Annotated in this window: 57 protein-coding genes and 1 riboswitch (1 of these 58 only partly in view); of the genes, 22 read left to right on the top strand and 35 right to left on the bottom strand. The window is 62.2% G+C overall.

The genetic code is table 11. From position 1 onward, the window contains the following. A protein-coding gene (locus tag AA098_RS24930; RefSeq protein WP_060538755.1) for a TSUP family transporter crosses the window boundary here: on the bottom strand, positions 1-224 show its 5' portion. The gene continues 568 nt to the left of window position 1, outside the view; only the first 224 of its 792 coding nucleotides appear in the window; its start codon is at positions 222-224; its stop codon lies off the left edge, out of view. A gap of 17 nt (positions 225-241) precedes the next feature. Then, positions 242-376 carry a hypothetical protein gene (locus AA098_RS29975; protein ID WP_003255421.1) on the bottom strand — a complete coding sequence of 45 codons (135 nt, stop codon included), beginning with the start codon at positions 374-376 and terminating at the stop codon, positions 242-244. A 258-nt stretch (positions 377-634) separates the two neighbouring features. Between AA098_RS29975 and AA098_RS24925 the strand changes: the two genes are divergently transcribed. Together AA098_RS24925 and AA098_RS24920 are read left to right on the top strand one after the other, a co-directional pair. Further along, positions 635-1,519 carry a sugar nucleotide-binding protein gene (locus AA098_RS24925; RefSeq protein ID WP_003255419.1) on the top strand — a complete coding sequence of 295 codons (885 nt, stop codon included), beginning with the start codon at positions 635-637 and terminating at the stop codon, positions 1,517-1,519. Next, a complete protein-coding gene (locus AA098_RS24920) occupies positions 1,512-2,444 on the top strand; it encodes an NAD-dependent epimerase/dehydratase family protein (RefSeq protein ID WP_003255418.1) in 933 nt (310 codons plus the stop codon). The genes AA098_RS24925 and AA098_RS24920 overlap by 8 nt, the downstream gene beginning before the upstream one ends. 30 nt (positions 2,445-2,474) lie before the next feature. On the opposite strand, the gene AA098_RS24915 is transcribed toward AA098_RS24920, so the two are convergent. Continuing rightward, a complete protein-coding gene (locus AA098_RS24915; protein WP_003255415.1) occupies positions 2,475-2,918 on the bottom strand; it encodes a helix-turn-helix domain-containing protein in 444 nt (147 codons plus the stop codon). 103 nt (positions 2,919-3,021) lie between these two features. Between AA098_RS24915 and AA098_RS24910 the strand changes: the two genes are divergently transcribed. After that, on the top strand, positions 3,022-4,227 hold the full coding sequence (locus tag AA098_RS24910; protein WP_054889430.1) for an MFS transporter: 1,206 nt from the start codon (positions 3,022-3,024) through the stop codon (positions 4,225-4,227). On the opposite strand, the gene AA098_RS24905 is transcribed toward AA098_RS24910, so the two are convergent. From AA098_RS24905 to AA098_RS24885, 5 genes are all read right to left on the bottom strand, one after another. Further along, positions 4,215-4,898 carry an OmpW family protein gene (locus AA098_RS24905; RefSeq protein ID WP_003255412.1) on the bottom strand — a complete coding sequence of 228 codons (684 nt, stop codon included), beginning with the start codon at positions 4,896-4,898 and terminating at the stop codon, positions 4,215-4,217. The two genes, AA098_RS24910 and AA098_RS24905, sit on opposite strands and share 13 nt — an antisense overlap. Positions 4,899-5,007: 109 nt before the next feature. Beyond that, complete coding sequence (locus AA098_RS24900) at positions 5,008-5,520, bottom strand: DUF3299 domain-containing protein (protein ID WP_033726071.1); 513 nt, start codon at positions 5,518-5,520, stop codon at positions 5,008-5,010. Positions 5,521-5,628: 108 nt separating this feature from the next. Further along, positions 5,629-6,894 carry an ABC transporter permease gene (locus AA098_RS24895; RefSeq protein ID WP_004576905.1) on the bottom strand — a complete coding sequence of 422 codons (1,266 nt, stop codon included), beginning with the start codon at positions 6,892-6,894 and terminating at the stop codon, positions 5,629-5,631. Beyond that, positions 6,894-7,604 (bottom strand): ABC transporter ATP-binding protein, encoded by a 711-nt coding sequence (locus tag AA098_RS24890; protein WP_014860917.1) that lies wholly within the window; start codon positions 7,602-7,604, stop codon positions 6,894-6,896. The genes AA098_RS24895 and AA098_RS24890 overlap by 1 nt, the downstream gene beginning before the upstream one ends. Then, complete coding sequence (locus AA098_RS24885; protein WP_004576907.1) at positions 7,605-8,180, bottom strand: DUF2796 domain-containing protein; 576 nt, start codon at positions 8,178-8,180, stop codon at positions 7,605-7,607. Between the two features lie 130 nt (positions 8,181-8,310). Between AA098_RS24885 and AA098_RS24880 the strand changes: the two genes are divergently transcribed. Continuing rightward, positions 8,311-8,655, top strand: a complete 345-nt coding sequence (locus tag AA098_RS24880) for a hypothetical protein (RefSeq protein ID WP_003255407.1) — start codon at positions 8,311-8,313, stop codon at positions 8,653-8,655. Between the two features lie 257 nt (positions 8,656-8,912). On the opposite strand, the gene trxA is transcribed toward AA098_RS24880, so the two are convergent. The 3 genes from trxA to AA098_RS24865 are packed head-to-tail and all read right to left on the bottom strand — an operon-like array spanning position 8,913 to position 10,923. After that, entirely contained in the window at positions 8,913-9,785 is an 873-nt protein-coding gene (trxA, locus tag AA098_RS24875) for a thioredoxin (RefSeq protein WP_004576908.1), read from the bottom strand. A gap of 31 nt (positions 9,786-9,816) precedes the next feature. Continuing rightward, a complete protein-coding gene (locus tag AA098_RS24870; protein ID WP_003255405.1) occupies positions 9,817-10,473 on the bottom strand; it encodes a methyltransferase in 657 nt (218 codons plus the stop codon). 3 nt (positions 10,474-10,476) lie between these two features. After that, on the bottom strand, positions 10,477-10,923 hold the full coding sequence (locus AA098_RS24865; RefSeq protein WP_003255404.1) for a YbaY family lipoprotein: 447 nt from the start codon (positions 10,921-10,923) through the stop codon (positions 10,477-10,479). Positions 10,924-11,029: 106 nt separating this feature from the next. Between AA098_RS24865 and nrdR the strand changes: the two genes are divergently transcribed. From nrdR to AA098_RS24805, 12 genes are all read left to right on the top strand, one after another. Next, on the top strand, positions 11,030-11,494 hold the full coding sequence (nrdR, locus tag AA098_RS24860; protein WP_003255402.1) for a transcriptional regulator NrdR: 465 nt from the start codon (positions 11,030-11,032) through the stop codon (positions 11,492-11,494). A 2-nt stretch (positions 11,495-11,496) separates the two neighbouring features. Then, the gene (gene ribD, locus AA098_RS24855) at positions 11,497-12,627 is read left to right on the top strand and encodes a bifunctional diaminohydroxyphosphoribosylaminopyrimidine deaminase/5-amino-6-(5-phosphoribosylamino)uracil reductase RibD (RefSeq protein WP_064615078.1); all 1,131 of its coding nucleotides are present in this window, start codon (positions 11,497-11,499) and stop codon (positions 12,625-12,627) included. Positions 12,628-12,669: 42 nt separating this feature from the next. Next, complete coding sequence (locus tag AA098_RS24850; RefSeq protein ID WP_003255399.1) at positions 12,670-13,335, top strand: riboflavin synthase; 666 nt, start codon at positions 12,670-12,672, stop codon at positions 13,333-13,335. 18 nt (positions 13,336-13,353) lie between these two features. After that, entirely contained in the window at positions 13,354-14,445 is a 1,092-nt protein-coding gene (gene ribBA, locus AA098_RS24845; RefSeq protein WP_003255398.1) for a bifunctional 3,4-dihydroxy-2-butanone-4-phosphate synthase/GTP cyclohydrolase II, read from the top strand. Between the two features lie 91 nt (positions 14,446-14,536). Then, entirely contained in the window at positions 14,537-15,013 is a 477-nt protein-coding gene (gene ribE, locus AA098_RS24840; protein WP_003255395.1) for a 6,7-dimethyl-8-ribityllumazine synthase, read from the top strand. Next, positions 15,010-15,510, top strand: a complete 501-nt coding sequence (gene nusB, locus AA098_RS24835) for a transcription antitermination factor NusB (protein WP_003255393.1) — start codon at positions 15,010-15,012, stop codon at positions 15,508-15,510. The genes ribE and nusB overlap by 4 nt, the downstream gene beginning before the upstream one ends. An 18-nt stretch (positions 15,511-15,528) precedes the next feature. Beyond that, entirely contained in the window at positions 15,529-16,497 is a 969-nt protein-coding gene (gene thiL / locus AA098_RS24830; protein WP_003255392.1) for a thiamine-phosphate kinase, read from the top strand. Next, complete coding sequence (locus AA098_RS24825) at positions 16,494-16,997, top strand: phosphatidylglycerophosphatase A (protein ID WP_003255391.1); 504 nt, start codon at positions 16,494-16,496, stop codon at positions 16,995-16,997. Before thiL ends, AA098_RS24825 begins: the two co-directional genes overlap by 4 nt. 16 nt (positions 16,998-17,013) lie before the next feature. Next, the gene (locus AA098_RS24820) at positions 17,014-17,757 is read left to right on the top strand and encodes an ABC transporter substrate-binding protein (RefSeq protein ID WP_003255390.1); all 744 of its coding nucleotides are present in this window, start codon (positions 17,014-17,016) and stop codon (positions 17,755-17,757) included. Positions 17,758-17,938: 181 nt separating this feature from the next. Next, positions 17,939-18,556 carry a GTP cyclohydrolase II gene (gene ribA / locus AA098_RS24815; protein ID WP_003255389.1) on the top strand — a complete coding sequence of 206 codons (618 nt, stop codon included), beginning with the start codon at positions 17,939-17,941 and terminating at the stop codon, positions 18,554-18,556. Continuing rightward, positions 18,553-18,972 (top strand): hypothetical protein, encoded by a 420-nt coding sequence (locus tag AA098_RS24810; RefSeq protein WP_003255388.1) that lies wholly within the window; start codon positions 18,553-18,555, stop codon positions 18,970-18,972. Before ribA ends, AA098_RS24810 begins: the two co-directional genes overlap by 4 nt. Continuing rightward, positions 18,972-19,784 carry a cobalamin-binding protein gene (locus tag AA098_RS24805; protein WP_064615077.1) on the top strand — a complete coding sequence of 271 codons (813 nt, stop codon included), beginning with the start codon at positions 18,972-18,974 and terminating at the stop codon, positions 19,782-19,784. The genes AA098_RS24810 and AA098_RS24805 overlap by 1 nt, the downstream gene beginning before the upstream one ends. On the opposite strand, the gene AA098_RS24800 is transcribed toward AA098_RS24805, so the two are convergent. The 5 genes from AA098_RS24800 to ribB all read right to left on the bottom strand — a co-directional run bounded on the left by AA098_RS24800 (position 19,762) and on the right by ribB (position 26,243). Continuing rightward, positions 19,762-21,603 (bottom strand): TonB-dependent receptor domain-containing protein, encoded by a 1,842-nt coding sequence (locus AA098_RS24800; protein WP_064615076.1) that lies wholly within the window; start codon positions 21,601-21,603, stop codon positions 19,762-19,764. The two genes, AA098_RS24805 and AA098_RS24800, sit on opposite strands and share 23 nt — an antisense overlap. Positions 21,604-22,228: 625 nt before the next feature. Next, on the bottom strand, positions 22,229-24,124 hold the full coding sequence (dxs, locus tag AA098_RS24795; RefSeq protein WP_003255384.1) for a 1-deoxy-D-xylulose-5-phosphate synthase: 1,896 nt from the start codon (positions 24,122-24,124) through the stop codon (positions 22,229-22,231). 176 nt (positions 24,125-24,300) lie between these two features. Next, positions 24,301-25,188 carry a (2E,6E)-farnesyl diphosphate synthase gene (ispA, locus tag AA098_RS24790; RefSeq protein WP_003255382.1) on the bottom strand — a complete coding sequence of 296 codons (888 nt, stop codon included), beginning with the start codon at positions 25,186-25,188 and terminating at the stop codon, positions 24,301-24,303. Continuing rightward, a complete protein-coding gene (locus tag AA098_RS24785; protein ID WP_003255380.1) occupies positions 25,185-25,427 on the bottom strand; it encodes an exodeoxyribonuclease VII small subunit in 243 nt (80 codons plus the stop codon). Before AA098_RS24785 ends, ispA begins: the two co-directional genes overlap by 4 nt. Before the next feature lie 165 nt (positions 25,428-25,592). Continuing rightward, complete coding sequence (ribB, locus tag AA098_RS24780) at positions 25,593-26,243, bottom strand: 3,4-dihydroxy-2-butanone-4-phosphate synthase (RefSeq protein ID WP_003255379.1); 651 nt, start codon at positions 26,241-26,243, stop codon at positions 25,593-25,595. An 80-nt stretch (positions 26,244-26,323) separates the two neighbouring features. Next, positions 26,324-26,465: riboswitch (FMN riboswitch) on the bottom strand. 149 nt (positions 26,466-26,614) lie between these two features. On the opposite strand from ribB, the gene AA098_RS24775 reads away from it, so the two are divergent. Further along, the gene (locus tag AA098_RS24775; protein ID WP_033726968.1) at positions 26,615-27,595 is read left to right on the top strand and encodes a zeta toxin family protein; all 981 of its coding nucleotides are present in this window, start codon (positions 26,615-26,617) and stop codon (positions 27,593-27,595) included. Between the two features lie 21 nt (positions 27,596-27,616). Here the strand turns inward: AA098_RS24775 and AA098_RS24770 are convergent, their stop codons facing one another. From AA098_RS24770 to AA098_RS24760, 3 genes are all read right to left on the bottom strand, one after another. Then, on the bottom strand, positions 27,617-28,510 hold the full coding sequence (locus AA098_RS24770) for an alpha/beta hydrolase (protein ID WP_003255375.1): 894 nt from the start codon (positions 28,508-28,510) through the stop codon (positions 27,617-27,619). 100 nt (positions 28,511-28,610) lie between these two features. After that, the gene (locus AA098_RS24765; protein ID WP_054889214.1) at positions 28,611-29,939 is read right to left on the bottom strand and encodes a sensor histidine kinase; all 1,329 of its coding nucleotides are present in this window, start codon (positions 29,937-29,939) and stop codon (positions 28,611-28,613) included. Next, positions 29,939-30,631, bottom strand: a complete 693-nt coding sequence (locus tag AA098_RS24760; protein ID WP_003255373.1) for a response regulator transcription factor — start codon at positions 30,629-30,631, stop codon at positions 29,939-29,941. The genes AA098_RS24765 and AA098_RS24760 overlap by 1 nt, the downstream gene beginning before the upstream one ends. 181 nt (positions 30,632-30,812) lie before the next feature. On the opposite strand from AA098_RS24760, the gene AA098_RS24755 reads away from it, so the two are divergent. Further along, a complete protein-coding gene (locus AA098_RS24755) occupies positions 30,813-33,002 on the top strand; it encodes a TonB-dependent siderophore receptor (protein ID WP_054889215.1) in 2,190 nt (729 codons plus the stop codon). A 176-nt stretch (positions 33,003-33,178) separates the two neighbouring features. Here the strand turns inward: AA098_RS24755 and AA098_RS24750 are convergent, their stop codons facing one another. The 14 genes from AA098_RS24750 to AA098_RS24685 form a co-directional block, all read right to left on the bottom strand. Then, positions 33,179-33,643, bottom strand: coding sequence for a hemerythrin domain-containing protein (locus AA098_RS24750; RefSeq protein ID WP_003255371.1), 465 nt, complete (start codon positions 33,641-33,643; stop codon positions 33,179-33,181). A 492-nt stretch (positions 33,644-34,135) separates the two neighbouring features. Continuing rightward, the gene (locus AA098_RS24745; protein ID WP_004577205.1) at positions 34,136-34,909 is read right to left on the bottom strand and encodes a cytochrome c; all 774 of its coding nucleotides are present in this window, start codon (positions 34,907-34,909) and stop codon (positions 34,136-34,138) included. Positions 34,910-34,918: 9 nt separating this feature from the next. Next, positions 34,919-35,854 (bottom strand): copper resistance protein B, encoded by a 936-nt coding sequence (locus AA098_RS24740; RefSeq protein WP_003255369.1) that lies wholly within the window; start codon positions 35,852-35,854, stop codon positions 34,919-34,921. Further along, positions 35,844-36,179, bottom strand: coding sequence for a hypothetical protein (locus AA098_RS29380; RefSeq protein WP_003255368.1), 336 nt, complete (start codon positions 36,177-36,179; stop codon positions 35,844-35,846). The genes AA098_RS24740 and AA098_RS29380 overlap by 11 nt, the downstream gene beginning before the upstream one ends. Further along, positions 36,176-38,137 (bottom strand): copper resistance system multicopper oxidase, encoded by a 1,962-nt coding sequence (locus AA098_RS24730; protein WP_003255367.1) that lies wholly within the window; start codon positions 38,135-38,137, stop codon positions 36,176-36,178. Before AA098_RS24730 ends, AA098_RS29380 begins: the two co-directional genes overlap by 4 nt. Positions 38,138-39,094: 957 nt before the next feature. Beyond that, on the bottom strand, positions 39,095-39,796 hold the full coding sequence (locus AA098_RS24725) for an XRE family transcriptional regulator (protein WP_004577015.1): 702 nt from the start codon (positions 39,794-39,796) through the stop codon (positions 39,095-39,097). A gap of 186 nt (positions 39,797-39,982) precedes the next feature. Then, positions 39,983-40,510, bottom strand: coding sequence for an inorganic diphosphatase (gene ppa / locus AA098_RS24720; protein WP_003255365.1), 528 nt, complete (start codon positions 40,508-40,510; stop codon positions 39,983-39,985). Positions 40,511-40,602: 92 nt separating this feature from the next. Then, a complete protein-coding gene (locus AA098_RS24715) occupies positions 40,603-41,418 on the bottom strand; it encodes a zinc-dependent peptidase (protein ID WP_003255364.1) in 816 nt (271 codons plus the stop codon). A gap of 20 nt (positions 41,419-41,438) precedes the next feature. Then, positions 41,439-42,086 carry a DedA family protein gene (locus tag AA098_RS24710; protein ID WP_003255361.1) on the bottom strand — a complete coding sequence of 216 codons (648 nt, stop codon included), beginning with the start codon at positions 42,084-42,086 and terminating at the stop codon, positions 41,439-41,441. Positions 42,087-42,303: 217 nt separating this feature from the next. Then, positions 42,304-42,762 carry a GNAT family N-acetyltransferase gene (locus tag AA098_RS24705; protein WP_003255360.1) on the bottom strand — a complete coding sequence of 153 codons (459 nt, stop codon included), beginning with the start codon at positions 42,760-42,762 and terminating at the stop codon, positions 42,304-42,306. A gap of 107 nt (positions 42,763-42,869) precedes the next feature. Further along, positions 42,870-43,688, bottom strand: coding sequence for an ethanolamine ammonia-lyase subunit EutC (gene eutC / locus AA098_RS24700; RefSeq protein ID WP_003255358.1), 819 nt, complete (start codon positions 43,686-43,688; stop codon positions 42,870-42,872). Positions 43,689-43,696: 8 nt separating this feature from the next. Beyond that, positions 43,697-45,091, bottom strand: a complete 1,395-nt coding sequence (locus AA098_RS24695) for an ethanolamine ammonia-lyase subunit EutB (protein WP_003255356.1) — start codon at positions 45,089-45,091, stop codon at positions 43,697-43,699. Positions 45,092-45,137: 46 nt separating this feature from the next. Then, complete coding sequence (eat, locus tag AA098_RS24690; RefSeq protein ID WP_003255355.1) at positions 45,138-46,586, bottom strand: ethanolamine permease; 1,449 nt, start codon at positions 46,584-46,586, stop codon at positions 45,138-45,140. A 227-nt stretch (positions 46,587-46,813) separates the two neighbouring features. Next, positions 46,814-48,334, bottom strand: a complete 1,521-nt coding sequence (locus AA098_RS24685; RefSeq protein ID WP_004577014.1) for an aldehyde dehydrogenase family protein — start codon at positions 48,332-48,334, stop codon at positions 46,814-46,816. Positions 48,335-48,588: 254 nt separating this feature from the next. Between AA098_RS24685 and AA098_RS24680 the strand changes: the two genes are divergently transcribed. The 4 genes from AA098_RS24680 (at position 48,589) to AA098_RS24665 (ending at position 52,930) form a co-directional block, all read left to right on the top strand. After that, a complete protein-coding gene (locus tag AA098_RS24680; RefSeq protein ID WP_064615075.1) occupies positions 48,589-50,604 on the top strand; it encodes a sigma-54-dependent Fis family transcriptional regulator in 2,016 nt (671 codons plus the stop codon). Between the two features lie 66 nt (positions 50,605-50,670). After that, the gene (mpl, locus tag AA098_RS24675) at positions 50,671-52,020 is read left to right on the top strand and encodes a UDP-N-acetylmuramate:L-alanyl-gamma-D-glutamyl-meso-diaminopimelate ligase (protein WP_064615074.1); all 1,350 of its coding nucleotides are present in this window, start codon (positions 50,671-50,673) and stop codon (positions 52,018-52,020) included. Then, positions 52,017-52,646, top strand: coding sequence for a flavin prenyltransferase UbiX (gene ubiX / locus AA098_RS24670; protein WP_003255348.1), 630 nt, complete (start codon positions 52,017-52,019; stop codon positions 52,644-52,646). Before mpl ends, ubiX begins: the two co-directional genes overlap by 4 nt. Beyond that, on the top strand, positions 52,643-52,930 hold the full coding sequence (locus AA098_RS24665) for a YceK/YidQ family lipoprotein (RefSeq protein WP_003255347.1): 288 nt from the start codon (positions 52,643-52,645) through the stop codon (positions 52,928-52,930). Before ubiX ends, AA098_RS24665 begins: the two co-directional genes overlap by 4 nt. 106 nt (positions 52,931-53,036) lie before the next feature. On the opposite strand, the gene AA098_RS24660 is transcribed toward AA098_RS24665, so the two are convergent. After that, on the bottom strand, positions 53,037-53,681 hold the full coding sequence (locus AA098_RS24660; RefSeq protein ID WP_003255346.1) for an oxidoreductase: 645 nt from the start codon (positions 53,679-53,681) through the stop codon (positions 53,037-53,039). 27 nt (positions 53,682-53,708) lie between these two features. Then, positions 53,709-55,442, bottom strand: a complete 1,734-nt coding sequence (locus tag AA098_RS24655) for a C13 family peptidase (RefSeq protein ID WP_064615073.1) — start codon at positions 55,440-55,442, stop codon at positions 53,709-53,711. Between the last annotated feature and the right edge of the window lie 22 nt (positions 55,443-55,464).

The following is a 55,464-nucleotide window of genomic DNA, read 5'->3' as shown; positions in this document are numbered from 1 at the left end:
CTCCAGTCGATCATGCCTTTGCGGGCGAAGGCGCACGTAGCCGAAACCGTAGCCGAAGCTGCCTGGAACTTGTTAGTGGCAATAGCTGCCAAGGGTTCTACACCGGCAATAAACAGCACCGGGAGCGTGATAAGGCCACCGCCGCCGGCGATAGCATCAAAAAAGCCGGCCATCAGTGCGACCAGGGCGAGTAGCAGAACAAACGTCAAGTCGATTTCGATCATGGGGTATTTTCCTGTGCTCAACCACGGACCAGCAGCGGGTCTTCAGCGAGCACCAACGGTACGGCGAAGGGGGAGTATCCGAACTGACGGATAAGCAGGCGCCGGTTGCCCTCTGGGTAGAAATCCAGGTAGGCAGCTTCCGAATGAAGCATTGAACGTTCCTTGTCGTTTTTAGGTGAAACTCCCTGGCTGGCAAGTGGGGAGTCGACTATTCAATGCAGTTATGCCGAGACGTGGTAGTCAGCCCATTCCTCGTATGTCGTAGGAGATTTCTGTCTGTGGCGGTATTGAGCAGTGAAACGGTGGAATCACCCCCAGTGGCATCGAACGGGTCCGGTGTTGGACTTCCCGGGCAGGAAACCGCAAAATGACTCTTTTTTCTCATCAACCTCTCCGGATCTGCTGACTCTATGCGTATGCGCCTAATGCTGTTGGGTGGTGGCAATGCCCTCGGGCAAGCGCTGATTCGTCTTGGGGCCGAGGAGGACATCGCATTCCTGGCACCGCGCCCGCCCGAGAACGGCTGGGCGCCCTCAAGCCTCACTCAGCTGCTCGATGACCATCGCCCCGACGCGCTGGTCAACCTGGCCTATTACTTCGACTGGTTCCAGGCTGAGTCGGTCAGCGAGCAGCGCCTGGCTCAACAGGAGCGGGCGGTGGAGCGGTTGGCAGAGCTGTGCCAGCACCATCAGATCACCTTGGTGCAGCCCTCCAGCTACCGTGTGTTCGATGGTTCGCGGGCCACGGCCTATAGCGAAAAGGACGAGCCAGTGCCGCTGGGCTTGCGTGGCCAGGCCCTATGGCGCATCGAGCAGAGCGTGCGTGCGGCCTGCCCGCAGCATGTGTTGCTGCGCTTTGGCTGGTTGCTGGACGAGAGCATCGATGGCGCGTTGGGCCGCTTCCTGACCCGTGCCGAGCAACCACAGGAACTGCTGCTGGCCGATGATCGACGTGGCAACCCGACGCCGGTTGATGATGCCGCCCGAGTGATCCTGTCGGTGCTCAAGCAACTGGATTGCAATGCGCCGCTGTGGGGCACCTACCATTACGCCGGCAATGAGGCGACCACGCCGCTGGCGCTGGGCCAGGCGATCCTCGCCGAGGCCGGTCAATACCGCCAGCTGGCCGTTCAGGCCCCCACGCCGCAGGCCCATGCCGCGCGCCCGGATGCCAGCGAAGAGCCACAGCACGCGGTACTGGCCTGCAAGAAAATCCTTCATACCTTCGGTATCAAGCCGCGTGCCTGGCGCGCTGGTTTGCCACCTCTACTGGACCGGTTCTACCGCCATGGCTGACGCCCCCATCCTGATCACCGGCGGTGCCGGCTTCATTGGCTCCCACCTGTGCGATGCGTTGTTGGACAAAGGCTACGCCGTACGCATTCTCGACGACTTCTCCACCGGCCGGCGAAGCAATCTGCAGGTCGACCACCCACGGCTGGAACTGATCGAAGGTGATGTTGCCGATGCAGGGCTGGTCACTCAGGCTGCGGCTGGCTGCCGTGCTGTGGTGCATCTGGCGGCGGTAGCGTCGGTTCAGGCCTCGGTCGAAGACCCGGTGCGTACCCACCAGAGTAACTTCATCGGTACCCTCAACGTTTGCGAAGCCATGCGCGTGCATGGCGTGCGCCGGGTGCTCTTCGCCTCCAGCGCAGCGGTGTACGGCAACAATGGTGAAGGGGAGTCGATTTCCGAAGACACGCCCAAGGCGCCGTTGACCCCTTATGCCGTGGACAAGCTGGCCAGTGAGCAGTACCTGGACTTCTACCGTCGCCAGCATGGTCTGGAGCCGGTGGTGTTTCGCTTCTTCAATATCTTCGGGCCACGGCAGGACCCTTCCTCACCGTATTCCGGGGTGATCAGCATCTTCTGCGAGCGCGCTGTGCAGGGCTTGCCGATTACAGTGTTCGGTGACGGCGAGCAGACCCGTGACTTCCTTTACGTGGGCGACCTGGTGCAGGTGATGGTGCAGGCACTGGAGCAGCCGCAGGTCGAGGAGGGGGCGGTGAATATCGGGCTGAACCAGGCGACCTCACTGAACCAGTTGCTGGCTGCGCTGGAGAAGGTTGTAGGGAGCTTGCCAGCGATCAGCTATGCGGCGGCGCGATCGGGTGATATCCGCCATTCGCGAGCGGATAACCAGCGGTTGTTGGCGCGGTTCAAATTTGCGCAGGTAACGCCGATGGTTGAAGGCCTGACAAAGCTTCTCGGTAAAGGCTGAGCCCCGCGGGGCTGCTCAGCAGCCCTGACATCACCCATGCCGCACCCTTCTGCGCTGGCAATCTTCGGGATGTAAGACCCGCCCATCCTGGCCACGGACCTGCAATACTTCAAGCGCCTGCCCCGTCACGCCGTCCACCAGCTCCGAACGCGTTTCACCCGCCTCGAACAGAAACCGCTCCCCCCACTGCCTCAAACCAACCACCACTGGAAACACCGACCGCCCTTTGTCGGTCAGCACATACTCTTTGTAGGCACTGCCATCCGACGCCGGCTGTGTCATCAGCAACCCACTTTCCACCAACAGCTTTAGCCGCGAGGTGAGGATGTTCTTCGCCAGCCCCAGGTTCTTCTGAAATTCACTGAAACGCCGTAGGCCGTCAAAGGCATCGCGCAGGATCATCAGCGCCCAACGGTCACCCAGCACCTCCAGAGCCCGGGCCACGGGACACTGCGCATTGTTTTCATCGAGCATGGGGCAAGCCTGTCTTGATTATCTGGTTGCAGATTAAAACCACATTTGCTAAATAGCCAGCATGTAGTTTCAAATTGAAACCAGATTCCAGAGGCTTTGCCCGATGACACCTTCGCTGACACGCTGGATAACCCTGTTGCTTGCCACCACCAGTGCGATGGCTGTGGCGACGGTGTACTTCGCTCAACCGCTGCTTGAGTCGATGGCTGCTGAGTTGGGGGTGGCGCAGCAGCAGATTGGCTGGGTCGTTGGCGCGACCCAGGGGGGTTACGCCCTGGGGCTGCTACTGATTGTGCCGCTCGGGGACTTGGTCGACCGTAAACGTCTGTTGCTTGGCCAGTTGCTGTTCTCGGCGCTTGCGCTGGTCGGCGTTGGCATGGCGCCGAACTGGGCAATATTGCTGCTGGCTCTGGCTATCGCCGGGTTGATGGCAGTCATGGTGCAGGTGATGGTGGCTCATGCCGCGAGCCTGGCTTCTCCTGGCCAGCAAGGGCAGGCGGTAGGCACTGTCACCAGTGGTGTGGTGCTGGGTATTCTGCTGGCACGGCTGGCTTCGGGCGGGCTGGCCGACCTGGCCGGTTGGCGGAGTGTGTACCTGGTCGCCGCAGGGCTGTTGATGGTGCTGGCGCTGGTGCTGTGGCGCAGTCTGCCCGGCGGGCAGCCGATGAGGAGTCGGCCGGGTTACCGGGCGCTGATCATGGCTCAGTTCAGCCTGTATCGGCACGACCGGTTGCTGCGCCAGCGCGGCGTGTTCGGTGTGTTGATCTTCGCCGCATTCAGCGTGCTGTGGAGTGCCATGGTCATGCCGCTCAGTACTGCGCCGCTGGCGCTGAGCCATACCGAGATCGGCCTGTTTGGCCTGGCAGGTGTCGCGGGTACGCTGGCGGCTTCGCATGCCGGTCGTCTGGCCGACCTTGGAAGGGGGGAGCGTACGACCGGGGTGTCGTTGGCCCTGCTGACGCTGTCGTGGCTGCCAACAGCGTTCGTCGAGCATTCATTGCTGGCCTTCGTGCTGGGTGTGCTGATGCTGGACTTTGCCGTGCAGGCAGTGCATGTCACCAACCAGAGCCTGTTGCTGGCCGGACGTGGTGCGATGGCTAGCCGATTGATCGGCGCTTACATGTGTTGCTATTCGCTGGGCAGCGGTTTGGGGGCGGTGTTGGCGAGCTGGGTGTTTGCACACTGGGGCTGGGTTGCCGTGTGTGGGCTTGGCGTGGGCATCAGTGCCGTCGCACTGTGCTATTGGCTATGGCTGCAACGCGCGAGGGCGGCCGAGGCCGCCCTGCGATGTTCAGGTCAGAACTTGTAGCCAAGGCCGACCATGTATACCCATGGGTCGACGTCGACGTTGACCTTGGTCTTGCTGTAGCCAAGGGCGGTCGGGCCGTTGACGCTGGCCTTGGTGTCGATGTCGACGTACCAGACCGAGGCGTTTACCAGCAGGTTGTCGGTCAGCAAGTAGTCCATGCCCAGTTGGCCGGCGATACCTACCGAATCCTGCAGCTTGAGGTTGCTGAAGCCTTGTTGCTTGCGTGCGCTGCTCAAGTCTTCGTCAAAGAACAGGGTGTAGTTGATACCGACGCCAGCGTACGGCTGGAAGCGCGAATTCGGTTCCATTGGGTAGTACTGCAGCGACAGCGTCGGTGGCAGTTGCTTGATGTCTGCCAGCTTGCCGTCCAGCCCGCCGCCCAGGCCTTTTACGGCGACGGTGTGCTTGAACGGGGTCGCTGCCAGCAGCTCCAGGCCGATGTGGTCGGTGAGCATGTAGGCAAAGGTCAGGCCCAACTGGGTATCGCTGTCCAGGGTCGCCTTGGTGCCCGACACCTTGTTGCCGTCGAACTTGAGGTCGCCGCTGCTCTCGTTCGGGGCGGTGGTGATGGCGCCTGCGCGCAGGATCATGTCCCCCGCCTGATAGGCGTGGGCGGCAGGGGCGGCGAGCGCAAGGGCCACAAGCGAGGCACCCAGCAAGGACTTGTTCATGGAAGCTCCCAAAGGACGTTATTAATCGAGTGGTCCAATGGTACGGAGCTGGTTAAACGGAAAGTTTGACCCAGCTCAAAGAAGCGTCTTCACGAATTCGAAACAGTTCTCATCTCAGCTCATAAGCGTAGATTTTCTCGGCTTCCATCTGGTAGCCGGCGTCGGCCAACTCGCTGCTGGAAGCTCTAACCTGCATCTTTCCCTCGATCCAGTAGGGCTGGTAGAGGTCTTCGACGCGCACGCCCATCTCGCTGAAAATGTGCACGATCTGGTTCGGCGGTGGCGGCGGCACGTGGATGCACGCGCCATAGTAAGGGACCAGCAGGAATTCGGTGGTGCGGCCTTCTTCGCTGACCTCCAGTGGCACGATGTAGCCGGGTAGTTTGACCTGTTGGCCGTCGAGGCTTTTTACCACTGGCGCGTCGGGCGCCTGTTGGCGCGCGGGTGGGGCGGATTCGGCAGACAGGGCGTTGCTGAGCTGTGACATGTCGTGCAGCGGGGTGAGTTGCGGCGGGATGACCGGGGCGCCTTCGGGGATCAGGGCGGGCCAGTCGAGTTCGCGGGGTTCCGAAGCCCACAAGGGCATCGCTACGGTAATCAGCAGGCTCAGTAGTATCTGCAGTGCTGGCCTCTTCGCGAGTGAACCCGCTCCTACAAGGGGAACACGACCCGGTGTAGGAGCGGGTTTACCCGCGAAGAAGCGCAGGAGGTAATGGATCATTCCGCGCTCTCAGAGGTGTAGGGTCAAACCATCGGCCAGCGACTGCCGATAGGCCCGCCATGCCGGCACGCTGCCCATCAGCAACGCTGCGCCAAGGATAATCGCTAGCAAGGTCCACTCATGAATGCTCGGCAGCGCCAGCGGCAGATACAAACCGTAGTTGGCCTGCACATACCCCTGCGCCAGGGCGATACCCGCATATAGCAAGCCAAGCCCGGCCACGATCCCGACCGAGGCCAGTGACAGTGCTTCCAGCACCAGCAACCCCGCAATATGCCAAGGCCGGGCCCCGACCGAACGCAAGATCGCCATCTCTCGGCGGCGTTCGTTGAGGCTGGTGAGAATCGCCGTGAGCATGCCGATCAAACCGGTCAGCACCACGAACAGTGACACCACGAACAATGCCTGTTCTGCAGTGCCCATCAGGCTCCACAGCTCCTGCAGGGCGACCCCTGGCAGGATCGCCAGCAGCGGCTCGCTGCGGTACTCGTTGATCTCTCGCTGCAAACTGAAGGTTGCGATCTTGCTGTTAAGGCCAAGCATGAACGCAGTGATGGCGGCTGGTTGCAGGTCCATGGTACGGGCCTGCTCGGCGCTGATGCGGCCGGCGCCACGGGCGGGTACGCCGTTGTGCCAGTCGATATGGATCGCTTCCATGCCGCCCAGGCTGATATGCAGGGTGCGGTCGACGGGTGTGCCGGTGCGCTTGAGTACGCCGACCACGGTAAACGGCTTGTCGTCGTGCTTGACCAGGCTGATTGCGGCCACACCGTGGGCCAGCACCAGCTTGTCACCCAGCTTGTAGTGCAATGCCTCGGCCACTTCGGCGCCGAGCACCACTTCGAACGGGTCGTTGGCGAACGTACGCCCCTGGCTCAGTTCCAGGTGCTGGCGGCGGCCGTACTGGTAATGGCTGAAGTAATCCGTGGTGGTACCCATCACTCTGTAACCGCGGTGCGAGTCGCCCAGCGAGATCGGGATTGCCCACTTCACCCGTGGGTCCTGTGCATAGTGCTGGAAGCTGTCCCAGCGGATGTTGTTGGTCGCGTTACCAATGCGGAACACCGAGTACAGCAGCAGGTTCACCGAGCCGGAGCGTGCACCGACAATCAGGTCGGTGCCGCTGATGGTGCTGGCGAAGCTGGCACGGGCTTCGGTACGGACCCGCTCGACAGCCAGCAGCAGGCACACCGACAGGGCAATGGCAAAGGCGGTCAGAAACGCCGTGAAGCGGCGGTTGGCCAGGCTGGCCAAGGCAAGGCGGAGCAGGTACATCAGGCCTCCTGGGGCTTGGCGGCGCGGTTCAGTTCGGCAAGCGACAGGTGGCGGTCGAACAGCGGTGCCAGGCTCTGGTCGTGGCTGACGAACAACAAGCTGGCACCGGCGGCACGGCACTCATCGAACAGCAGGCGGATGAACGCTTCGCGGGTGTCTGCATCCAGTGCCGAGGTCGGTTCGTCGGCAATCACCAGCTCAGGCTGGCCGATCAGTGCGCGGGCGGCGGCGACCCGTTGCTGCTGGCCGATCGACAGGCTGTCGGCGCGGCGGGCGAGCATGGCAGGGTCGCCCAGGCCCAGGTGGGTCAGCAGCGTGCTGGCCGCCTGGTCAACACTGCCATGGCGCTGCTCGGCGCGGGCCTTGCGGCTGCGCGAGAAGCGGCAGGGCAGCTCGACGTTTTCACGTACCGAGAGGAACGGCAGCAGGTTGAACTGCTGGAAGATATACCCGGTGTGATCGACCCGAAAGCGGTCGCGGGCGCCCTGGCTCAGGCTGCCAAGGTCCTGACCGAGCAACTGGATGCGGCCCTGGACCGGCACGTTCACCCCGCCCAGCAGGCCCAGCAAGGTCGTCTTGCCACTGCCACTGGGGCCCTTGAGAAACAGCGCTTCACCAGCGTCCAGGCGTAATGCCGGAATATCCAGCAGCGGCGGGTGACCTGGCCAGGCGAACATCAGGTCATGCAGATCGATCAACGGCTGGTTCATTCAGAAGGCGACCGCTGCCTTGGCCGGCGTGGTTTCCACGCCTTTCTGGCCATTGGGGCCGATCAGTTGCACGTTGATTTTCTGGGTGGCGGGGAAGGCCTTGAACAGCGGCGCCAGGTCCAGCTCTGTCAGTTTGTCGGGGTTGGCGCAAGTCAGCTGATAATGGGCGCCGATGTCGCTGTGCTGATGGCCGTGCTCGTGCTCGTCACCCTCGTCGTCGGCCTTGGAGGCGTCACCGAAGAGAGGGCTTTCCAGTGCCTGCTGGTCTTCCTTGCAGCCTGCGGCGGCGGAAAGGCCGAACAGCTTCAGTGGTTGTTCAAGTTGCTGGCGCACGGCGGCGACTTTGGCCTTGTCGGCATCGCTGCTGGCGGCATGCTCGAAGCCGACCAGGTTCATTGCCGGGCTGTCCAGTTCCAGTTCCAAGGTATTGCCATCGAGCACCGCGTTGAGCTTGGCTACGCCATGCTCGTGGGCGCCGAGGGAGCCGTGGGTGTGGTCATGATCATGGTCATCGTGAGCATGGGCCACGGCCAGTGGCAGCAAAGCGAAGGGCAGGGCGAGCAGCAGGCGACGCATGGACGACTCCGGAGCGGGCTGAAAGGTAGGGTTATGTTATAACAACTTCTCGGCGTGCCACCAGCCTGTGTGGCGCATGTTTCATGTTGCGGTAGCATGGCTGCATTGATTTGGGCTCAAGGAATGCATCATGAGAATTCGTGGACAGATTGGTGATTGGCCGGTGGACCTGACCATCGAGCTGACGCCTGAAGAGTGGGCGCAACTGGGGCGGCAGACCGAGGTGCCGATGGTAGCCCAGGCGGCCGCGACAGCTGCGGTGGTCGCGCCGCGCCAAGATGACGGTCAGTGGGCTGCGGCGCGTGATGTGTTGCGTCTGGCAGGACAGATGAGCGGGCCGGAATTGCTGGACCGGCTGGAAGGGTTGGCGGGGAGTACGGCGGCGGGTAAACGGTTGCTGGTGCGCTTGCGGCACAGCAGTGAGGTAAAGGTAGAAAGTGGCGTGGATGCGCCGATGTATCACTGGGTGGGGTGAGTGCTGTTTTCGCTGTTGGAGCCAAGCCTACGCGCTCGCCTGTAGGAGCGGGTTTACCCGCGAACACCGGCAGAGCCGGTGCCAGCCACTGCGTTGGCTTCTTCGCGGGCATGCCCGCTCTCAAATTCTGAAAAGCCTGCGCGCTCGCCTGTAGGAGCGGGTTTACCCGCGAACACCGGCAAAGCCGGTGCCTCCACTGCGCTGGTTCCTCGCAGGCATGCCCGCTCCCACTGGTCCAGCGCAGGCTTCAAGGTCACTCAGAACATCGCCGCCGACAGCTTGCGACGATAAACACCAACCAGCGGGTGATCGCCACCCAGCAATTCGAACACCTGCAACAGCGCCTTCTGCGGCAGCCCGTTCTCGTAGCCACGGTTACGCTGGAACAGCTTCAGCAGCCCGTCCAGCGCCGCCTCATACTGCTGGCGCGCCAGTTGCTGAATGCTCAGCTGATAAGCCGCCTCGTCGTCTTGCGGGTTCTGCGCCAGACGGCTTTTAAGGTCTGCCACTTCCGGCAGGCTGGCAGCCTGGCGCAGGAAGGTCAGCTGGGCCTTGGCACCGGCCAGTGCAGCTTTGTGTTCGTCAGTCTTGACCGCATCCAGCACCACTTGCGCTTCGCCCAGCTCGCCACGCTCGGCCAGGCAGCGGGCATACAGGATCAGCGCCTCGACATTGCTGTTGTCCTCACCCAGCAGCGCCTGCAACAGCGCCTCGGTTTCGGCAAAACGGCTTTCGGCAAACAGCGCCTTTGCCTGCTCCAGTGGCGAGGCGGTGGGCGCGGCTGGCATTTGTACATGCGGCTCGAGCATGGCGCGGATCGCCGACTCCGGTTGCGCCCCGGCAAAACCGTCCACCGGCTGACCGTCCTTGAACAGCACCACTGTCGGCAGGCTACGGATGCCGAACTGGGCAACCACCTGTTGCTCCACGTCGCAGTTGATCTTGGCCAGCAGCAGTTCGCCCTGGTAACCCTCGGCAATCTTTGCCAGCAATGGCATCAGCGCCTTGCACGGCGCGCACCACTCGGCCCAGAAGTCCACCAGCACTGGCTTGTGGAAGGAGTTCTCGATCACCAGTTGCTGGAAGTTGGTATCGGTGGCGTCGAAAATGTAAGGCGTGTCTTGGGTCATCGCGACTCTCGCAAACTCGTGTATGGCACCACTATAAGGTGTCGCGGCTGGCGTGGTACAGGCTGACCCGGCGGAATTCGTGTGGCTCGGCCAGGTCCGGCAGGGTCAGTGCTTCGAGCACGCCCAATTGCTGGTACAACGGGTGGTGAAAGTCACGTACCCGCGAGTCGGCCACCAAGGCCTGTCGACCGCGGCTCAGGAAGGCATCCAGCAGCGGCAGGTTGGCGCGGTCGTATAGCACATCGGCAACCAGGATCAGGTCGAAGCGGTCTTCCTCGGCAAAAAAATCGCTGCTGTAGCGTAATGTCACCCCGTTCAGTGCTGCATTCGCACGGCAGGCATCGAGGGCCAGCGGGTCGAGGTCGCAGGCCACCACTTCCCGTGCACCGGCGCGTGCAGCAGCAATGCCGGCGATACCAGAGCCGGCGCCAAAGTCCAGCACGCGCTTGCCCGCCACCCACTCCGGGCGTTCGGCCAGGTAGCGGGCCATTGCCAGTCCGCTGGCCCAGCAGAAGCTCCAATAGGGAGGTTCTTCAAGAATGCGCCGGGTTTCTTCGCTGCTGAAGGCGCGATCCATGTTCTGGTCGTCGATCAGCCATAGCTTCAGGTCACAGTCGGGCAGTTCGCTGACGATCAGGCGTGCTTCGCCGATCAGGCCGCTGAGGGCCTGTTGCAGAGCCAGCGGCATCACTTAAGGCGCCTTCTCGAAACGCAGCGGGCCGGTGGCCTGGGTTTGTGCTTGGGTAATGCGCACCGGGGGCAGGTGCATGATCAGCTGGCCGGAGTTGCTGGCGCGGCCACGCAGTTCGACCCGGGCACCGGGCGGGAAGGCTTCGGGGTTGAAGCGCAGGTGGTAGGGCAGTGCCTGGCCGGTACCGGTCAGATTACTGCTGGCCAGCAGGCGCTGCGGGCGGTCGCGTTCGTCGATCACCAGCAAGGCCAGTTCCACCTCGGCACCCGCCGGAATTTCCAGCAAGGTGCCGCTCAGCTCGCGCTGGTAGGCCGGCAGCGGGCCCAGTACTTCGGCCTTGGCCGAAGGGGCTGGCGCGGGCACTGGGTTGTCGGTCTTTGGCCTGTCGCTGCCGCAGGCGGCAAGCAGAGCGGCGCAGCACAGCACGACGAGCGCTCGGTAGTGCATGGGGGAGTCCTTCACGGGCATATTTCCCATGGATGTTAACCCCTTTGGCTTGTCTTGCCAGTGCAATGCGCTACCATGGCCCTCCCTTTTTTTGTTGCCTGCCACCATGCACTGTCCCTTTTGCGGTGCCAACGACACCAAGGTCATCGACTCTCGCCTCGTCGCCGAGGGCGAGCAGGTGCGCCGCCGCCGTGAATGCGTGGCCTGCGGCGAGCGCTTCACCACCTTCGAAACCGCCGAGCTGGTGCTGCCCCGGCTGATCAAGCAGGACGGCACGCGCCAGCCCTTCGACGAAGAAAAGCTGCGCGCTGGTATGCAACGGGCCCTGGAAAAGCGTCCGGTCAGCGTCGAGCGCTTGGAAGCTGCGCTGGCGCACATCAAGAGCCGGCTGCGTGCCACAGGCGAGCGCGAAGTCAAATCGCTGGTGGTCGGTGAAATGGTCATGGCCGAGTTGCGCAAACTCGATGAAGTGGCCTATATCCGCTTTGCTTCGGTGTACCGGCGCTTCCAGGACCTCGACGAGTTCCGCGAAGAAATCGACCGCCTGGCCCGTGAGCCAGCTAAAGAGTGAACATGCCCAGCCAAGCTGCCATTCTCGACGCTCACTACATGGCCCGCGCGCTGGAGCTGGCGCGTAAAGGCCTGTACACCACCCACCCGAACCCGCGCGTAGGCTGCGTGATCGTGCGCGATGGCGAAGTGGTCGGTGAAGGCTGGCACGTGCGCGCCGGCGAGCCCCATGCCGAAGTGCATGCCCTGCGCCAGGCCGGTGAACTTGCCCGCGGTGCTTGTGCCTACGTCACCCTGGAACCATGCAGCCACCATGGCCGTACGCCACCGTGTGCCGAAGCACTGGTCAAGGCCGGCGTGGCGCGTGTCGTAGCCGCCATGCAGGACCCTAACCCACAAGTGGCGGGGCAGGGCCTGCGGCGCCTGGCCGAAGCCGGAATCGAAGTGGCCAGCGGAGTGCTCGAAGCCGAGGCCCGCGCCCTCAACCCAGGCTTCCTCAAGCGCATGGAGCACGGCCTGCCGTTCGTTCGCGCCAAGCTGGCCATGAGCCTGGATGGCCGCACTGCCATGGCCAGTGGTGAAAGCCAGTGGATCACCGGGCCGGCCGCGCGCTCAGCCGTGCAGCGCTTGCGCGCCCGCTCCAGCGTGGTGCTGACCAGCGCCGCCAGCGTGCTGACAGACAACGCACGCATGACCGTGCGTGGCGCCGAGCTGGGCCTGGATGCCGAAACAACCGCCCTGGCACTCAGCCGCACACCCTTGCGGGTGCTGGTTGATGGCCGCCTGCGCCTGCCACTGGCGGCGCCGTTCTTCCAGGCGGGCCCAGCGCTGGTGGTGACTGCTGTCGCAGATGACCCGCGCTATGCCGCTGCCGGCCACGAATTGCTCAGCTTGCCGGGCGACAATGGCCAGGTCGACCTGGCGGCGCTGCTTCGCGCCCTGGCTGCCCGCGGCGTCAACGAAATCCTGCTGGAAGCCGGTGCCGGCCTGGTCGGTGCCTTCGCACGGCAAGGCCTGGTCGACGAGTACCAGCTGTTCGTCGCTGGCACCTTCCTCGGCTCTCAGGCCCGGCCACTGCTGGACTGGCCGATGGACAAGATGAGCGAAGCACCACGGCTGAAAATTACCGAAATGCGCGCAGTGGGCGATGACTGGCGGGTCACGGCCATCCCCCTGCTAGCGCCCGGCGTATAATGCCGGGCTTGCCCCGCGCAAACCGTTTTTGAGGAAGACCCCATGTTCACCGGCATCATCGAATCCATCGGCACCATCCGCAGCCTGACTCCCAAGGGTGGTGACGTGCGCGTCTACGTAGAAACCGGCAAGCTCGACCTAGGGGACGTCAAGCTCGGCGACAGCATCGCCGTCAACGGTGTATGCCTCACGGCCGTAGAGCTGCCGGGTGACGGCTTCTGGGCCGATGTCAGCGTCGAAACCCTCAAGCGCACCGCCTTCATCGACCTCAAGAGCGGCAGCAAGGTCAACCTGGAAAAAGCCCTGACTCCCACCACCCGCCTGGGCGGGCACCTGGTCAGCGGCCACGTCGACGGGGTTGGCGAAATCATTTCGCGCAGCGATAACGCCCGCGCCATCCAGTTCCGCGTGCGTGCACCGAAGGAACTGGCCAAGTACATCGCCCACAAGGGTTCGATCACCGTCGACGGCACCAGCCTGACGGTCAATGAGGTCAATGGCGCCGAGTTCGAGCTGACCATTGTCCCGCACACTCTGTCCGAAACCATCATGGCCGATTACCGTGCAGGGCGTCGGGTAAACCTTGAGGTCGACCTGCTGGCCCGTTACCTGGAGCGCTTGCTGCTGGGTGACAAGGCCGCCGAACCGAGCAAGGGCAGTGGCATTACCGAAAGCTTCCTGGCCGCCAATGGCTTCTTGAAATCCTGATTGAGAAGGGGGTGCCGCGTGGCGCTCAACAGCATCGAAGAACTGGTCGAAGACATCCGCCAGGGCAAAATGGTCATCCTGATGGATGACGAAGACCGCGAGAACGAAGGCGACATCATCATGGCGGCCGAATGCTGCCAGCCGGAGCACATCAACTTCATGGCCAAGCATGCCCGTGGCCTGATCTGCATGCCGATGACCCGCGAGCGTTGCGAAACGCTGAAGCTGCCGTTGATGGCACCGCGCAACGGCTCGGGCTTCGGCACCAAGTTCACCGTGTCGATCGAGGCCGCCGAGGGCGTCACCACCGGTATTTCCGCCGCCGACCGCGCCCGCACTGTGCAGGCTGCTGCTGCCAAGGACGCCAAGGCCGAAGACATTGTCAGCCCTGGTCACATCTTCCCGCTGATGGCCCAGCCAGGCGGTACGCTGGCGCGTGCCGGCCACACCGAAGCCGCCTGTGACCTGGCGCGCATGGCCGGTTTCGAGCCAAGCGGCGTGATCTGCGAAGTGATGAACGACGACGGCACCATGTCGCGCCGCGCCGAACTGGAAGTGTTCGCCGCCGAGCACGGCCTGAAGATCGGCACCATTGCCGACCTGATCCACTACCGCATGATCCACGAGCGCACCGTGCAGCGTGTTTCCGAGCAATCGGTGGAGAGCGAGCTGGGTGAGTTCAACCTGGTCACCTACCGTGACGCGGTCGAAGGCGACGTGCACATGGCCTTGACCCTGGGCAAGATCTGCGCCGAAGAGCCGACCTTGGTACGGGTACACAATATGGACCCACTGCGTGACCTGCTGCTGGTCAAGCAGCCAGGCCGCTGGAGCCTGCGCGCGGCCATGGCCGCAGTGGCCGAAGCCGGCAGTGGCGTGGTGCTGCTGCTGGGGCACCCGCTGGACGGCGACGTGCTGCTGGCGCACATCCGCGAAAGCGCGGGCGATGCACCGGCCAAGGCACCGACTACCTACAGCACCGTGGGGGCCGGTTCGCAGATCCTGCGCGACCTCGGTGTGCGCAAGATGCGCCTGATGAGTTCGCCGATGAAGTTCAACGCGATATCCGGATTCGATCTGGAAGTTGTAGAATACGTGCCCTCCGAGTGACTTGAGGCGGCATTGACGCCCTCTGCTCGAGTCCAGACCCCTGTCGAGGCCGCTTGTATGCGGCCTCGCTCTTGAAGATGAGAATATCGGAATGACCCTGAAGACCATCGAAGGTACCTTCATCGCCCCCAAAGGTCGCTATGCTTTGGTGGTTGGCCGCTTCAACAGCTTCGTTGTCGAAAGCCTGGTAAGCGGTGCCGTTGATGCCCTGGTACGCCACGGTGTCAGCGAAAGCGACATCACCATCATCCGTGCCCCGGGTGCATTCGAGATCCCGCTGGTGGCACAGAAGGTCGCCCAGCAAGGCGCCTACGACGCGATCATCGCCCTGGGCGCCGTGATCCGTGGCGGTACCCCGCACTTCGAATACGTGGCGGGCGAGTGCACCAAGGGCCTGGCCCAGGTGTCCATGGAGTTCGGTGTTCCGGTGGCCTTCGGCGTACTGACCGTCGACTCCATCGAGCAAGCCATCGAGCGTTCTGGCACCAAAGCCGGCAACAAAGGTGCTGAAGCTGCCCTGTCCGCACTGGAAATGGTCAGCCTGCTGGCGCAGTTGGAGGCCAAGTGATTAGCGACGAAAGCGATCGTTTCAACCCGCGCGATCCAAAACCTGCGGATGCCGGCAAGCCCTCGAAGAGCGCCAAGCGCCGCGAAGCCCGCAAGCTCGCGACCCAGGCCCTCTACCAGTGGCACATGGCCCAGCATTCGCTGAACGAGATCGAAGCGCAGTTCCGGGTGGATAACGATTTCACCGATGTCGACGGTGCCTATTTCCGCGAGATCCTGCATGGGGTCCCGGCAATCAAGGGCGAAATCGACAAAGCGCTGGTGCCTTGCATGACCATCGCACTGGAAGAGCTCGACCCGGTCGAGCTGGCCGTGCTGCGTCTGTCCACCTGGGAACTGATCAAACGCGTCGACGTGCCGTACCGCGTCGTGATCAACGAAGGCGTGGAGCTGGCCAAGGTCTTCGGTGCCACTGACGGCCACAAGTTCGTCAACGGCGTGCTCGACAAGCTAGCCCCGGCGCTGCGTGAAGCAGAAGTCAAGGCGAACAAGCGCTGATCCTGGCGCTGCCTGGTCATGGGTGAGTTCGAGCTGATCAACCATTACTTCGCCGCTGCGCCCTGTGCGCAGGGCGGCGAGGGCGTGGCGCTGGGTATCGGCGACGACTGTGCCCTGCTGGACCTTCCCCCCGGTGAGCAACTGGCGGTGTCGACCGACACCCTGGTCGCCGGGGTGCACTTTCCTGCTGTTTGCGATCCGTTGCTGCTTGGCCAGCGATCGTTGGCTGTGGCGGCCAGTGACTTGGCAGCCATGGGCGCGACTGCAATCGGCTTTACCCTCGCACTGACCCTCCCTGACGTTGGCCCTGACTGGCTGGCGGCCTATGCCAACGGCCTTGGTCGCATGGCCCACCGTTGCCGCATGAGCCTGATCGGTGGTGACACGACGCGCGGCCCCTTGAGTATCACCGTCACCGTGTTCGGCCGCGTGCCGGCTGGCCAGGCCTTGCGCCGCAGCGGTGCAAGGCCGGGTGACCTGTTGTGTGTCGGCGGTTCGCTGGGCAAGGCCGCCGGTGCCTTGCCCTTGGTGCTGGGCGAGCGCGAGGCGCCTGCCGCGCAGGCCGAGCCGCTGCTGGCCCATTACTGGTCACCGATGCCGCAGCTCACCCTCGGTGCCCTGCTGCGTGGCCGGGCCACGGCGGCGCTGGACATCTCCGACGGGCTGCTCGCCGACTGTGGGCATATTGCCAAGGCATCCGGTGTCGCGTTGGAGGTGAACCTGGCGCAAGTGCCAGTGTCTCCTGCTCTGGAGGCCTTCCTCGGCCGTGAAGCCGCCGTGCAGGCGGCGCTTACCGGTGGCGACGATTACGTACTGGCCTTCACCTTGCCACCCGAGGCGCTGGCGCCCTTGGCAGCCTTCGATTTTATCGAAGTGCATACCGTCGGTCGTGTGCTCGAAGGGCAAGGCGTGACCTTGCGCGACGCACAGGGCCAGGACATAACCCCCGTCCAGCGGGGCTATCAACACTTTAGGGAGAGACCGTGACCGATCACCCCAACCAGGTGCCTGCGGAGTTCGTTCCGCCTTCGGTCTGGCGCAACCCGTGGCACTTCATCGCTTTTGGCTTCGGTTCTGGCACCTTGCCCAAGGCGCCAGGTACCTGGGGCTCGCTGGTGGCCATACCGTTTATCCCGCTTTGGCAGATGTTGCCCGACTGGGGATACTGGCTGTTGCTCGGCGTGAGCATGCTGTTTGGCTTCTGGTTGTGCGGCAAAGTTGCCAATGACTTGCGTGTACACGACCATGAAGGCATTGTCTGGGACGAGATTGTCGGCATGTGGATCACCCTCTGGCTGGTGCCGGAGGGCTGGCAGTGGCTGTTGGCAGGGTTCCTGATGTTCCGCTTCTTCGACATCCTCAAGCCGTGGCCGATCCGCTGGATCGATCGTCATGTGCACGGGGGCGTCGGCATCATGCTCGACGATATCCTGGCCGGCGTGTTTGCCTGGCTGGGCATGCAGGTTCTGGTGTGGGCGGTTGCCTGAAACAGGGAGTGCGTGAATGGCCGTAAGGACTGTACTGCTGGCAATGCTGCTGAGTATTGCCCCGTGGGTAACAGCTGCCGAGGGCATCCCGAAACAGATCCATCTGGTTAGCGAGGAGTGGCTCGACTACACCAATGCCGACGGTACCGGGGTGGCCTGGGATGTGCTGCGCAAAGTGTTCGAGCCGGCCGGCGTCGAGGTGGTTACCCAGAGCGCGCCCTACAGCCGGGCGGTTGGCCTGGTCAAGCGCGGCGAGGCTGATGCCTGGGTTGGCTCGTACAAGGAAGAGAACGACGACAACCTGTACCCGCGCTGGCACTTCGACATGGACCACATCTATGCCCTGGGGCTGGCCAGCAAACCTGCGCCTACCCTGGATACCATCGGCAAGTACCGGTTGGCTTGGGTGCGTGGTTATGATTACGGCAGCTACTTGCCCAATGTGCACGAATTCCGCGAAATCCAGCGTCGCGAGGGCATTTTGCCGATGCTCGAGCACGACCGGGTGGACTACTACATCGACGCACTGACCGAGGTCGACTACGTGCTAGGGCAAGCCTCCCAGCCTGAGCGCTTCCGCCGTACCCACGTGGCCGAGTTGCCGTTGTACCTGGCTTTTGCCCGTAACGACCAGGCCAAGGCCCTGTGCGACCTGTTCGACAAGCGCATGAAGGAGCTGGTGCGTAGCGGCGAACTGAAACCGATTTTCGAGCACTGGAAACAGCCCTATCCGTTCAACGCGGGTAGTCACCCGCACTGAGGCTGAATACACCAAGGTACATCGCGGCCCCCTGTGGCAGCGGGCTTGTGATTGAGCGATGGCTTTTTAATAAGTATCGAACTTTTCGATCTTAAGCCACCATATACAGCCAGCCCACATCCCCCAACCTGCTGATACAATCGGCCCACGAGAAATTTCCTACTTATTCCAGGAGCACAACGTGCCCGTCGTCTTTGTTGCCGCCTCTAAACTCCCGACGCCCTTCGCGACCTTCACCATGCATGGCTTTCTCGACGAAGCCACAGGCCGTGAGCATGTGGTGCTCAGCCTGGGTGATATCGCGGACGGCCAGCCGGTACTGGGGCGCCTGCATTCCGAGTGTCTGACCGGCGATGCACTGTTCAGCCAGCGCTGCGACTGCGGCTCGCAGCTGGAAGCCGCGCTGCAGGCCATCGCCCGCGAAGGCCGTGGGGTGCTGTTGTACCTGCGTCAGGAAGGCCGTGGCATCGGCCTGCTGAACAAGATCCGCGCCTACGAGCTGCAGGATGGTGGCGCCGACACCGTCGAAGCCAACGAACGCCTGGGCTTCGCTGCCGACCAGCGTGACTACGCCATATGCCTGCCGATGCTCGAGCACCTGGGCGTGAAGTCGCTGCGCCTGATGACCAACAATCCGCGCAAGGTCAAAGCCCTGACCGACATGAACATCGTGGTTGCCGAGCGTGTGCCGCTGCACACCGGGCATAACCCGCACAACCGCTACTACCTGGCGACCAAGGCCGGCAAGTTGGGCCACATGCTGGGCAACGAACACCAGGGCGAGGTGCCCCAGGCGTGACTCGCGCCGAGGTCAAGCGGCGCCTGGCGCTGGCCTGGTGGCAGTACCTGGCGGTGGGCCTGGTGCCGCTGCCAGTCATGGCTTGGGCCTTTGGGGGCGGTGATGCACTGATCCCGGTGTTGGCCATGCCACTGTTCATCGCCGGTGCGGCCACCATGTTCCTCAGCCTGCCGCGCTTCGGTGCCTACAAGCGCGCACTTATCGCCACCTCAAAGGTGCTCGGTACGGGCGAAGAAGCCGCTGCCTGGATCGAACTGGCGCGGGTGCGGCGCATGGCCATGCTGTATGCCTGCTTCCCGGCTTGGGTCGCCGCACTGTCGGTGCTGGTCGGTCTGGAGGCAGTGCCGCAGATCCTCCTCGCATTGTCTACCGTTGTAGTGCTGTACCTCTATCGCATTCCGCGCCAGCTGGGCTGATGCGACTGCTACCTGGCCTGCTGGCGTTGTTCGCCTGCACTGTACTGGCTGCAGAACCGCTGCGTGTCGTCAGTCTGGCCCCCTCGATGAGCGAGATCATGCTTGAGCTGCAGGCAGACGACCTGCTGGTGGGCGTGCTCGACGGTGGCGAACGGCCGGCTGCGCTGCGCCATTTGCCTTCGGTCGGGCGCCAAGGGCAACTGGACATGGAGCGCCTGCTCAGCCTGCGCCCCGACCTGTTGCTGCTGTGGCCAGGCAGTGTGCCACCGGCCCAGCGCGACCAACTCAAGCGCCTGGGTATGGCCACCTTCAGCGCCGAACCCCACGACATCAGCCAGCTGATCGAGCAGATCGAGGCCATTGCCGGGCGTATCGGGCGTGCCGAGCAAGGCCATTCCTACGCACGAGCCCTGCGTGAGCGGCTGCAGCAGCTGCGCCAGCAGTATCGGCGTGACGAACCCTTGCAGGTGTTTTATCAAGTCTGGGAACGGCCGTTGTACACGCTCGGTGGCCGACAGGTCGTGACCGACGCCCTGGCCGTGTGCGGGGCGCGCAATGTGTTCGCCGACCTTGGCCAGCCGGCGCCACAGGTGAATGTGGAGTCCGTGCTGCAGCGTAATCCGCAGGTCATCCTGGCAGCTGATGAGGCGCAACTGGCCAGCTGGAAGGCTTGGCCGCAGATTCGAGCGGTGGCTGATGGGCGCCTGCTGGTGGTGCCGGACAAAGGGCTGGAGCGCCCCAGCGGACAGATGATCGAAGCCACCGCCCGCTTGTGTGCGTTGCTGGACGCTAAAGCGCCGGTGTCCAGGTGATGCTCAAGAGCCAAGTGCGTCTTTCTTCGCGATAGCCGTAGTCGTTGCCCTGATGGTTGTAGTGGACGCGGCTGTACTGCTTCCCCAGCAGGTTATCCAGCTTCAGGTCGAGCGTAAGCTCGCGGCTTGCTACCCAGCTTCCGCGCAGGCCCACGATGCCGTAGCCTGCAATGGGGTCACTATTGCCTTCATCGTTGTAACTGCTGCTGACTGCCTGCCAGGTAGCGCCAACAGCGAAGCGGTCGAACTGGCGGTCCACGTCCAGGCTCAAGGTGCGCCGTGCCCGGCGAGGTAGGGTATGGCCATTCTCCCTGTTGCGCGGGTCGATCAGTGCCAGGCCTAGTTGAGACGTCCAACTGTTCCATTCTTGGCTCAGGGCTATCTCGAAACCGTCGATGCGCGCGGTGCCGACATTCTCGGGTCGTTCGCTGTATTCGATCGCGTCACGCAGGTCGGTGCGGTATAGCGAGGCCTCCAGTTTGCTGTTTTTGCTCAGTTGGCTGCGCCATTGCAACTCATAACTTTTCGAGTGTTCGGGCTTGAGCTCCGGGTTGTTGTAGCCGGGGAAGTAAAGGTCGTTGAAGGTGGGGGCGCGGAAACCTTCGCTGTACGACAGCAACACATCATTGGCCTCGTTGAGCGGTACCGTCAGGCTGCCGCTCCAGGTGGTCTGCCCACCAAACTGCTGATTCTTGTCGTGGCGCAGGCCAAGCTCGGTGGAAAGGTATTCGCCATGAAAGCGATGCTGGACGAACAGCGCATGATTCCAGCGGCTGTCTTCCGTGAAGTCCTCACTCGCATGGACACGGTCTTCGTACCAGTCGCTACCCAACAGCAGGCTGTTGTGTTCACCCAGGGCTAGGTTGTTTTGCCAAGTTGCTTGGTCGCGGTAGGTATTGAAAGGTGAGCTTGAGTGGCTGAGCTTGTCTCGGCTTTCATCGCGGTTTTCGCTGTGGGCCAGCTCAAACCTAGTGCTCCACTGCTCGGTGACCTGGGCATCCAAGTAGCTGCCGATGCTGCTGACAGCGAAGTTCGAATACGGCACCTGAGGGCTTGCACCGCGCGGCTCGTCGAATTCGCGGCGACCACGGCTGTTGAGCAGGTTCAAGCCGGCCTCGAAGCGCTCACCGAAGGTGTGGCTCAGGCTCAGGTTCAACGCCTTGTTGCGGTAGGCGTCGTGGTCACCATCGCTGGCGAAGGATGGCCCGGTCGAGTCGATGCCGGCAGTTTCGTCCAGGCTGGCGCCAAGGTTGAAGCGGGTCGTGTCGTTGCCGCCAGAAAGCCCTAGGCTGCGTTGGAATGTCTGGTTGCTGCCGGCGGCCATGCGCAGGCGTGGCTGCAGACCGGGGCCACTGCTGCGTCGGGTGAAGATCTGGATCACCCCGCCAATGGCATCGCTGCCGTACACCGCTGAGCGCGAGCCGCGCAGTACTTCGATGCGCTCGATCTGGTCGATGTCCAGAAACTGCAGGCCGCTGTCGCCCGAGGTGGCATTGGCGATGCGCACGCCATCGACCAGCACCAGGCTTTGCGCGGCCTTGGTGCCACGGATAAAGATGCCCGGCAGGCTACCACGGCCACCGGTAGGTGCCACTTGCACGCCCGGCACGCGGGAGAGCAGGTCGGTAACGCTGGTGGGTTGCAGGCGGTCGATGTCGGTGCGGGTGAAGACCGTGTTGGCAGCGCTGGTGGCGGTACGCGATTCGACCTGGCGGCTGGCGCTGATCAGCACGTCGGGGAGTTTGAGGGCGTCGTCGCGCTCAGCGGCCAGAAGGAATGTAGGGGTACAGAGAATCGTGGCACAGGCAAACTTTTTCATGGGCAGTTCCAAAGGGTTTCCACAGCACTGTGCTGTCCCCGTAGGAGCGGGTTTACCCGCGAAAGGGCCGGCCCTGCTGGCCAATTTCCACCCGCCGTTCACCGTTGCCGGCGCTACCGTATTCGCGGGTAAACCCGCTCCTACAGTGAGCACACATCGGTGATCGGGCGCAGGCCGTCGTAGGAGCGGGTTCACCCGCGAAAGGGCCGGGCCTGCAGGCCAATTTTCACCAGTCGTTCACCGTTGTTGCCGCTACCGAATTCGCGGGTAAACCCGCTCCTACAGTGGGCACACATCGGTGATCGGGTGCAGTCCGTCGTAGGAGCGGGTTCACCTGCGAAAGGGCCGGTCCTGCTGGCCAATTTTCACCAGTCGTTCACCGTTGTCGCCGCTACCGTATTCGCGGGTAAACCCGCTCCTACAGTGGGCACACATCGGTGATCGGGCGCAGGCCGTCGTAGGAGCGGGTTCACCCGCGAAAGGGCCGGGCCTGCTGGCCAATTCTCACCCGCCGTTCACCGTTGTCGCCGCTACCGTATTCGCGGGTAAACCCGCTCCTACAGTGGGCACACATCGGTGATTCGGCGCAGGCCGGCGTAGGCGCGGGTTCACCCGCGAAAGCGCCCTAGAGCCCGAGCTTGACCATGCGGGCCTTCACCGAAGCCTCGATCCCGGCCGCATCCAGCCCGCACTCAGCCAGCATTTGCGCAGGCTTGGCATGCTCGACATAGATATCCGGCAGCCCCAGGTGCAGAAGCGGCTTGAGCACTGCCTGGCTGGCAAGGAACTCACCCACCGCAGCGCCCGCGCCACCCATGATGGCGTTTTCTTCAATGGTTACCAGCAGTTCATGGCTGCCTGCCAGCTCCAGCACCAGCGCCTCGTCCAGCGGCTTGACGAAGCGCATGTCGACCACCGTGGCGTTGATCTGTTCGGCCACTTGCATGGCCTCGGCCAGTTGTACGCCGAACACCAGCAAGGCCACTTTCTCGCCCTGGCGGCGGACCACACCCTTGCCGATCTCCAGTGGTTGCAGGTCACCGCTGATCGGCGCATTCGGGCCGGTACCACGCGGGTACCGTACAGCGGCCGGACCGTTGTACAGGTGGCCGGTGCTGAGCATCTTGCGCAGTTCGTTCTCGTCGCTGGGGGTCATCACCAGCATGCCCGGGATGCAGCGCAGGTACGACAGGTCGTAGCTGCCGGCGTGGGTCGGGCCGTCCTCGCCGACCAGGCCGGCGCGGTCGATGGCGAACAGCACGTCGAGGTTCTGCACCGCCACGTCGTGGATCAGCTGGTCGTAGGCGCGCTGCAGGAAGGTGGAGTAGATCGCCACCACCGGCTTGCTGCCCTCGCAGGCCATGCCGGCCGCCAGGGTCACGGCATGCTGCTCTGCGATCGCAACGTCGAAGTAGCGCTCAGGGTAGCGCTCGCTGAAGTCGACCAGGTCCGAGCCTTCCTTCATTGCCGGGGTAATGCCCACCAGGCGGTTGTCGGCGGCGGCCATGTCGCACAGCCACTGGCCGAACACTGCGGAGTATTTCGGACCGCTGGCTTTCTTCGGCGCAGCTGGCTTGTCGGCCGGCTCCAGCTTGGTAATGGCGTGATAGCCGATCGGGTCAATCTCGGCAGGGGCGAAGCCTTTGCCCTTCTTGGTCACCACATGCAGGAACTGCGGGCCTTTCAGGTCACGCATGTTGCGCAGGGTGGCGATCATGGTGGGCAGGTCGTGGCCGTCGATCGGGCCGATATAGTTCCAGCCCAGTTCTTCGAACAGTGTGCCTGGCACCAGCATGCCCTTGGCGTATTCCTCGGTGCGACGGGCAATTTCCCAGGCGCCTGGCAGTCGCGACAGCACTTTCTTGCTGCCTTCGCGCATGCTCGCGTAGGTGCGGCTGGAGAGGATCTTGGCCAGGTAGTTGGACAGGCCGCCGACGTTGCGCGAAATCGACATGTCGTTGTCGTTGAGGATCACCAGCATGTCGGCATTGACTTCCTGGGCGTGGTTCAACGCCTCGAACGCCATGCCGGCGGTCAGCGCGCCATCACCGATCACCGCGATCGACTTGCGTGCGCTGTTCTGCAGACGGGCAGCAATGGCCATGCCCAGCGCGGCGCTGATCGAGGTGCTGGAGTGGCCAACGCCAAAGGTGTCGTACTCGCTTTCGCTGCGGCGCGGGAAGGCCGCGATGCCGTCCTTCTGGCGCAGGCTGAGCATGCGGTTACGACGCCCGGTGAGGATCTTGTGCGGGTAGGCCTGGTGCCCTACGTCCCACACCAGCCGGTCGTCCGGGGTGTCGAACACGTAGTGCAGGGCGATGGTCAGCTCGATCACGCCCAGACCGGCACCAAAGTGCCCACCGGTCTGCCCGACGGTGTAGAGCAGTTCCTGGCGCAGTTCGTCGGCCAGCGTCTCCAGGTCGGCTTCGGCCAACCGGCGCAGGCCGGCAGGCGTGTCAGCGCGGTCGAGCAACGGCGTGACCGGGCGTTCGCGGGGGATCTCTTGAAACGTCGTGGGCATCAGGCGAGTCGTTATAGGTGTGTGAAGACGCGGCAGTTTACCCCATTGTGGGAAAAGTGCCCATTCGACCACAGGTTACGCGGTCCCCTGTGGGGGCGGGTTTACCCGCGAATGCGTCGGCAAATTCAAGATCGCATTCGCGGGTAACCCGCTCCTACAGGGATCGGTGAAGCTGTTTAGTTACGGCGTTCGACGATGTAACGCGCCAAGGCCCGCAGCGGTTCGGCCGTTTCGCCGAACCCTTGCAGTGCAGCCAGCGCCTGGTCGCGCAGTTCGATTGCATAGGCTTTGGCGGCTTCCAGGCCCAGCAGGGCCGGGTAGGTCGGTTTGTCACGCGCTATGTCTGCACCTTGGCGTTTGCCCAAGGTAGCAGTGTCGCTTTCCACGTCGAGGATGTCGTCCTGCACCTGGAATGCAAGGCCAATGGCCTGTGCATAAGTCTGCAGGGCATCCAGCTGCGCCTGTTCGGCACGGGCACTGGCCAGGGCGCCGAGGCGTACGCTGGCTTCGATCAGCGCGCCGGTCTTGTGCCGGTGCATGAACTCCAGCGCCTGCTGGTCCAGCTTCTGGCCCACCGAACCGAGATCGATCGCCTGGCCGCCAACCATGCCGGCCGGGCCGGCAGCTTTGGCCAGTACCTGAACCATGGCCAGGCGAATGCTGTCGATCTGAGGGCTCAGGCATGGGTCGAGCAGGGCACTGAAAGCCAGGCTCTGCAAGCCGTCGCCCGCGAGGATTGCGCACGCTTCGTCAAACGCCTTGTGGGTGGTCGGCTGGCCGCGACGCAGGTCGTCGTCGTCCATGGCAGGGAGGTCGTCATGCACCAGCGAGTAAGCATGGATCAGCTCTACCGCGCAGGCTGCGCCGTTGGCCTGTTCGGCCGGGGCGCCCAAGGCTTCGCAGGCCGCATAGGCCAACAGCGGGCGCACGCGTTTGCCGCCGTTCATCACGCTGTAGCGCATGGCGGCGTAAAGGCGTTCCAGCTCTTTGCTCGGGGCGATGAACAGCGGTTCGAGGGCTGCGTCGACTCGGGCCTGGCAACTGGCCTGGTAGGTGCCAATCATGCTTCCGGCTCCGCGTCGAAGGGCTGGGCAGCCAGTTCACCGTCGCGCTCCAGCAGAATTTGCACCTTCTGTTCGGCCTGGGCCAGGGCGCCCTGGCAGTCACGGGTCAGGGCGATGCCTTGTTCAAAGGCGGCCAGCGACTCTTCCAGCGACAACTCGCCGTTCTCCAGGCGCTCGACCAGTGCTTGCAGGTCTGCGAGGGATTGCTCGAAATCGAGGGAGGCTTTTTTGCGGGCCATGGCGACTGTCTCGGTGGCATTCAGAACGGCGCGACACTAGCAGAGCGGGGCGGGGGGAGCAAACTTCCGGCAACTGCATCGGCTGATGCAGACCGATGGAGGAGCGGCCCTGTGTCGCGAAAGGGCCGCTCACACAAGGACCGCAAAGCGTCCCGGTTCGGTGGATCAGGCCGGCTCTGCTTCCCGTTCCAGCATCGCCTCACGGTACCGCGCCAGCTCCTCGATGGTCAGCACCGGCAAATTGTACTGCCGTGCATATACCGCCACCTGCTCGCCACGGGCCATGCTGCCATCGGGGTTCATCAGCTCGCACAAGACCGCTGCCGGGCGCAGGCCGGCCAGGCGCGCCAGGTCTACCGAACCTTCGGTGTGCCCACGGCGGGTCAGCACACCGCCATTGCGGGCGCGCAGCGGAAAAACATGCCCCGGGCTGACGATATGGCGCTGTTCGGCGCTGGAACGCAGTGCTGCGTCAATGGTGGTGATGCGGTCTTGGGCGCTAACCCCGGTGGTGATACCTTCGGCCGCCTCGATGGTGACGGTGAAACCGGTGCCGTGGCGGGCCTGGTTGTTCTGCACCATGGGTGCCAGTTGCAGTTCGTCGACGGTGGCTTCGTCCAGGCACAGGCAGACAATGCCGCTGCAATCGCGAATCATCATGGCCATGGTCTGCAGCGTAATGTTCTCGGCGGCGGCAATGATGTCCGCTTCGTCCTCGCGGTCGTCATCGTCGAGCAACAGTACAGGGCGCCCGGCCTGGAAGGCGGCGATGGCGGCGGAAACAGTGGGAAATTGCGTGTGGTGCTGGGTGAACATGAAACGCTCCTCGTGAATGATCGATGAACGTCTCGGGGCGAACAAAATGCGCGCGCAAGGGCGCCCGGATGGCCCCTGCATGACGCCTTCTTTCATCCGGACTATGACCGTCGGCTCTGGAGTTGCACCAGATCTGCTGACCCCCGACATGGTCGGGGCGCTCGCGGGCTCATCTTTCGATTTACCGCCGGTGGGGACTTACACCCCGCCCTGAAGACCGACCCAGCATACAGCACAGGGCCACCCCAGTGGCAACCCGCGGTTCTACTACCTTCGACGAGACTTGCAGCAGTAACCATCTACCCCTTTGCACTTGCCGCAGCGCTTACCTTCGTGACGGTCACATTGGCAAACCTAGGAAACGAACCGTCATGTCCTCTCTCTATCCTTTTACCGATACCGATCTCCATCTCGCATTCAGAAAGGTCGTCGACACTTTGTTCGACAAGAAGCGCGACTACGTCGACGGCGTGCTCAAGCCCAAAATGCTCATCATTGCCGGTACACAAGGCTCGGGTAAGACGTACTTGCTGGAAAACACGCTGCTGAAGAGCGGGCGCTACGACAATTATGTTCGCCTTTACGAAACCCATTTTCGTGAACTGCACCCTCATTATCGGGCGATGGAAGACAAAGGCGTGCTGCATGTCTATGAGCATACCGAGTCGTTCATCTGGCGACTGGGGGCCATGATTTGCACGTATGCGATGGAAAACAAATACAACATCATCATGGAGACCGCGCTCGACAGCCCTCATTTCGCTGATTTTCCACCTGAAGCCGCCCGGCAGGGCTATCAGAGCGAGGTCCATCTGATAGCGTGTCAGAAAGAGTTCAGCCACTGGTCGACCCTGGACCGTGTGGTCAACAGCGTTGGCAATCATGAGATCGAGCGTGTGGTCAGCCTGACGCAGATCGAAGAGGCGCAAATCAATGGCAGGTCCATCATCGATGCTTTCGAAAACGCCTGTATCGAGGTACCGGGTTCCGAAATCGTGATCTATCGACGTGGCCTGGAGACGGAAAAGAACAGCCTGCCGGTCTGTTACAGCACCTGTCCTGAAAAAGGGCTCCTCGTGCCCCAGCAGACCTACCAGGGCAGAGCATTCTTCCGCGGGGCAGACCTGAAGATCAACTTCAAGGTCCAGCGCAGTCCCCAGGCCGATTTCCCCTGTTCCTATATTCAGTATGCGCAGGTGGTGCATGCCGGCCTGCTGGGTTCGGAACACCGTCGGGCGATGGCCGAACTCAATTGCAAAACCCTCGGCCAGGCTCAGAGGCTGATGTCGCAGTTGCCTGTCGATGTCTACCGCGAGCTGTGCCTGTACGTGCTCAAGTACGCGCAACGTTGAGCCGGGCAGGCACAGGGCTGGTCACTGGCCAGACATGCCTTCGATCACCCTGCGCAGGGAGGCGCCCAGCATGGGCCCATGCCCCAGACCCTCGAAGCGCTCAAAGCGCACGTCGAGGCCTTTGATCGCGGCCAGATCTGCCGCCAGTTGGCGCGCAGGCAACTCGTCGTTCTCGTGCGGCGAACCATGCGGGCTGGCGGGCTCCTGCCCGCCGCGCATCAGCAACAGGTGCGGGCGCGCCTCGCCAAGGCGTGAGGGAAGCCCTTGCGCCTCCCGGACAATCACACCATCGCGCCACCACAGTGACGGGCTGGCAGCAGCGTAAAGGCTGAATTCGCCGGGGCAGGTAAACAGTGCGTGAAGCACAGCCAGGCCACCATAGGAGTGCCCCCACAGCGTCTGTCGTTGCGGATCGATCGGCGCCATAGCCGACACCATCGTGCGCATGCGCCCGGTCAGAAGCTTCAGGAACGCATCGACCCCGCCGCTGGGCTGGCCGGTCAGCGGATCACGCTGCTGCACCTGCTCCGGCAGCGCCGGGGTGTAGTCCAGCGTGCGGCCGGCCCTGTCGATGCGCAGTTCGGTCCGGTAACCCACCGCCACCAGCAGGGGCGCCTGGCCCGCGGCGAGCCTGTCCAGTTGCTGCTGATCCAGCGTCCCCAGTGCAGCATTCCCATCGAGCATCCACAGCACCGGGTACCCCGATGCTGGCGCTGGACGATTCGGCTTGCCAACCCACAGGCGGTAGTGACGCAGGCCATCGGCCGAGTCCAGATCAAGCTGGCTGAAGTGATAGGCCAGGTCCTGGCGCTGTAACACCGACGTGTCCATCTTCTGGTCATGCTCGGGCTGGGCCAGGACAAGAGGGGCCGCCAGGGCAAGTGCCAAGGCCAGCATCAGGGTCTTCTTGCTCATCGGGCGTCTCGTCAGGGCTTTGCAAGGAGCGCAAGGCTTGAGCGCCCAGATGATAACCAGTCCCGATCGAGCGTAAAGCGCATTAACTTTCTAAACAGTCTCAGGCCGCAGGCAAGGTCATGTGCAGGCACAGGCCCGGGTGCCCATTGCTGGCCCACAACCGCCCGCCTTGCAGTTCGATGGCGCGGCGGGCGATAGCCAGGCCCAGGCCGAAGCCTGCGCCACTGTCGGCCAGGCGCTGGTAGGGCTTGAAAATGCGCTCAAGGTCGGTATCCGGTACGCCTGGCCCTTGGTCGCTCAGGCGCAGGTGCCAGCATGCGCCCTCGCGCCAGCCATCAAGGCTGACCCGGCCTTCGGTCGGCGAGTGGCGAATGGCATTGCGCAACAGGTTTTCCAGGGCCTGGGCCAGACTGTCCAGATGGGCCTGCAGCAGGCAGTCAGTGCCAAGTGAACACGGCAGGCGCGCACGGTCCCAGCCGCTTTCGAAACAGACGTCCTCGCACAAGGCTTCCCACACGGAAAGCACCAATACCGGCTCGGTCGACAGGCTGGGTTGTTCGGTGTCCATCCACGCCAGGTCGAGGGTGTTTTCCAGCAACTTCTGCATGTCGGCCACCTCACGGTCCAGGCGCTCGCGCAACTGCGGCGGTGGCAAGTCGCTGTCATGGGCGATGCGCAGCCGCGCCAGCGGCGTGCGCAGTTCGTGAGACAGCGTGCGCAACAGCAGGCGCTGTTGCTCAAGGCTCTGGCGCAGGCGCCCGGCCATGTGCTCGAAGGCCTGAGCCAGTTCGCCCAGCTCATCACGGCGTTGCTGCAGGGGCAGGGCGGGGCTGTCAAGGTCATCGGCCCGCAGGGCGTCGGCGCGGTCGCGCAGGCGGTTCAGCGGCACGACAAGGTGCCGGTATAGCGCAAGGCCCAGCAGCAGGGCCAGCAGCGCGGGGGCAACGCCATGAGTCACCACATGGGTCCAGGGCGTCAGGCCTGTGGGTAGCAGCCGTTCGGGCAATTGCAGCACCAGGCGGCCATGCTCGGGGTGTTGCGGAAATTCGATGCTGACGTATGGCAATTCATCCTGCAGGCGCCGGCTCATCGGCCAGTCGAGCTTGCGCATGAATGTCAGGTGGCTGGCTTCCTCGGCGCTCAGCGGGGTGGTGCCAAGGCTCTGAAGGTGTGGGCCTATCACGGCCACCCAGGTGTCCTCGGCCAGTGCCACCTGCTTGCGCCAGGCTTCGGTGCCGGCTGCGCCGTCCTGCTCCCACGCCTGTTCGGCCTGTTGAGCATAACGCGCCAGGTAGTCCTGGTCGGCCTGGGACAGAAAATAGGTACTGCGTTCCACCGAAAGGCCCCAGGTCCAGATGAGCCAGATCAGCAACAGGCAGAAGCTGACTTGCAGCAAGGCCAGTTTCCACAGCAACGGGTGGCGACGCATCAGGTCTGCTCCGTGTCGACCAGGATGTACCCTTGGCCACGCACGGCCTGGATCTGCAGGTGCTGGGCGTTGATGTCGGCCAGTTTGCGGCGCAGGTTGCACACATGCACATCCAGGCCTCGGTCCAGTCGGGTATAGGCCCTGTGCAGCACGGTCTGGTACAGGAAGGGCTTGCTCAACGCTTCGTCGGGGTGGGCCAGCAGCGTGACCAGCAAACGGAATTCGGAAGCGGTAAGGCCAGCGGCGTTGCCGTTGTGGATAACGTCCTGGCGGTCGTGGTCCAGCATCACCTCCCCCACGTCGGCACGCAGCGCCGTACCACGATCGAATGCCACGCGACGCAGCAAGGCATCTACCCGTGCGTCCAGCTCTGCCAGGCTGAAGGGCTTGGGCAGGTAGTCGTCTGCACCACGGGTGAAGCCGCTGATGCGATCCTGCTCGGCCCCTAGTGCCGACATCAGCATGACCGGCACGGCCTGCTGGCGGCGCAGGGCGTCGAGCAGGCTGAGGCCGTCGATGCCTGGCAGCATGATGTCCAGCAGCACCAGTTCGAACTGCGATTGCTGTATGGCATTCAGGGCCTGGGTGCCGCTGGCGCAGGCGTGCACCTGGAAGCCGCGGTTGCGGAAATGACGGTCCAGGTCCTGAAGCAGGCGTGGGTCGTCTTCGGCAAGGAGAAGTGAGGTGGGCACGGCGAGCCTTGATGAGAACTTTTATCAGTTGCGAATCATCCCACTGGCTGCAGGGAAAGGGCAACGGCTTGATGTGTTAAGAAGGTTAATCCTGCTGCACCCTGGTTTTCGCCCCGGTATCGTTCGCAAAAAGCAACTTGTTTCGTTTGCGATTCAATATCATTTTGGCGAAGGGTGTGTCATGACCGGTTTCAAAAGTGTGGGCAGCTTACAGCGGGTTCGGGGATGGCTGGCGCTGGGGTTGCTGGCGCCGTTTTCTTTATCGGCAGTGGCCGAAACGGTAGCGGCCCAGGTGGAGGCCCAGGTGGCGGCCGAAGACAACTCGCTTGATCTGCCTGCATTGACCATCGAAGGCAACCGCCTGTACGACATGCTGCCTTCGGAAGAAACCGGCGGTTACAGCGTCGACGCCGCTACCGTGGGCACCAAGACGCCGGCAGCGCTCAAGGACATCCCGCAGTCGATCACCGTGTACACCCAGGACTACGTCAAGGATCGCCAGTTCGTGCACCTGGATGACCTGGCCAAGTACACCGCTGGCCTGCGCACCCTGACCAATGACAGCGGCCGCTCGTCGATCTACGCCCGTGGCTACGAGTACAGCGAGTTCAATATCGACGGCCTGCCGGCGCCCATGGCCAGCATCTTCGGTACTGTCCCGTCGTTGGCGGCGTTCGACCGCGTCGAAATCATGCGCGGGCCGGCCGGGCTGTTCAGCAGTACCAGCGAGCTGGGTGGCATCGTCAACATGGTGCGCAAGCGCCCGACCGCCGAGTTTCAGGGGCATATCGAAGGCAGCTACGGCACCTGGGACACCAATCATGAGGAAATCGACCTGAGCGGGCCGCTGGACGAGGCCGGTCGCGTGCGCGGGCGCTTCATCGCATCCCGTGACGACACCAATGGTGAAGTGGACTACAACGCCAACACCAGCAACACCTACTACGGTGCGCTGGACATCGACCTGGACGACGCCACCACCCTGTCGTTCGGCCTGATGCATGAAGTGAAGAACATCACCCCGCACAACGGCTACCCGGCCACGTTGTCCGGCGAGGTGCCCGACTTCAGCCATTCGCGTTTCCTGGGCGCCGACTGGAACTACTTCGACGGCAAGACCACTGACCTGGTCGCCGAGCTGACCCACCGCTTCGACAATGGCGGTTACGGCCGTGTCGCGGCCCGTGGCTCGCACCGCGACACCAACTATCTGTACGCCTTCACTGCAACCAATGCCACCACAGGCGCCAACTCCGAGCGCGCCAGCGCCCGTGATTTCACGCAAGACACTTATTCGCTGGACGCCAGCTACAGCCAGCCGTTCGAGACCTTCGGGCAGGTAAGCGAGTTTGTGGTCGGGAGTGACTACAAGAACTACGACACCGAGTACCTCAACGGCACCACCAATCTCGGCGCGATCAACGTGAATACTTACTCGCCGAAGCAGTTCGCCAAGCCGTCGCCCAACTACAGCACCGAGACCGGCATGCAGGAAGAAGAGTACGGCCTGTACTCCAAAGTGACCTTCCGCCCGGTGGAACGCCTGGCGCTGATTGCCGGTGGCCGCTTCAGCTGGTATCGCGGTGACTTCTACACCACCACCCTTAGCAGCGGCGCCACCACCAATGACAGCAAACGCGTCGACGGCCACTTCACCCCTTATGGTGGCCTGGTCTATGACCTGACCGACAACCACGCGCTGTACGCCAGCTATTCGCAGGTGTTCAAGCCGCAGTCCGACACCGACAGCAATGGTCGGGTGCTGAAACCGCGTGAAGGCGAGCAGTACGAGTTCGGCCTCAAGAGCAGCTACTTTGGCGGCGACTTGAATACGCGCTTCTCGGTATTCCGCCTGACCGACAAGAACCGCGCTACCACTGTGTACGATGCTGATGGTGTGGCCACCACCGACTCCGTTGCATCCGGCAAGACCCGCGTGAAGGGCGCGGAAGTGGAAGTGAGCGGCAAGCTGACGCCAAACTGGGAACTGCTGGCTGGCTACACGTGGATGGAGACCGAAACCGTCAAGGGGGACGCCGAAACCACGTTCTTCATCATGCCGCGCAACCAGGCTTCGCTTTGGAGCAAGTACACCATCAGCCAAGGGCCGCTGACTGGCTTGGCCGTGGGTGGCGGTATATCGGCGATGAGCAACTTCCATTCCGAGAGTGGCGGCGTGCGTATCGATGCACCGGGCTATGCCACGGTGGACGCGATGCTGTCTTACCCGGTGACTTCGAAGCTGACGGCCACCCTCAACGTCAACAACCTGTTCGACCGGGACTACCTGTCGCGGGTGGGGTCTACCTCGACGTTCAACTTCTACGGGCCGTCGCGCAGCATGATGGTTGGGGCGCGGTATGACTTCTGACGAAGTCTGTGGCTGCTAGGTGCGCCATAAAACAAGGCCGCGCCGGCAAAGGGCGCGGCCTTCAGGCTGAATGATGAGAAGCGTGGGAGCGTATCTGCACCCTCGGGTATCAGGGCCATAAAATTGTGAGGCCGCGTGTTAATAAGTAGCGTGCTTTTAATTCAAGGAAATTAAATCTACGCGGGGTGCCATTGATGCTTTATTTCCTGCCATTGGGTGTCTGACAACCACTTGTCTGCCACCGGAAAGAAAATATTCTCCTCGGCATCCATATGGTCATAATATTTCTTGATGAAGTCTTCGATCGTGTCGGCGATTACTCTCGCTTCTTGCGTTGACTGCTCCAACATCTTGAGCTGTCCGGCAATTCGCTTGAAGGCTTTATGATCTTGCTCGATAGCCATGACCCGTTGGTGAATCGGTGCGTCGGTTGCCAGCAAGGCCAGCCGAATAAGCTCTTCATTTTCATGGTGGTGTCGCTCTGCATCACCATGCAAGGCTTCCAGCTGCTTAAACAACAGCTTGCAGTCATCGGCACCCGCGGATCCGTGCCTTATCCTCTCCAGTAACTCTTTGATCTGAGTAATTTTGGTAGCCACCTCATGATGATAGGCGTGCAGCTCTTTCAACATGGCGTTCATGCTAAGTCCTCATCACTACACCAAGCCGTTACAGATTAAATATTATTAAGCAATCTCCAAGGATAGCTGCACGTGTCGGCCTACATCTAATCCTTTAATTATAGTCTAGTGCGAAACGCTCACCTTCAAAAAAGCCGCCCCCTTGGAAGATTTCGAAATATCAATTTGATGTCTCTATGCATTGCAAGAAGACGCAGGCACACCAGGATCGCTTGCGTGCTGTCCTTAACAGCGGGGGGGCTGAGCACAACAGGAGGTGCAAGGGGCTGCGTGCTGTGCACGTAGGTCGGGGGTGGATACCCGCGGATTGTGACTGCTGTTTTTAAAGGCTTGTTAAATTTAAAAGCCGGCTTATGGTTGGTTTTTAAAGACTATCCATATGATTAGTATTGGTTTTTAACCTTTTTAAAGCGTTGAAATCCGCCACTTTGGGGTCGTTTTTGACCGGCTTTTTCTGCGACTTATGACGGCTGATTCATGGGAGGATCGTAATCAGCCTTCATGGGTATGCTCCGCACCATCACGGTGAATAGGCTTCTTCTGAGCCGGCTTTGAGTGGTGATCACTGCCGGTTTCGTCATGGCCGTGGTGTTCAGGTGCGGGCTCTGGTGATGGTGATTTGGGATGGTGTGCCTCTGCATGTCCCCTGTCATGATGATCTCTCCCCGAGACTGCCTCTGCAGGGTGATTGGGCACGTTGTCGCCGTGTTGGCCTTCATGGCTGTGCATTTCACTTTCACCTCCACCATGCTGGTGACCGCCACTGATCGCTACCATCGCGTTGTACTGTTGGGCGTTCATCTGGGGTAGTTGATCCAGAAATGCAACGAGTCCCCAGATGTACTCATCGCCCATGCTCTTGCCCCAGGCAGGCATGCCAGAGGCTTTGATGCCGTGCTTGATGGTCCAGAATGCTACGGCGGGTTTACCACCGACCCCAAGCTTGCCAAGGTTGGGAGGAGACGGATAAAGCGCCTGGCTGAGCTCTGTTTTCTCGACGCCAGGGGCAAGATGGCAACCGATGCACATGGCGTTGTAGTTGCCGGCGCCGACACGAATCAGATTTTCATCCTTGAGGTTCGGTACCTCGATGTTTCTTGCGCGTACCTCAATGGAGCGATCCCGAGCCATGACCAGAAATGCATGCACTGCAGGGAAATGCGGATCGTCAGCGCCGACGTTGACCAGGCCAAGGTAAGCTGCACCCAATACCCCTGCACTGGCCGCGGCACCCGCTACTACGAGCGTTGTAATTGTTCTTTTCATGTAAGGCTCTCAAAACCACATGCGGATACCGGCAACGAAACGCGCTTCATCCACATCCCCACCCTCATCGCGGATGAAGTCTGCGGTCTTGCCGTAGGAGCGGCTCCAGGTGACGCCTATGTAGGGTGCGAACTGACGGACGATTTCATACCGTAGCCGCAGTCCGACTTCGGTATTCGCGAGGCCGGAACCTACGTCGCGCGCGGGATCGTTCTTGCCATAGAAATTGGCTTCAACTGTTGGCTGCAGGACGAGGCGATTAGTCAGGAGAATGTCGTAGTCGCCTTCCAGGCGAGCGGCGGTCTGACCGTTTTCACCGATGAATGCAGTGGCTTCGGCTTCGAAGTCGTAAAGTGCCATACCCTGAATACCGAACGCCGCCCAGGTCTGGGGGGATTCGGGTTTGAAGTCCTGGCGCACCCCGGCAACCACATCCCACCAGGGGCTTATAGAACGGCCATAGAGGACTTGCAACTCGGCATCTTCAGTGACGCCGTTAGTGCGTTCACCTTCGGAGCGGAGCCAGAGCCGGTTGATATCGCCGCCTATCCAGCCAGAAGCGTCCCACGACAGCGCACTACCGTCGTCTGCGTCCTGATACTCCAGTTGATCCAGCAAGAAGAAGCTGTTGATCGCGCTGTCGTGCATCTGATGCCCGCCCAGTGGGGGGAAGGCCGCTTGGCGGTCCGCGTCCGTTAGTTCGGGAATCGGGGTACGGCTGCTGGTCGCAGGCTCGCCAGAGCCATGGTTCATCGTAGAGTGATCCATCGCCCCATGGTCCATGCCTGGCATCGAGTCATGCGACGGGGCCCTGCCCATTTTCATGGACCCGTGCCCCATTGCCGAATGGTCCATTTCGTCAGCGGCAAAGCTGGGCACAGCGCCTAGCATGCCGGCTGAAAGGGTCAAGGCCAGCAGCGATGGTCGCGCCAGGCTATTGGCCATCTTTCCCTGCCTTAGCTTTGTCGCTGCCATGTGATTCCATCATTTTTTTGTGGTCCATGCCCTTCATCGAGTCATGGTCCATACCCATCATGGATTCATGATCCATGCCCTTCATCGAGTCATGATCCATACCCATCATGGATCCATGATCCATGCCCTGGGAACCTTTGCCTTTCGCAGCATCGGCAGTTTTCTGGGCGTGCTGCTCATGGTCATCGCTGGACCACGACAACGGGGCATAAATAGCAAACAGGCCAGCCATCGCAGCGGAGAGGAAAAACGTGCTTCGTTTCATTGGTTTGCTCATCTCGGATCTCCCGTTCATTCGTCCACACGGACTTCTCGGAACATGCCCGTTTCCATATGGAACATGAGGTGACAGTGATAGGCCCAACGCCCCAAAGCATCCGCAGTTACGCGATAGCTTCGTTTTGAGCCTGGTGGCATGTCGATGGTGTGTTTTCGAACCATGAAGTTGCCGTTCTCATCCTCCAGGTCGCTCCACATGCCATGAAGGTGGATGGGGTGAGTCATCATGGTGTCGTTAATCAAGGTGATACGAAGGCGCTCTCCGTACTTGAGGCGCAGGGGGGCGGCATCGGAAAACTTGATGCCGTCGAAGGACCAGGCGAATTTCTCCATGTGACCCGTCAGGTGCAGCTCGATATTCCGGCTAGGCTCTCGTCCATCTGGGTCGATGAAGGTGCTCCGCAGGTCTGCATAGGTCAGGACGCGGCGGCCGTTGTTACGTAGCCCGATGCCCGGGTCATCCAATTTTGCCGTCGGGGTCATCGTCTGCATGTCGACCAATGGGTTGTTGAGCTCTGAGTCTGGATGACTCTGCATTTCCTTACTCATGCCGGCCATGCTGCCGTGGTCCGTGCCAGCCATCTTGCTGTGATCCATGCCGGCCATGCTGCCGTGGTCCATGCCAGCCATCTTGCTGTGATCCATGCCGGCCATGCTGCCGTGGTCCATGCCAGCCATCTTGCTGTGATCCATGCCGGCCATGCTGCCGTGGTCCGTGCCAGCCATCTTGCTGTGATCCATGCCGGCCATGCTGCCGTGGTCCGTGCCAGCCATCTTGCTGTGATCCATGCCGGCCATGCTGCCGTGGTCCGTGCCAGCCATTTTGCTGTGATCCATGCCGGCCATGCTGCTGTGGTCCATGCCCATATCATTCATGGAAATGAGGGGGCGTGGGTCAACGGTTGGAACAGCAGCTTGCAAGCCTTCACGGATGGCCAGGGTGCCCCTGGAAAAGCCCGTACGGTCCATGGATTGAGCGAAGATGGTGTATGCCTGTTCGTCTTCTGGCTCAACAATGACATCGTAGGTTTCGGCTACTGCGATACGGAACTCGTCGACCGAGACCGGATGGACATACTGCCCATCCGCTGCAACCACTGTCATTTTCAGGCCAGGAATGCGTACATCGAAATACGTCATGGCGGAGCCGTTGATGAACCGAAGCCGGATTTTCTCGCCAGGCTTGAAAACACCCGTCCAATTTCCATCCGGAGCCTGGCCGTTCATGAGGTAGGTGTAGGTATACCCGCTCACATCCGCGAGATCAGTGGGGCTCATCTTCATCTCGGCCCACATCTTGCGATCGGCCATCGCAGCAGACCAGCCCATTTCGCTTACGTCGTTGACGAAGTCACCCACGGTCCGCTTGTGGAAGTTGTAGTAGTCAGACTGCTTCTTAAGCTTGGATAGAACGTGGGCAGGGTCCTCATCCGTCCAGTCGCTTAGCATAACCACGTAATCCCGGTCATAGGCGAAAGGCTCGGGTTCTTTCGCGTCGATGACCAGTGCGCCATACACCCCGACTTGCTCCTGGAAGCCAGAGTGGCTGTGGTACCAGTAGGTGCCGTTTTGATGGAGTTTGAACTTGTACTCATACATGCCATCTGGTGCGATGCCATGGAAGCTCAGGCCTGGGACGCCGTCCATGTTCGCCGGCAGGATGATGCCGTGCCAGTGGATCGAGGTGTCCTGTTTCAAGCGGTTGCGCACACGAAGCGTAACGATATCGCCTTCACGCCACCGAAGCGTTGGGCCAGGTACAGAACCATTGATTGCCATGGCTGTCCGTTTTGCACCCGTGATATTCACCGGCAGTTCACCGATGTAGAGATCAAAGTCGGTGCCCGTCAGCACATTCGGCTGGCCAGGACTGGTCAACGCCCACACTGGCATGCGCCACATACCCAACCCGCCGAGTATTCCGGTAGCAGCCAGGCCTTTGACGAAGGAGCGTCTGGTGGTTTTGCTTTGCATGCCGTTGCGTCCACTCATATGGATTGCTGGTGTCCAGGCTGCTGGATGTAGCAACCTACGGTTTCAATAGCGCTCCCATCAGCCTCGACGACGTTCAAAAGAGCACAAGCTTTACGGGGGAAAGAAGCTCGACGCTGCAATCGTTTTGATGCTGGGGTAATTACATTTTTGGAAGCGCGTCTCAGCAACTCGTGTGCCGGTTTGCTTGCCTTCCTAATCAAGCGGACAGGCCTGATGGCGCTATGCTCAAGGACAATCTAGCTACCTGATGCTGTCAGATAACTGAGCCCGACATTACTTTTCTGTCAGCTTCCCGTGGGTTGCGTTACTTGCTGCAAACTGAAAGGGCCAAGAGCAGGGGGCAATTTCTTCATTGCGAGTAATGGGCAGGGCTTCTACTTGGCGCAACGGGTAAAGAAGACCGAGTAACCTCGTACCAAGGAACAGCACTTCGCTTGCGACTCAATACGCAATCACTCACAAACTACGATGAAATGCTGACGCGATTCCGTCGTGTATCACGCTGCTCGACAGTTCTGAGGTGATCAAGCTATTGAGCCGTCATTGGCTTCGACGATGCTATCCCGAGATTTTCAGGCCAAGTGAGAAATAACTTGCCTTCACTCTCATGCCGACTTGGCACAGATAGATGCGGGGGATGTGCTTTGACAGAGCATGGGCTGACCTTGGCCTAGCACAAATTCTCTTTTACTTCAGAGGGTTAGGAATTAAAAAGCCGGCTTGTGGCCGGCTTCTCGGGGACGCTTCCGACTAATTTATGGTAAGCCGCAATCGCCTTAACTGTGTGGCCATCAAGGGCCTGAAAGAGATGGCAGATGCCCGTGTGGGATATCGCCGAGCCCTCTGGAACGCGGCTCGCGCCGGTCGGGGCTTAATGTGCGGCGTAGCATACAAGGGCGGGCGCAGGATGCCCAGCAAAAAATTGCCCAGGGCGCTTCAACTGGGCCGCTGCTGGCGGAAATGTGACCAGTGGAACACCCAGCCAAGAATTTCCAGGCCCTGCGCCTGACGCTGGGCGGCGGTGTAGCGTTCGACTGTGTAGTTGCGCCGGTCATGGCTGTGCAGGTACAGGGTGTCGTGCGGGCCAAGACTGAGGTTGTTCACCCTGAGCATGCCGTTTTGCAGCAGGGCATAGGTTTCGCCCTCGACCACCTGGGTCATGCCCAGATCAATGGCCAGGGTAGCTTCCAGGGGAATCAGCGGGAGCATGTTGCTGGCCGGCATTGCCAGGCAGATTGCGTTGCCGGCTTGCACGCCCAAGCCCTTCAGGGCTTTTGCCGGCAAGCGCAGGTGCTTGCTGCTCACTGGCGACAGCAAGCCGTTGCTCACTTCGTAGTAGGGCACCTTCAATAACCGGCCACGATGGCCCGACAGCGGGGTAAGCGGGTTGGCGGGCACTGGTCGTGGAAGGCCGTTGCGCAGGAGTGGATTGGGGTGTTTGGGGCCTTCACCGGTGCGCAGCCAACGTCGGTGCACACAGAACAGATCGGCCAGTTCGTCCAGCCGGGCCAAAGGTACACCGCGTTTGAACCAGTTGTTGACGTGCTGTGCTGTGACGCTGCGCTGGGCGGCGAAATCGGAAGGGGTTAGGCCACATTCTTGGAGCAGGGCCCTGAGGCGGTCGCCGGAAGTGTTCATGGCGGCGAGTGTAGCGGCGAATTGCCAGACAGGATATGAACCGGATGTTGACGGGGTTTGTATGAAAAGTGGTTGTTTGTAAGGCTCTGGTGTAGGACAGCGTAGGATTTATTACCAGTAATGTGCGTATTGCCCATTCCTGCATAAAAAAACCCCGCCTAAGCGGGGTTTCTCCTGCAATCGGAATCAGCCCTTGTAGGCAGCGACCGATTTGGTGATCGCGGCACGGGCGGCGTCGGCGCCTTCCCAGCCTTCGATCTTGACCCACTTGCCCTTCTCGAGATCTTTGTAGTTGGCAAAGAAGTGCTCGATCTGCTGGATCAGCAGGGCTGGCAGGTCGGTGTATTCCTTCACGTCAACGTACAGCTGCGACAGCTTGTCGTGAGGAACAGCGATGACCTTGGCGTCGCCGCCACCGTCGTCGGTCATGTTCAGCACGCCAACCGGACGGGCGCGGATAACCGAGCCTGGGGCCACTGGGTAAGGGGTAACCACCAGCACGTCCAGCGGGTCACCGTCGTCAGCCAGGGTGTTCGGGATGAAGCCATAGTTGGCTGGGTAGAACATTGGGGTAGCCATGAAACGGTCGACGAACAGCGTGTCGCTGTCCTTGTCGATTTCGTATTTGATCGGCGCGTGGTTGGCCGGGATCTCGATGGCGACGTAGATGTCGTTCGGCAGGTCTTTGCCCGCCGGAATCTTGCTGTAGCTCATTGGGCAGTGCCCCCGTGTTTGACCAAAAAGTGGCGGCGATTATAGGCACATTCTGCCGGGGCACGCCACGCTTGGCCTGATGTGCGGGCCCGTCAGGCGTGGCTTTCGCGGTACTCGGGGTGTTCCGCCTGCAGCCGGCACAGGCGCGCCAGCGGGTCTTGCCGGTAGAACAGCGACAACTGGTGGTAGACCTGTGGATAAGCCTGATGAAGCAGGTCAGGGGCACTAAAGAAGTACTCGCTGGTAACGGCAAAGAACTCTGCCGGGTTTTCCGCAGCGTAGGGGTCGATGGCGGTTTCGGCGTCGGGGTTGGCGTCCAGTTGCTGGTTGAGGTCGTCGTACGCCTGCTGCATGGCGCTTGCCCACTCATCAACGGGCATGCCGCTGTGCAGCGGTGGCAGGCCGTTGGCATCGCCGTTGAGCATGTCGAGCTTGTGCGCCAGCTCATGGATGACCAGGTTGTAAGCCTCCCAGCCACCACTGGCCTGCACGCCGTTCCAGGCCAGGATGATCGGCCCCTGCTGCCAGGCCTCGCCGCTGTGTTCGCCGTCCCACACATGTTCCACGCCACTGGCATCGCGGTGGCGCTGGGGGCTCTTGAAGTCGTCGGGGTACAGGATGATTTCGTGGAAGCCTTGGTACCAGTTCAGCTCACCCAGGTGAAGCAGCGGTAACTGTGCCTGGGCAGCCAGCAACAGGCGCTGCTCGTCGTCCAGCTCGACACCGGGCAGGCAGGTGAGGTGCTTGTCGAGCAGGAACAGGATGCAGGCTTCGCGCAGCCAGCGGTCTTCAGCGTCGCTGATGCCGTCCAGCATCGGCAGCCGCTCGCGTACGGCCTGCCATTGCTGTGGCGTGATCGGGTAACGCGCCAGAGTACGCTTGCGCCGCCAGGCGCTGAATGACCACATGCCGTTTGTTCTTTACCTGTTCAGTGAGCCTTGGCCGTACGGCCCAGGCGCCCACGCAGCAAGCCGAGAATCATCGGCACCAGCGACAGGATGATGATGCCCACCACCATCAGCGACAGGTGCTGCTTGATGAACGGCACGTTGCCGAAGAAGTAGCCCAAGGTGACCAGGCCGCCGACCCAAAGCAGCGAACCGGCAACGCTGAAGCCGAGGAAGCGTGGATAGTGCATGTGAGCGATGCCCGCGACGAACGGTGCGAAGGTGCGCAAGATGGGCAGGAAGCGCGCCATGGTCACGGTCTTGCCGCCATGGCGTTCATAGAAATCGTGGGTACGCTGCAGGTAGTCGCGGCGGAAGATCTTGGAGTTAGGGTTGTTGAACAAACGTTCGCCGGCTGTTCGGCCTATCACGTAATTGGTGCTGTCGCCCAGGATTGCAGCGGCCATCAGCAGGCCGGCCAGCAGCACCGGGTCCATGCCGCCACCCGCCGCCACGGCGCCGGCGATGAACAGCAGCGAGTCACCTGGCAGGAATGGCATCACTACCAGGCCGGTTTCGCAGAAGATCACGGTGAACAGGATGGCGTAGATCCAGGGACCGTAATTGGTGACCAGCAGATCGAGGTAGGCATCGAGATGCAGGATAAGGTCCAGCGGGTTGAAATCCATGTACAGCACCTGTGTTCTTGGGCGTAGGCTTGGTTACCGGGGGGAGGGTAAATTTTCACACATGACAGGTGAGCCATTATACGGCTAAGTCAGGAACATGCCCGGAGAGTTTGTAGCGGGGGGTTACGGTAGAGGGGTATTCCTTTGCCAACCGCTTCGCGGGCACGCCCGCTCCCACAAGGATCACTACCTTGCTTGTGGAAGCGGGCGGTGCCAGTCAATCCTGGCTGATTGGCAGAATGTAGCTCTTGAACTCGGTATCCTCACGAAACCCGATGGATTCGTAAGTCTTGTGCGCCACTTCATTGTTCGCGCTGGTTGACACGCGCATGCGCACGGCATTGGTCTCTTTGGCCATTTTCTTCGCTTCGCGAATCAGGTGGTCGGCGACCAGCATGCGCCGGGAGTCCTCGGCTACATAGATATCGTTGAGAATCCATACCCGCTTCAACGACAGCGACGAGTAGCTCGGGTACAGCTGGCAAAAGCCCAGCAGTTTGCCGTCGTCATCATCCGGAAGTGCCAGGTAAATCACCGATTCGTCCCGCTTCAGGCGCTTTTCCAAAAAACTGCGCGAGCTGTCGGGGTAGGGCAGTTGCCCGTAGAACTCACGGTATTTGACGAACAACGGGGTGAGCAGGTCGAGGTGTTCCAGGGTTGCTTTGATGATGCGCATGTGCGGCCCTCAGAGTCCATTTGGGAAACAGCGGAATGCCAGCAGCGTTCAAGGGCATGCTGCCCAATGCACGGCACAAGTGCAATCCGCCTTCCGTGACAGGTTTTTTACTCTTTGCCGAGCAGGAAGTTACCTTTCTGGCTGGCGCTGTCTTCATTCTCCAGGCTATGGACCTCGGCTTCGTCCTTCAGATTCACCCCGGAAAGCTGGCGCCGGCAGGCTTCGCGCATCAGGTACAACAGGCGGTGCGCCGCCATGCCATAGCTCAGCCCCTCCAGGCGGATATTGGAAATGCAGTTGCGGTAGGCATCAGTCAGGCCAACCTTGGGTGCGTAAGTGAAATACAGGCCAAGGCTGTCGGGCGAGCTCAGCCCCGGGCGCTCGCCGATCAGCATCACCGTCATCCGGGCGCCCAGCAGCTCGCCGACCTCGTCGGCCACTGCCACGCGGCCCTGCTGCACCAGTACCACCGGGGCGCTGGTCCAGCCGTCGGCGGCAGCCTGTTCGTCGAAGCGGGTCAGGAACGGTAGCGTGTGGCGATGCACGGCCAGTGCCGAGAGGCCGTCAGCCACCACGATGGCCAGATCGACGCCGCCGGGGTTGGCCTGGGCGTGCTGGCGAAGCGTCGTAATCGAGTCTTCGTTCAGCCGCCGTCCAAGGTCCGGGCGCTGCAGGTACTGGTGGCGGTCGCTGGCAGCGCTGTGCAACACCAGGCTTTCGCGCCCGCGGTCACTCAGCTGGCTGGCCAGGCCGGCGTGGTCGAAAGCCAGGTGCACGGCATCTCGTGCCTGGGCATGGGCGAACTGGAAGTCCAGCTGCGCCCCGGTCGGCAGGCTGGTGCCGGTGCGGCCCAGGGCGATGCGCGCCGGGGTCAGGTTGCGCAGGGCCAGCCAAGGGTTGTCGGGGGTAGGCGTGCGATGGTCCATGGTCGTCCCTATGCAAGCTGTGCCAAGGCCTGGCGGAAAGCCGGCGGCAGGTTGTCACCGAAGCGCACCCGGCCATCGGCCTGGGTGAAGATGCCGGTGCGGGCCAGCCATGCCTCGAATTCCGGGCCGGGCTTCAGGCCCAGGGTCTGGCGCGCGTACAACGCGTCGTGGAACGAGGTGGTCTGGTAGTTGAGCATGATGTCGTCGGAGCCGGGGATGCCCATGATGAAGTTGATGCCGGCCACACCCAGCAGCGTCAGCAAGGTGTCCATGTCGTCCTGATCGGCTTCGGCATGGTTGGTGTAGCAGATATCGCAACCCATCGGCACGCCCAGCAGCTTGCCGCAGAAATGGTCTTCGAGGCCGGCGCGGATGATCTGCTTGCCGTTGTACAGGTATTCCGGGCCAATGAAACCGACCACGGTGTTGACCAGGAACGGCTTGAAGTGGCGAGCCACGGCATAGGCGCGGGTTTCGCAGGTCTGCTGGTCGACGCCGTGGTGGGCGTTGGCCGAGAGCGCGCTGCCCTGGCCGGTTTCGAAATACATCAGGTTCTGCCCGAGGGTGCCGCGTTTCAGCGACAGCCCTGCTTCGTAGCCTTCCTGCAACACGTTCAGGTTGATGCCGAAGCCGGCGTTGGCCGCCTCTGTGCCGGCGATGGACTGGAACACCAGGTCCAGTGGCACGCCGCGGTTGATCGCTTCGATCGAGGTGGTGACGTGGGTCAGCACGCAGGACTGGGTGGGGATGTCGTAGCGCTGGATGATGGCGTCGAGCATTTCCAGCAGGGCGCAGATCGAAGCGATGCTGTCGGTGGCCGGGTTGATGCCGATCATGGCGTCGCCGTTGCCGTACAGCAAGCCGTCGAGAATGCTGGCGGCAATACCGGCCGGTTCGTCTGTCGGGTGGTTGGGTTGCAGCCGGGTCGACAGGCGCCCGCGCAGGCCCATGGTGCCGCGGAACCGGGTGACCACGCGGATTTTCTGCGCCACCAGCACCAGGTCCTGCACACGCATGATCTTCGAAACGGCAGCGGCCATTTCCGGGGTCAACCCGGGCGCCAGGGCGCGCAGGCTGTCTTCGTTGGCTTCCTCGCTCAGCAGCCAGTCGCGCAGGCCACCCACGGTCAGGTGGCTGACCGGGGCGAAGGCCTGGGCATCGTGGGTGTCGATGATCAGGCGGGTCACTTCATCTGCTTCGTAAGGGATCAGTGCTTCATTGAGAAAGTGCGTCAGCGGAATATTGGCCAACGCCATCTGCGCGGCGACGCGCTCACCGTCGTTGCTGGCCGCGACACCTGCCAGGCAGTCCCCGGAGCGTGCCGGGCTGGCCTTGGCCATCACGTCCTTGAGGCTGTCGAAGCGGTAGACCAAGTGGCCGACCGTGTGTACGAAACTTGCCATACAGAATCTCCAGAGCCGCGGGTTGCCCCGCGGCGGGTGGCGGCGATCAGTGCAGGGCCTCTTCGGCCTTCTGGATCGCGGCGAATTCCTCTTCCGGTGTGCCCGCAACCAGGTGGTGGCGGCTGTAGAAAGCAAAGTAGGCAATTAATACCGCATAGATCACTGCAGCGCCAATGACTACCCGCGGGTCAACCAGGAATCCGGCGACCACGGCGATGCACGCCAGCACCAGCGCCAGGCCGGATGTGAAGATGCCACCCGGGGTGCGGTAGGGGCGCTCCATCTTTGGCCGGCGGATGCGCAGGGTGATGTGCGCAGCCATCATCAGCACGTAAGACAGGGTAGCGCCAAACACTGCCACCAGGATCAGCAAGTCACCCTGGCCCGTCAGCGACAGGGCAAAACCGATGATGCCGGGGATGACCAAGGCCAGTACCGGGGCCTTGCTCTTGTTGGTTTCCGACAGTTTGCGCGGCAGGTAACCGGCGCGGGACAGGGCGAAGATCTGCCGGGAATAGGCATAGATGATCGAGAAGAAGCTGGCGATCAGCCCGGCCAGACCGACCAGGTTGACGAAGCCGCCCATCCAGGTGGAGCCGCCGTAGGCCTTCGACAGGGCTTCGACCAGCGGGTTACCGGAGGCCTTCAGCGCCTCGGAGCCTGCGCCGCCCGGGCCGACCACCAGGATCAGCAAGGCGAAGGCCAGCAGTACCAGCATGGCGCCGATCAGGCCGCGTGGCAGGTCACGCTTGGGGTTCTTGGTTTCTTCTGCGGCCAGCGGCACGCCTTCGACGGCAAGGAAGAACCAGATGGCATAGGGGATGGCTGCCCACACGCCGACATAGCCGAACGGCAGGAAGCTGCTGGCGCCGACGGCGTCCGTTTTGGCGATGTCGAACAGGTTGGCTGCATCAAAATGGGGCACCATGCCGATCAGGAACACGGCCAGTGCAATGGCGGCGATGGCGGTGATGATGAACATCAGCTTCAGTGCCTCACCCACGCCGAAAATGTGGATGCTGATGAACACGATGTAGAACGCCAGGTAGATCATCCAGCCGCCGATACCGAACAGCGATTGACAGTAGGCGCCGATGAACACCGCGATGGCGGCAGGGGCGATGGCGTATTCGATCAGGATCGCCGTGCCGGTCAAAAAGCCGCCCCATGGGCCGAAGGCACTGCGGGCAAAGCCATAGCCACCGCCAGCGGTGGGGATCATCGACGACAGCTCGGCCAGCGAGAAGCACATGCACAGGTACATGGTTGCCATCAGCAAGGTGGCCAGGAACATGCCGCCCCAGCCGCCCTGCGCCAGGCCGAAGTTCCAGCCGGCGTAATCGCCGGAAATGACGTACGCCACGCCCAGGCCGACCAGCAGTACCCAACCGGCGGCGCCTTTTTTCAGTTCACGTTGCTGGAAATAGTCAGAGCCGACTTTCTCGAAGTCGACGGAAGAGCCTGCCGGCGATCCGGCGGAATGTTCGCTTGGCATAGATTCACCTGTTTTTTTTCTTGGTGGCCGGAAGGGTTCCGGGCCGATGGTGATGGGTGCTGCAGGAAGCGAGCCAGAGCGGTTGGTGCACGGTTACCGCCCTGGGTTTAAGGTATGCCGGCCTGGCCGCTTCGCGCGGTGAACCCGCTTCTACAGGGATTGCGCAACATTCAAGACCCGCGCAGGACCTGTAGGAGCGGGTTTACCCGCGAAGAAGGCGACGCGGTCTAGAAGAAGCCCAACGGATTGATGTCGTAGCTCACCAGCAGGTTCTTGGTCTGCTGATAGTGATCCAGCATCATCTTGTGCGTCTCACGCCCAACCCCCGACTTTTTGTAACCGCCGAACGCGGCATGCGCCGGGTACAGGTGGTAGCAGTTGGTCCACACACGGCCAGCCTTGATGCCGCGGCCCATGCGGTAGGCACGGTTGATGTCGCGGGTCCACACGCCGGCGCCCAGGCCGAACTCGGTGTCGTTGGCAATCGCCAGTGCTTCGGCTTCGTCCTTGAAGGTGGTGACGCTGACCACCGGGCCGAAGATTTCTTCCTGGAACACGCGCATCTTGTTGTTGCCCTTGAGCAGGGTCGGCTGGATGTAGTAACCGGTAGCCAGCGAACCTTCCAGCTTCTCGACCTTGCCGCCGGTGAGCAACTCGGCGCCTTCGTCCTGGGCGATCTGCAGGTACGAGAGGATCTTTTCAAACTGCTGCTGCGAGGCCTGGGCGCCGACCATGGTGTCGGTGTCCAGCGGGTCGCCGCGCTTGATCTGCAGCACCTTCTTCATCACCACTTCCATGAACTGCGGATAGATCGACTCTTGCACCAGGGCACGCGACGGGCAGGTGCACACTTCGCCCTGGTTGAAGAACGCCAGCACCATGCCTTCTGCCGCCTTCTCGATGAAGCTTGGCTCGGCCTGCATGATGTCTTCGAAGTACACGTTCGGCGACTTGCCACCCAGTTCGACGGTGGACGGGATGATGTTCTCGGCGGCGCATTTCATGATGTGCGAGCCGACCGGGGTAGAGCCGGTGAAGGCGATCTTGGCGATGCGTTTGCTGGTGGCCAGGGCTTCACCGGCTTCACGGCCATAGCCTTGCACTACGTTGAGCACGCCAGGTGGCAGCAGGTCGCCAATGACTTCGAGCAGCACGGTGATGCCCAGCGGCGTCTGTTCGGCAGGCTTGAGCACCACGCAGTTACCAGCGGCCAGTGCCGGGGCAAGCTTCCAGGCAGCCATCAGGATCGGGAAGTTCCAGGGGATGATCTGCCCGACCACGCCCAGTGGCTCGTGGATGTGGTAGGCCACGGTGCCTTCATTGATTTCGGCAGCGCCGCCTTCCTGGGCGCGGATGCAGCCAGCGAAATAGCGGAAGTGGTCGACCGCCAGCGGAATGTCGGCGTTGAGGGTTTCGCGGATCGGCTTGCCGTTGTCCCAGGTTTCGGTAATGGCCAGCAATTCGAGGTTCTGCTCGATACGGTCGGCGATCTTCAGCAGCACGTTGGAGCGATCCTGCACTGAAGTGCGGCCCCAGGCGTCGGCCGCAGCATGGGCGGCATCCAGGGCCTTCTCGATGTCTTCGGCAGTAGAGCGGGGGAATTCAGCGATCAGCTTGCCATTCACCGGGGAGGTATTTTCGAAGTACTGCCCCTTTACCGGAGTAACGAACTCACCACCGATGTAGTTGCCGTAGCGGCTCTTGAAGGAAACCTTCGCGCCTTCGGTACCGGGATGTGCATAACGCATGGTGTGTCTCCTTGGTATTGTGCTTTTTAGGGAGTTGGAAAGCATAGAGCAAGGGTTGGGCCAGTGTTGGCCACGCCAGGCAAATCAATGACTTGAGTCATTTTTACGGGACTGATCAAGGGCCGCTGTACCGGTGCCGGTACGCCTGGGGTGACATTTTGTGCCGTTTGCGACACATCACAGGCGTGTGCATTGCAAAGCCTACCCCGGTGGAGGATGCTGGGCTGACGCTCTATCTGCGGAGAATTACAACAATGCAGAGCAATCACTTCACGCGCCATGCCCGGCAGGTGCATAGCGTTGCCCATGGTGGGGCCGGGGAGGGCGGCAGTGACCCGTCCATCGCCCGCTCCTGGCTGCGCTGCCTGGAGGATTACCACCTCGACCCGGCGGTGATCGAAGCGCCGGTGGTGCTTGAGCATGGGCGCCTGCTGGAAAGCCGCGAGCGCCTGCATCAGGTGCTGCAAATTGCCGACCATGAGATGAACAGCCTGCACCAGCAGCTTTCCGGCGCAGGCCACGCGGTGCTGCTGACCGACGCCCGTGGGGTGATCCTCAATTGCGTCAGTGCCCCCACCGAGCGGCGCAGCTTCGAGCGTGCGGGGCTGTGGTTGGGCGCTGACTGGAGCGAGGCGCGCGAGGGCACCAATGGCATCGGCACCTGCCTGGTCGAGCGCCAGGCGCTGACCATCCATCAGAACGAGCACTTCCGTGGCCGTCACACCGGGCTGACCTGCTCGGCCAGCCCGGTGTTCGACCCGCATGGCGACCTGCTGGCGGTACTCGACGTGTCCTCTGCGCGCCCCGACGTATCGCGGCAAAGCCAGTTCCACACCATGGCGTTGGTCAACCTGTCGGCAAAGATGATCGAAAGCTGCTATTTCCTGCGCCATTTCGAGCAGCAATGGTTATTGCGTTTTCACCTGCAAGCCGAGTCGGTCGGCCTGTTCAGCGAAGGCTTGCTGGCGTTCGACGGCGATGGGCGCATTTGCGCTGCCAACCAAAGCGCACTGAACCTGCTGGGCACGGTACGGGGCGGCGTGCTGGGCAAACCGTTGGCGTGCTTTTTCGCGTGCAGCCATGACGAAATGTTCAGCCGTGCCACGCCCGGCGGCAGTACTGCCTGGCCGCTGCGCACCCTGGACGGTCGCCAGGTGTTCGCCAGCCTGCGGGGGCAGGCCCGGGCGCCGGTGTGGTCGGTGCCGGCCGCCCAGCCGCGGCCCGCAGGTGAAGTGGAGCCGCTGGTCTGTCTGCTGGACCCTGCGTTGCAAAATGATTTCCGCCGCAGCGTGCGGGTGTTCGAGCGCGATGTGCCATTGCTGCTGCGCGGCGAGACCGGCTGTGGCAAGGAGGCCTTCGCCCAGGCTGTGCATCAGGCCAGTGAGCGGCGCGGCAAGCCGTTCGTCGCCATCAACTGCGCTTCTATTCCGGAAAGCCTGATCGAGAGTGAGCTGTTCGGGTACCGCGGCGGCAGTTTTACCGGCGCGCGCAAGGAGGGCATGCGCGGCAAGCTGTTGCAGGCCGACGGCGGCACCTTGCTGCTGGACGAGATCGGCGATATGCCGCTTGCCCTGCAAACCCGACTGCTGCGGGTACTGGAGGAGCGCCAGGTGGTGCCGATCGGGGGAGAGCCACAGGCGGTGGACGTGCGCATCGTCAGCGCTACGCACCGTGACCTGCTGGAACGGGTTGAACAGGGCAGTTTCCGCGAGGACCTGTATTACCGCCTCAATGGCCTGGAGGTCGCGCTGCCGGCGGTGCGCGAACGCAGTGACAAGGCGCAGTTGCTGGACTTTCTGCTACGCCAGGAGACGCAGGGGCAACGGATAGACATCGAGCCCAGGGCGCGGCAGGCGCTGCTCGCATTTAACTGGCCGGGGAACGTGCGGCAGATGCGCAATGTGCTGCGTACCCTGGTGGCGCTTTGCGAATATGCCCGCATCACCTTTACGGACCTCCCCGCAGTCATCCGCGCCAGCCCACCTCCCGTGGGGGCGGGCGAGCCCGCGAAGATGTCCGACCAGGCAATAGAGGGCGAGGGCGTTGCCCTCGTTCGCGGGCAAGCCCGGTCCTACAGGTCCGGCGGTGCCGCTGAGATTGTGGGTGAATCTGGAGGGACCGAGGTTCTGCTCGACGCGGAGCGGCAAGCGCTGAAGGAGGTACTGGAGGCAAAACACTGGCATCTCACCCGTGTCGCCGAGCACTTGGGCATCAGCCGCAATACCTTGTATCGAAAACTGCGCAAACACGGCATTACCAGGGGTGACTGAGCGAAACAGCGGGTGCGATTTGTCGCGCCCTGGGCTACCCTGCCTCGATGTTTTGCGAGGTCGACCATGCATATTCACATTCTCGGTATTTGCGGCACTTTCATGGGTTCGCTGGCGGTGCTGGCCAAGGAACTTGGCCACCGCGTCACCGGCTCCGACGCCAACGTGTATCCCCCGATGAGCACCCAGCTCGAAGCCCAGGGTATCGAACTGACCCAAGGCTATGACCCGGCCCAGCTGGATCCGGCGCCAGACCTGGTGGTTATCGGCAACGCCATGTCGCGCGGCAACCCAGCGGTTGAATACGTGCTGAACAAGGGCCTGCCCTACGTCTCCGGCCCGCAGTGGCTGGCCGACCACGTGCTGCAAGGCCGCTGGGTGCTGGCCGTTGCCGGTACTCACGGCAAAACCACCACCAGCAGCATGCTGGCCTGGGTGCTGGAGCACGCCGGCATGAGCCCGGGCTTCCTGATTGGTGGCGTGCCGCAGAACTTCTCGGTGTCGGCCCGCTTGGGCAACACGCCGTTCTTTGTGGTGGAAGCCGACGAGTACGACAGCGCCTTCTTCGACAAGCGCTCGAAGTTCGTCCACTATCACCCGCGTACCGCGATCCTCAACAACCTTGAGTTCGATCACGCGGACATCTTCCCGGACCTGGCCTCGATCGAGCGGCAGTTCCACCACCTGGTGCGGACTATCCCCAGCGAAGGCCTGGTCATCCACCCGACCACCGAGCAAGCGCTGGAGCGTGTGATCGGCATGGGCTGCTGGACCCCTGTGCAAACCACCGGGGAGGGCGGCCAGTGGCAAGCCCGCCTGCTCAGCCCAGATGGCTCGCGTTTTGAAGTCCTGTTCGAGGGCGAAGTGCAGGGTGTGGTGGACTGGGCGCTGACCGGCCAGCACAACGTCGCCAATGCCTTGGCCACCCTGGCAGCAGCGCGTCATGTAGGCGTGGTGCCGGCCATGGGCATCGACGGCCTGAGTGCGTTCAAGAGCGTCAAGCGGCGCATGGAGAAGGTTGCCGAAGTTCAAGGTGTGACCATCTACGATGACTTCGCCCACCATCCGACGGCCATTGCCACCACGCTCGACGGCCTGCGCAAGCGGGTGGGGGAGGCACCTGTGATCGCGGTGATCGAGCCACGCTCCAACTCGATGAAACTCGGTGCCCATCGTGACGGCCTGCCAGAAAGCGTCAACGACGCCGACCAGGTGATCTGGTATGCGCCGGCCAACCTCGGCTGGGACCTGGCCGCCACCGCTGCGCAGTGCAAGGTACCCAGCGTGGTGGCCGACAGCCTCGAAGCGATCATCGAGCGGATCAAAGGCCAGGCTCGCCCAGGCACCCATGTGGTGATCATGAGCAACGGCGGCTTCGGCGGCCTGCACGGCAAGCTGGCCGAGGCGCTGAAGTGAACGGGCCGGAACGCATCACCCTGGCCATGACGGGCGCCTCGGGTGCCCAGTATGGCCTTCGCCTGCTCGATTGCCTGGTACGCGAAGACCGCGAGGTGCACTTCCTGATCTCCAAGGCCGCACAGTTGGTGATGGCCACCGAGACGGATGTTGTGTTGCCGGCCAAGCCCCAGGCGATGCAGGCCTTCCTGACCGAATACACCGGCGCGGCCGATGGACAGATCCGTGTGTATGGCAAGGAAGACTGGATGTCGCCGGTAGCCTCGGGTTCTGGCGCCCCGGCGGCAATGGTGGTGGTCCCCTGTTCCACTGGCACTTTGTCGGCCATCGCCACTGGCGCCTGCAACAACCTGATCGAGCGGGCTGCCGACGTTACCCTCAAGGAGCGTCGCCAGCTGATCCTGGTGCCACGCGAAGCGCCATTCTCCACCATCCACCTGGAAAACATGCTCAAACTGTCGCAAATGGGCGCGGTGATCCTGCCAGCGGCACCGGGGTTCTATCACCAGCCGCAGACCATCGACGACCTGGTCGACTTTGTCGTGGCGCGTATCCTCAACCTGCTGAACATCCCCCAGGATATGTTGCCGCGTTGGGGCGAGCACCACTTCGGGGTGGATGATTGAAGCGAGCACTGGCGGGGTTGCTGGCGCTGGTGATGCTGGGTGGGTGCGCCACGGTGCGCACGCTGGATGCCAACAAGCCCGGCGCACCGGTGGTGTATGCCGGTACCCGGCTGGATTTGTATGTGATCAATGGCGGGTGTTGCCCGCGGGATCATTACGGGGCGGACGCTCCGGCGTATCCGCGCCTGGATCTGCCCGGCAGCATGCTGCTCGATACCCTGCTGCTGCCGTTGTCTTTGCTGACAGCGGCCGGCATAGGCTTCCAGGCTAGCGGCGGCCTGTGATGGCCCTTCGCGCGCACGCCCTCTCCCACAGGATCTCCGTAATCTTCCGGTGACTACTCACCAGTGGGTGCGGGCGTACCCGCGAAGAGGCCAGCACAAGCGAAGCCTAGATCTTGCCCAACCTGCGCAACTCATCCGACTCCACAACCCGCACGCCGTCTTCTTCCTCCAGCGCCAGCCGCCACAGTGCTCGCGCCAGGGTACAAGCCTCGATTCCCCGATACTTCCCGGGTATCAACCTGGAAAATGGCGCAACAAGCTGTTCAGTGAGCCGTGGCTCCAGCCGCTCGCCCAGCAGGAACGAGGGCCGCACGATGGTCAGCTGTGGCCAGTCCTGAGCTTTGAGCGCTTCTTCCATCTCGCCCTTGACCCGGTTATAGAAAATTGACGACTTAGGGTCGGCGCCCACTGCACTGACCACCAGCAGATGCCGTGCGCCCATTTCTCGGGCACGCTTGCTGAAGGCGACCACCATGTCCAGATCCACTGCGCGGAAAGCCGATTCGGAACCCGCCTGCTTCAGTGTGGTGCCCAGGCAGCAGTACGCGATGTCGACCCGCCCGGCCAGTTGCGGAAGGAATACCGCCGGGTCGCCCACCGGGTTTTCCAGGTGCGGGTGCTCGGCCAATGGCCGGCGTGTAGGCGCGAGGACACGGGTGATGGTGGGCTCGTTGAGCAGGCGGTCTAGCAGGTGTTCACCGGTCAGGCCGGTGGCTCCGGCAAGCAGGACATGCTGAGGCGTCAAGTACATGATGTCTCTCCCTTGTTACACACAAGTCTAGTGAGTGCCGGGCATTTTTGCCTGTTCCCTCACGTTGGCCTGTGTGGCGTTACGCAATGCTTTTTCGGCTTGTTGCTGGCGCAGGTGATGCCAGTGCTCAAGCACGGCCGGTGGTGCCCACAGCTGCGGCTCGGAGGCCTCGAAGCCTTCCCTTTGTTCTCTTTCGGCAACGCTGGCACGTGCCAGTTCAAACGCCTGTTTCAGGTCGTCGGTCTGGTTCAGCGCTTCAGCGAACAGGGCATCGCCAAAGTAGGTGAAGTCGGCTTCCTCCGAGCAACCGAAGGAGACGCGGTCGGCCCGGGCAGCGGTCATGATGAGCGTGCGCTCGTCTTTGAGCGGAGCGATATAGCCCCCTGAATAGCAGGCGGAGATGACGATTACCTTGTCGCGATCCTTCAGCGGCGCCAAGGCAGTGGCCAGCTCGTCAGCGGCCAGGTCGGCCAGTTGCAGACGGGGCTGGTCGAGCACCAGTTGGTGGTCCTGGCTGCCATGGCTGGTGAGGTAGATGAACACCAGGTCTTCGGGGCCGCTGCGCTCTGCCAGGGTGGCGGCAGCGCGGGAGAGGTTTTCGCGGGTGGCCATGGGGCGTGTGGCCATGTGGTCGCGGTGGTTGACCAGGGTCACTTGGCCACGGGCGCCAAAGCGCACCTTTAGCAGATTGCTGACGTAGTCGGCTTCGCGCAGGAATACGCTTTGCTGGCCATCGCCGGCCACTACCAGGCTATACAGCTGGATCGGTGGCGCCGAGCGAGGTACCCGAGCCAGCGCCTCGTCCAGCAGCCGGCCCTGGTTGAGCAACGCCAGGTCCAGTGGGTCTGGCAGCAGCTTGCCATTCTGGTCGCGCACGCGCACGCCGTTGGCCCATGTTCCGCTTACGACCTTGCCACTGGGCAGAATCAGCCGCCCATGGCCATGGTAGGCATCGTTCAGGAAACCGCCGATGTACTTGCTGCCGTCGGCCAGTTGCAGGCTGCCCTGGCCCGACAGACGCCAGTCGGCGAACTCACCCTTGTAGTGGCTGCCATCGCTGCCCAGCAACTCGCCTTCGCCGATCAGCGAGCCGTCCTTGAATTCACCGATCCACACGTCGCCATCGGCATTTTCGTAGCGGCCTCGGCCCTCCAGGCGGTTGTCCTTGAACTCGCCGATGTACTGCTCGCCATCAACGCTGTCGTAGGTGCCGGCGCCTTGTAGCTGGCCGTTGACGAAGTGGCCGCTGAACTGGTTGCCGCTGGCATCGCTGCGCACCCCGGCGCCGTTGGGCTTGCCCTTGGCGAACAGGCCTTGGTAGCGACTGCCGTCGGCCAGCTCCAGTTGGCCTGCGCCGTCGTACAGGTCGTCCTTGAACTGGCCGCGGTAGGTCTGGTCGGCTTGCTTGAGGGTGCCCTCGCCGTCGCGGCGGCCGTGGCGGAAGGTGCCGCTATAGTGGCTGCCCAGGGTGGTCAGCTCGCCCAGGCCCTGAAACAGCCCCTCGGCGAACTGGCCGCGGTAGACCTCGCCGTTCTGGCCATGCCATTCGCCCTGGCCGTGCCACTGGCCGTCCTTGAAGCTGCCGGCGTACCAGCTGCCATTGGGGTAGTCGATCCGGCCCTCACCCTGCAGCAGGCCATCGACCACCTGCCCCCGGTAACGCCCACCGTCAGGCAGCCGTGCGTCCGGCGGGAGCAGCGATTCGCCATCGCCACAGGCGGCGAGCAGCAGGACCAGGGTAATGGGGAGCAATGGACGCATGGCGATGACCGGGCAATAGGTC

The organism is Pseudomonas sp. JY-Q (assembly GCF_001655295.1).
Classification (GTDB): Bacteria; Pseudomonadota; Gammaproteobacteria; order Pseudomonadales; family Pseudomonadaceae; genus Aquipseudomonas; species Aquipseudomonas alloputida.
This window is presented reverse-complemented; position numbering and strand designations above follow the sequence as displayed.

What these genes read in the sequence shown, in the direction of transcription:
- AA098_RS29975 (WP_003255421.1), bottom strand. Translation starts at nt 376, where the DNA reads ATGCTTCATTCGGAAGCTGCCTACCTGGATTTCTACCCAGAGGGCAAC.
- AA098_RS24925 (WP_003255419.1), top strand. Translation starts at nt 635, where the DNA reads ATGCGTATGCGCCTAATGCTGTTGGGTGGTGGCAATGCCCTCGGGCAA.
- AA098_RS24920 (WP_003255418.1), top strand. Translation starts at nt 1,512, where the DNA reads ATGGCTGACGCCCCCATCCTGATCACCGGCGGTGCCGGCTTCATTGGC.
- AA098_RS24915 (WP_003255415.1), bottom strand. Translation starts at nt 2,918, where the DNA reads ATGCTCGATGAAAACAATGCGCAGTGTCCCGTGGCCCGGGCTCTGGAG.
- AA098_RS24910 (WP_054889430.1), top strand. Translation starts at nt 3,022, where the DNA reads ATGACACCTTCGCTGACACGCTGGATAACCCTGTTGCTTGCCACCACC.
- AA098_RS24905 (WP_003255412.1), bottom strand. Translation starts at nt 4,898, where the DNA reads ATGAACAAGTCCTTGCTGGGTGCCTCGCTTGTGGCCCTTGCGCTCGCC.
- AA098_RS24895 (WP_004576905.1), bottom strand. Translation starts at nt 6,894, where the DNA reads ATGTACCTGCTCCGCCTTGCCTTGGCCAGCCTGGCCAACCGCCGCTTC.
- AA098_RS24890 (WP_014860917.1), bottom strand. Translation starts at nt 7,604, where the DNA reads ATGAACCAGCCGTTGATCGATCTGCATGACCTGATGTTCGCCTGGCCA.
- AA098_RS24885 (WP_004576907.1), bottom strand. Translation starts at nt 8,180, where the DNA reads ATGCGTCGCCTGCTGCTCGCCCTGCCCTTCGCTTTGCTGCCACTGGCC.
- AA098_RS24880 (WP_003255407.1), top strand. Translation starts at nt 8,311, where the DNA reads ATGAGAATTCGTGGACAGATTGGTGATTGGCCGGTGGACCTGACCATC.
- trxA (WP_004576908.1), bottom strand. Translation starts at nt 9,785, where the DNA reads ATGACCCAAGACACGCCTTACATTTTCGACGCCACCGATACCAACTTC.
- AA098_RS24870 (WP_003255405.1), bottom strand. Translation starts at nt 10,473, where the DNA reads ATGCCGCTGGCTCTGCAACAGGCCCTCAGCGGCCTGATCGGCGAAGCA.
- AA098_RS24865 (WP_003255404.1), bottom strand. Translation starts at nt 10,923, where the DNA reads ATGCACTACCGAGCGCTCGTCGTGCTGTGCTGCGCCGCTCTGCTTGCC.
- nrdR (WP_003255402.1), top strand. Translation starts at nt 11,030, where the DNA reads ATGCACTGTCCCTTTTGCGGTGCCAACGACACCAAGGTCATCGACTCT.
- ribD (WP_064615078.1), top strand. Translation starts at nt 11,497, where the DNA reads ATGCCCAGCCAAGCTGCCATTCTCGACGCTCACTACATGGCCCGCGCG.
- AA098_RS24850 (WP_003255399.1), top strand. Translation starts at nt 12,670, where the DNA reads ATGTTCACCGGCATCATCGAATCCATCGGCACCATCCGCAGCCTGACT.
- ribE (WP_003255395.1), top strand. Translation starts at nt 14,537, where the DNA reads ATGACCCTGAAGACCATCGAAGGTACCTTCATCGCCCCCAAAGGTCGC.
- thiL (WP_003255392.1), top strand. Translation starts at nt 15,529, where the DNA reads ATGGGTGAGTTCGAGCTGATCAACCATTACTTCGCCGCTGCGCCCTGT.
- AA098_RS24820 (WP_003255390.1), top strand. Translation starts at nt 17,014, where the DNA reads ATGGCCGTAAGGACTGTACTGCTGGCAATGCTGCTGAGTATTGCCCCG.
- AA098_RS24805 (WP_064615077.1), top strand. Translation starts at nt 18,972, where the DNA reads ATGCGACTGCTACCTGGCCTGCTGGCGTTGTTCGCCTGCACTGTACTG.
- AA098_RS24800 (WP_064615076.1), bottom strand. Translation starts at nt 21,603, where the DNA reads ATGAAAAAGTTTGCCTGTGCCACGATTCTCTGTACCCCTACATTCCTT.
- dxs (WP_003255384.1), bottom strand. Translation starts at nt 24,124, where the DNA reads ATGCCCACGACGTTTCAAGAGATCCCCCGCGAACGCCCGGTCACGCCG.
- ispA (WP_003255382.1), bottom strand. Translation starts at nt 25,188, where the DNA reads ATGATTGGCACCTACCAGGCCAGTTGCCAGGCCCGAGTCGACGCAGCC.
- AA098_RS24785 (WP_003255380.1), bottom strand. Translation starts at nt 25,427, where the DNA reads ATGGCCCGCAAAAAAGCCTCCCTCGATTTCGAGCAATCCCTCGCAGAC.
- ribB (WP_003255379.1), bottom strand. Translation starts at nt 26,243, where the DNA reads ATGTTCACCCAGCACCACACGCAATTTCCCACTGTTTCCGCCGCCATC.
- AA098_RS24775 (WP_033726968.1), top strand. Translation starts at nt 26,615, where the DNA reads ATGTCCTCTCTCTATCCTTTTACCGATACCGATCTCCATCTCGCATTC.
- AA098_RS24770 (WP_003255375.1), bottom strand. Translation starts at nt 28,510, where the DNA reads ATGAGCAAGAAGACCCTGATGCTGGCCTTGGCACTTGCCCTGGCGGCC.
- AA098_RS24765 (WP_054889214.1), bottom strand. Translation starts at nt 29,939, where the DNA reads ATGCGTCGCCACCCGTTGCTGTGGAAACTGGCCTTGCTGCAAGTCAGC.
- AA098_RS24755 (WP_054889215.1), top strand. Translation starts at nt 30,813, where the DNA reads ATGACCGGTTTCAAAAGTGTGGGCAGCTTACAGCGGGTTCGGGGATGG.
- AA098_RS24750 (WP_003255371.1), bottom strand. Translation starts at nt 33,643, where the DNA reads ATGAACGCCATGTTGAAAGAGCTGCACGCCTATCATCATGAGGTGGCT.
- AA098_RS24745 (WP_004577205.1), bottom strand. Translation starts at nt 34,909, where the DNA reads ATGAAAAGAACAATTACAACGCTCGTAGTAGCGGGTGCCGCGGCCAGT.
- AA098_RS24740 (WP_003255369.1), bottom strand. Translation starts at nt 35,854, where the DNA reads ATGGCCAATAGCCTGGCGCGACCATCGCTGCTGGCCTTGACCCTTTCA.
- AA098_RS29380 (WP_003255368.1), bottom strand. Translation starts at nt 36,179, where the DNA reads ATGAACGGGAGATCCGAGATGAGCAAACCAATGAAACGAAGCACGTTT.
- AA098_RS24730 (WP_003255367.1), bottom strand. Translation starts at nt 38,137, where the DNA reads ATGCAAAGCAAAACCACCAGACGCTCCTTCGTCAAAGGCCTGGCTGCT.
- AA098_RS24725 (WP_004577015.1), bottom strand. Translation starts at nt 39,796, where the DNA reads ATGAACACTTCCGGCGACCGCCTCAGGGCCCTGCTCCAAGAATGTGGC.
- ppa (WP_003255365.1), bottom strand. Translation starts at nt 40,510, where the DNA reads ATGAGCTACAGCAAGATTCCGGCGGGCAAAGACCTGCCGAACGACATC.
- AA098_RS24715 (WP_003255364.1), bottom strand. Translation starts at nt 41,418, where the DNA reads ATGTGGTCATTCAGCGCCTGGCGGCGCAAGCGTACTCTGGCGCGTTAC.
- AA098_RS24710 (WP_003255361.1), bottom strand. Translation starts at nt 42,086, where the DNA reads ATGGATTTCAACCCGCTGGACCTTATCCTGCATCTCGATGCCTACCTC.
- AA098_RS24705 (WP_003255360.1), bottom strand. Translation starts at nt 42,762, where the DNA reads ATGCGCATCATCAAAGCAACCCTGGAACACCTCGACCTGCTCACCCCG.
- eutC (WP_003255358.1), bottom strand. Translation starts at nt 43,688, where the DNA reads ATGGACCATCGCACGCCTACCCCCGACAACCCTTGGCTGGCCCTGCGC.
- AA098_RS24695 (WP_003255356.1), bottom strand. Translation starts at nt 45,091, where the DNA reads ATGGCAAGTTTCGTACACACGGTCGGCCACTTGGTCTACCGCTTCGAC.
- eat (WP_003255355.1), bottom strand. Translation starts at nt 46,586, where the DNA reads ATGCCAAGCGAACATTCCGCCGGATCGCCGGCAGGCTCTTCCGTCGAC.
- AA098_RS24685 (WP_004577014.1), bottom strand. Translation starts at nt 48,334, where the DNA reads ATGCGTTATGCACATCCCGGTACCGAAGGCGCGAAGGTTTCCTTCAAG.
- AA098_RS24680 (WP_064615075.1), top strand. Translation starts at nt 48,589, where the DNA reads ATGCAGAGCAATCACTTCACGCGCCATGCCCGGCAGGTGCATAGCGTT.
- mpl (WP_064615074.1), top strand. Translation starts at nt 50,671, where the DNA reads ATGCATATTCACATTCTCGGTATTTGCGGCACTTTCATGGGTTCGCTG.
- AA098_RS24660 (WP_003255346.1), bottom strand. Translation starts at nt 53,681, where the DNA reads ATGTACTTGACGCCTCAGCATGTCCTGCTTGCCGGAGCCACCGGCCTG.
- AA098_RS24655 (WP_064615073.1), bottom strand. Translation starts at nt 55,442, where the DNA reads ATGCGTCCATTGCTCCCCATTACCCTGGTCCTGCTGCTCGCCGCCTGT.